The following is a 55,416-nucleotide window of genomic DNA, read 5'->3' as shown; positions in this document are numbered from 1 at the left end:
TCGACGGCCGTCGGCGAGGACCGCCAGCAGGAGACACACCACGAACACGCTCAGCACGGCGATCCACGGGCCGCGACCGATCTCGGTGGGCACGAGACCGAGCAGCGCCGGGAGCGAGACGCCGACGGCGACCGCGAGCATCACCAGGCCTGCCCACTCGTCCGACCCCATCCGCCGCATCCCTTCAGCGTACGGGCCCACCCGAGTCTGGCGCCCGTGCCAGAAGTCATGGGTCGAGGTGGTGACCACCGGCACCTGTGCACGAGCGACCGGCTGCCTAGCGTCGAGATATGGCTTCTCACGACCTGGCGATCGAGGCGATCGATCTACGAAAACGCTACGGCAGCACCGAGGCGGTGGCCGGGATCAGTCTGGGCGTCCACCCTGGCGAGGTGTTCGGCATCCTCGGGACCAACGGGGCCGGCAAGACCACCACGGTGGAGATGATCGCCGGGCTGCGTCGGCCCGATGCGGGTCAGGTCCGCGTGCTGGGACTGGACCCCGCTACCGACCGTGGGAAGGTCCGCCAGGTGCTGGGCGTCCAGCTGCAGTCGTCGGCACTGCACGGGTCTCTGACCGTCTCCGAGCTGGTCGACCTGTATGCGAGCCTGTACGCCCGCCCGGTGCCGACCGGCGAACTGATCGAGCAGGTCGGCCTGACCTCGCAGGTCACCACTCGGTTCGAGAAACTCTCCGGCGGGCAGCAGCAGCGGCTCTCGATCGCGCTCGCGCTGGTCGGGAGGCCACGAGTGGTCATCCTGGACGAGCTGACCACAGGGCTGGATCCCCGCGCCAGGCGTGAGATGTGGCGGACAATCGAGAACCTGCGGTCCAGCGGTGCGACGGTGCTGCTGGTCAGTCATGCCATGGAAGAGGTGGAGGCCCTCTGCGACCGGGTGGCCCTGTTCGTTGCTGGGCAGGTGGCAGCGCTCGACACGCCGAGCGGGCTGACCGATCGAGCGGGAGCCTCCTCTCTCGACGAGGCTTTCGTGGCCCTCACAGGGCAGGAACCGGAGGAGGTCCTATGACGACGGAGATCCAGGCTCAGCGTCCAGGTCTACGCGCCTGGCGCACGCTGGTGGTGTGTGAGGCCAAGATGGTCGCGCGCGATACTTCCGGCCTGATCGTGCCACTCGGACTGCCGCTGCTGATCCTGCTGATGAGCGCCTCGAGTGCCGCCTCGCAGGTGGTGCAGAACGGTCACACCGCGCTGGAGGTGTTCGTGCTGCCGCTGGCGTTGACGATCGTGATCGCGATGATCGCGATCGTGAACATGCCCAGCTTCCTCGCCTACTACCGGCGGACCGGCATCCTGCGGAGGTTGGCGGTCACCCCGGCGTCCCCAGCTCTGGTGCTGGTGGCGCAAACGGTGGTGAGCATCGTGCAGGCGCTCCTGGGCCTCACCCTGGCTGTCGCGGTGGCCGTGGTGGGCTTCGGAGCTGGACCACCCGAGGATCTCGGGGTCGCGGTCGGTGTGTTCGCCCTGGCGAGCCTGGCGATGTACGGGATCGGGATGATGGTGGCCGCACTCGCTCCGACGCCGAACTCGGCGGTGGCGATCGGGCTGGTGGCCTTCTTCGCTGTCGGTGCACTCGGCGGCTTGTTCGGCGGCATGGCGACGCTGCCCGACCCGTTGGCGTCGATCGGTACGACCCTGCCCTTCGGCGGGGCGGTCCAGGGACTCGGGGCGGCGTGGGTGGGCGCCTCCGTCGAGGCCTCGTCCCTGATCGGGATGACGGTGACCGCCGTCGTCGGGTTCGCAGTGGCGGCCGTCGTGTTCCGGTGGGAGTAGACGCAGTGACTGCCTGGGGATGGGTCGGCCCGAGCGCGGCTGTGCTGTTCATGATTGTCTTCACCGCCGACGGGTGGACCCGACCGGACTACCGCCCCCGCTACCACCCGGTGAGCGCGCTTTCCCTGGGGCGACGGGGCTGGATACAGAAGGCGAGCTTCATCGTCTGTGGCGCGGGAGTCGCCGTCGGGAGCCTCGCACTCCTCGGCGCGAACGTGCTGCTGACCGTGGCGATCGCAGTCTTCGGGCTCGCGCTGGTCGCCTCCGGTGTGTTCACGATGGATCCGATGCGTGGATATCCGGCAGGCACTCCTGCAGGAGATCCTTCGACGTTCTCGCGGCACCACCAACTGCACGATCATGCAGGAATGGTGGTTTTCGCCACGGTACCCATCGCAGCGGTGATCGCGGCCCTCACGCCGGAGCTGGGCGGGCCGCTCCGGCTGTACTCGGCAGGAACCGCCACGGCCGCCACGGCGGGGTTCCTCGTCTTCGGCCAGGCGTGGGAACGGGATTCGCCGCACGCCGGGCTGTGGCAGCGCCTGACCATCCTCCTCGGGTGGTCATGGGTGGCGGTGCTGCTGGCCGCAAGTTCCTGATCGCTGACGGCGGAAAATGCCGTGACCAGGAGACATGCCCCCTGCCAGGGTGGTCACCGTGCCCAGCCGGGTACGCCCACACCACCGCCGAAAGCAGGATCCACTCATGCACCCGATCGTCGTCTACGAGATACACCGCCTCGAGCACAGGCAGCGGCTCGCCGAACTCACCCACCGCAGGACCATCCTGCGGGAGCTGAGGATCCGGCAGATCATCGCGCAACTCACCCGAGGCGGTCGGTCCACCGGCCGCCTTTCTGCTGCCATGGACACCGTTGCTCCCAAGGGCACTGCTACTGATGGCAGCCCTGGCGCCACCCCGCAGAAGGAGAACGCCGACTACATCCGAGCCAGCTGACGCGGTCGCGCCAGTCGTTCGGTGGTGGCGGCTGGCGCTGACGCGCTGAAGAAGAGTCAGGGCCCCGCAGGATTCGTTCCTGCGGGGCCCTGGTGCGTTCGGTGCCCCTATCGGGTGGTGGCAAACCCGCCACCGGCGATGCGCACGCGACGTCCGGCACGAGCCTGCCCGCGCTGGGCCCCTCGCACGGTGAAGGTGCGGCCGCTGCCGTCGGCGAGCGCCTCGGTGAGCAGCGTGCGATCGGAGGCGTTGACGTACAGCGCTGCCTCCCCGGTCTCGGTGCGGTACACAGCACTGGCCACGACCGGCCGCATCAGCACCCCGTCCAGGCGCAGGTCGCCAGTGCTGGTGCACCGCACCCGCATCCGCCCAGCCGGTAGCGGACGCTCCAGCGGGAGCGGTCGGAGCGCGCCAGGCGCCTCAGTCAAGCCGGCGGCGCCGAGACCGCCGGCTGGTGTGGATCCGAGAACGGGACCGTCGACGATCTCCCACTGACCATGTCCAGCCTCCTCGGCACGCTGCCACACGATCGGGTGCAGTTCGGCATCGCCCGGGAGGTCGAGCTCGAACTCGACCCACTCCCCCGCCGGCACGCTCACGTACGCACCACCGGACAGGTTGCCCTCTCCGGTCCATGCACCGCTATCGGGGAGCTCCACCACGCACCCGGCGCTCAGCGTTGCCGCCTCGGCCTCCACCATGCTGACCCCATGGGTGGACTCGATGCCGGTCATGGACCGCGCGATGGCCGCCACCTCAGGACGCTCGTCCAGCAGCAGCATGGTGAGCAGGGCGTGAATGGTGGACTCAGCCCCGCTGTTGCGGTTGATCCGCCCGTCCGGTTCGATCCCGTCCACCGTCACACCCGTGGCCGGGTCGTACACCGGCTCACCGGCCGGGTTGGCACCGAAGAACCAGCCGGCCGCGAGCGCCGCCACCTCGGCGAGCCCGGGGCCTCCGGTTGCCTCCGAGACTGCAAGCGCAGCCGCCGCCCGGCCGTGCACGCCGTAGGCGATCTGCGCCTCAGCGGGAGTGGGCGCCCAGGCGTTCACCGGTCCCCCGGTGGCGAGCAGCAGTGGGGTGAAGGATCCGGCATCAGCGACTGCCACCTCCACCAGGTCCGGGCGGCCGAGCACGGCGCCGGCGCGGGCGAGCGCCTCAGGGGTGGCTGCTCCCCACCCGTGCCAGAACCCGAGCGAACCGGTCCATGGCAGTACGGCACCGAATGGCCACACGTCTGTGCCGGTGCCCATCCGGGCGATGCCCTCGGCGTAGGCGCGCAGCGCGTCGGCCACCACGGCGTCATCGGGGTCTGCTTCATTCGCGGCGGCGAGCCCAAGCACGGCCTCGGCGGTGGCGTCCGCTCCGCCGGCGATGAGCCAGTCGGGCAGTTCCACGCTGTCACTTCGCACCAGGTCGCCGACCCGGGCGAGCGACTCCTCGCCCAGTGCCGTCAGAGCCAGGTGCAGCCGATCGCGGAGGAATCCGGCGAACGCTACGAACTCCACTCCCGAGCCTGCAAACACGGCATAGCCCTCGCCGAACGCCCACACGGCACGGGCGAGCCAGTAGGACTCGGCCGAGTCTGACGGATCCGGGAGCTCTACCGGTTCGGCGCTCGGGTTCAGCGTGCCGTCGCTCTGCTGCCAGAGGACGACCCGACCGGCGTCGGGTCCGGAGTCGTTCTGCAGGTAGGCGAGGGTGCGCAGGGTCCCGACGGCGGCCTCCCGGCTGCGTGGATCACCGCTGGTCTGCCAGTCGCGCAGGAACACGACGGCGGCACGGGCGATGTCGTCGACGTTGTACGCACCTTGGGTCCAGTGCCCGGTGGCGGGGTCGAGGGAGCCGCCGCCGACGCGAGTGAACGTCTCGCCGTCGAAGTCTGCATAGGTCCACGGGGCGAGACCGAGGCTGCCCTGGTCGTAGGTACGGTGGTGCTCCAGCTCGGGCAAAGGCACCTCGTCAAGCAGGAATCGCAGGTGGTCCAGGTTCGTCAGGCGCGCGGTGCCGCCGGGGCTGCGAGCGCCAGGGGGCATCGCATGAGCTGGGGCAAGCCCCAGGGCAGCGGAGGAACCAGTGGCGAGGGCCGCCGTCGTACCGGCAGCCAGGCCGAGGAATGCTCGACGTGAGGCGCTCATCGTGACCCTCCGCCGTCAGGGATCGTGACTGTGGAACCCCAGCCCTGGGCGGGATCGTGCACGGCCACGGCGAGTGTGGTGTCGGACTGGCCGTAATAGGCGAACCACTTCCCGGCGAATCTCACCAGGCCCTCCACGAAGGTGACGTTGGAGACCAGGCCGTGGGTGTCCTCGAAGGTCTGCGGGCGCAGCCAGGGTTCCTGCAGCCGGGCGAGCACGCGGGTGGGGTTGTCCGGGTCGATGGCGATCTGCCCGCATCGGTAGTCCACGTCCACACGGCCGTCGGCGTGCACGGTGCGGGTGGCGCCGTTGGTGAGGAAGACGAGCAGCCCGTTGCTGGCGAGCACCGGGGAGGTGCCGATCTCCACGAGGTCGGCGTCGAAGGAACCGGGGGTGGGAGCGTACATCGGCTCGGTGTCGGGTGTGCCGGGCTTCCAGTGGATCAGGTCCTCGCTGGTGGCCCAGTAGATCGCACCTTCGCCGAAGTACATCCACCACTGGCCCTGCATCGGGAACGGCACGATCACGCCGGCCTTGGACCAGTTGAAGCCGCGCGGGTCCATGGTGGCGAAGGTGTCGAAGTCCTCGAAGAGGGGCCCGTGCTTGGTCCAGCTGCGCAGGTCGGTGGAGGTGGCCAGGCACAGCTGGGCGCTACGGCGGTCCCAGCCGGTGTAGGTGAGGTAGTAGGTGCCGTCGATCGCGACGATCCGCGGGTCCTCGCAGCCGTACCGTTCGTAGTCCTCGCTCGGGGAGAGGATCGGGGCGTCCTCGCGCTCGAAGTGGTAGCCGTCACGGCTCCTGGCCAGGCCGATGTGGGAGACGATGTCGTCGGCGTGCGCACGGTAGAGCAGCAGCACCTCGTCACCGTCCACGAGCGCGGCCGGGTTGTACAGGTTGGCCGACTCCCAGGAGTTCCCGCGGGGGCGCAGGATCGGGTTGTGCTCGTACGGGGTGAACGGGCCGAGCGGGAAGGTGGCGCCGGTGAAGATGCTGGGCACCGTGGACTCAGTGGTGGGCTCGGTGGAGGGGAGGGTAGACATGGATTCCTTTCAGCCTTTGACGGCAGCGCCGATGTCGGAGGCGGTGAAGTAGCGCTGGAACAGCAGGAAGAGGATCACCACGGGGAACGCGAGCGCGGTGGCGCCGGCGAGGATGGCCCCGTTCGGGTTGGCGGTGGACTGGGCGGCGTTGGAGATGTAGTTCGCCAGGGAGACGGCCAGGGGCTGCAGGGACGTGTCCTTGGTGATCAGGAACGGCCAGAGGAACTCGTTCCACGGGCCGATGAAGGTCACCAGCACCACCGTGACCAGCGCGGGCCGCACCATCGGGACGGCCACCGAGCGCAGGATGCGCAGCTCGGAGGCACCGTCGATGCGCGCGGCCTCGAACATCTCCTTGGGGAGAGCCTTGAAGAACTGGGTGAAGATGAACACGGCTGTGGTGTTGATGCCGAACGGCAGGATCATCCCGAGATAGGTGTCGCCGAGGCCGTAGCTGCGGGTGATCTGCACGTACAGCGGGATCATCAGCAGCTGGAAGGGCACCATCTGCACCAGCATCATCAACACCCAGGTGGCGCTCTTGCCGCGGAAGTCCAGCCGGGCCAGGGCGTACCCGGCGAGCAGCCCGAAGGTGACAGTGCCGAGCAACACCCCGGCGGTGAAGATGAGAGAGTTCGCCAGTGAGCCGAGCAGGTCGATCCGGGCGTTGATGGCCGTGAAGTTCCCGAACGTCCAACCGGAGATGGGGAACATCTCGTCCGGCGTGTTGGTCGGGTTCTCCTGGAAGGCGCCCACCACCATGAAGTAGAACGGGAACGCGAAGACGATGGCTGCGGCGGCGAGCAGGACGTAACGCCACCAGGTCGTGGTCCGGGTCATCTCACGTCTCCCTGGTGAGTCGGTTGGCTGTGAGCGAGAGCAGCCCGACGGCGATCACCAGCAGCATGCCGATGGCCGAGGCGGTGTCCGGGTTCTGCTGCTGGATCCCCTGCTGGTAGATGAGCAGCACGGGTGTGGTGCTTGCCCCGTCCGGGCCACCGCCGTTGGTGAGCAGGTACGGCTCGGTGAACAGGTTCGCGCCGGTGATGATGGCCAGGATCAGCACCAGCGTGGTGGCGCTGCGCACGCCGGGGATGGTCACGTGCCGGAAACGTTGCAGGGTGGTGGCGCCGTCCGTGGCGGCGGACTCGTGCAGCTCGGAGGGGATGTTCTGCAGGGCGGCGAGGTAGAGCAGGATGTAGAAGCCGAGCTGCTTCCAGGTGACGTAGAGGGCAATGCTCGGCATCGCCAGGGCGGAGTTCACCAGCCAGGACGGGTCCGGTGCGAGCGGACCCAGCACGCTGTTCACCAGCCCGCCGGAGGAGAACAGCAGCATCCACACGCCCACCAGGGAGACGCTCGCCGTCAGATAGGGCACGTAGAAGGCCACCCGGAACGCGGCCGCCCACCGGATCCCCGCGTTCAGGGCACTGGCCAGGACCAGGGCTCCGACCGCCGTCAGGGGCACGTTGATCACCAGGAACACGGCGGTGTTGCGGAAGGACTCCAGCACCTGGGGGTCGGTGAGCACGTCGGCGAAGTTGTCCAACCCCACGAAGGGGCGTTCCACCTCCACGCCGGGTGCGGTGAAGAAGTAGTCGTGGAAGGCGATGTAGCAGGCGAACCCGAGCGGGAAGGCGAAGATCACCGCCACGAACACCATGTACGGCAACGCGAACAGCGAGCCGATGGGGTTCCTGCCCAGCAGCCGGTTCCGGAGCGGGCCTCCCGCGCGCGGCCCCGGTGACGACGGAGTGCGCGCGGGAGGGGCGGCGATGTCGGTCATGTCAGCCCACGAGCCCGGTGATCTCTTCGGCCGAACCGGAGAGGAACTCCTCGGTGGAGGTGTTGCCGAAGATCACCGCTGAGGAGTAGGCCTCGCGGAACACCTGCCACGCCTCCACAGAGTTCGGGATGCTCGGCACATCGGCCACCCGCTCGGTCTGGCTGGCGAACGCGGCATACATCGGGTTGGCCTCGAAGTAGTCCGGGTAGGTGCCGGCCAGGTCGACGCGCATCGGCATCTGCCCGGTGGCTTCGAGGAGCTGCCCGTCGGCCTCGGCGCTGGTGGAGAACTTCAGGAACTCCCAGGCAGTGGCCTGGTTCTCACAGGCGGTGAACATGGAGATGTTCTTGGAGTCGGCGAAGGTGACGACCTCCTCGCTCCCACCCGAGGTCGGCACCGGCATGAACCCGACGTTCACGTCCTCGCCGTAGGAGGTGATCGCCCAGGGCCCGGCGAGCTGCATGGCGGTGTTGCCGGAGACCATGGCGTCGTCGGTGGCCGCCTCCTGCGGGGCGAGCTCCTCGGAGTAGATCGTGGACCAGAACTCGGCCACGGCGGCGCCGGCCTCGTTGTCGAAGGTGGCGGCGCCGTCCTCGACGAGCTGCGTGCCGCCGGTCTCGGCGAGGTAGAGCGGGTAGAAGTCGAACCAGGGCTGGTAGAACTCGTTCGTCGGGGACGGCCAGATGGCGGACTGCACGCCCGAGTCGACGAGCTGGCGGGCACCGTCGAGGAAGTCGGAGTAGGTGCTCATCCCCGGGTTCTCCGGGTCGAGGCCGGCCTGTTCGAAGAGGTCCTTGTTGTACATGACCATCACCGGGTTGGATTTCCACGGCAGCTGGTAGTACCCACCATCGTTCTGATAGGCGGCGGTGGAGTCGCCGCCACGTTCTTCGATGTAGGACGCGCCATCGTCGAAGGTGGTCAGGTCGACGAGACCGCCTTGCTGCACCCAGCCGGAGACGGCGGCGGTGGCGATGTTGTACACCAGGCATGGTGCCGTGCCGGCGGTGATCGCCGCGGTGATGGCTTCCTCGGAGGAGGAGCCGGCGGGGATCTCCTGGGCGGTGACCTGCTGGTCGGGGTTCTCGGCGTTCCAGGCTTCCACCACGCCTTCGCCCCAGGCGATCTCGGCCTCGTTGTTGGACAGCCAGATCTCGATCGGGCCGGTGCCGGCGGGCGCTGCGTTTCCGCCGTCGGCAGGGTCGCTACCTCCGGAACAGGCGGCAAGCATCAGGGTCGCGGCACCAACGAGTGCCGCAGTCTTCGTGAACTTCATCGTTCTTCTCCTTGGAGAGTGGGTTGGACCTGCGTGCTTGCACGCAGCTGGAGCCGGTTGCAGTCAAGTTGGATGGTGCGCGCGGGCTCACCGGCAATATCGGCGAGCAGTGCCTCGGCGCAGACGCGGCCACGTTCGATCGGGTCGGTGGCCACGGTGGTCAGAGCCGGCGACAGATGGGCGGAGAGATGGTCGTCGTCGAAGCCCGCGACGGCGAGGTCGCCCGGGACGGACAGGCCGATGCTGCGTGCGTACGACAAGCCCGCGATGGCCATGGTGTCGTTGGCGTAGAGGATGGCGGTGGGCGGGTCAGGCAGGGCGAGCAGCTCGGCGGTGCGGTCGCGACCGCTTGCGGCGCCGAAGTCGCCCTCGGCGAGAAGGTCCTCACTCCCGACGGCGGCCAGGTATGCCTGGGAGCGCACGTGGGAGTGGACGTAGTCCAACGGTCCCGCCACGTGGGCGATCCGCGTGTGACCCTCACCGCGCAGGTGGGCCACGATCTCGGCCATCGGCGTGGCGTCATCGGTGCGTACGCAGGTGAATGGGCTGGGGGCGTCGTAGGCGCCCAGCACAACGCCGTGCAAGCCCAACTGGTGCACGTACGGCACCCGCCAGTCGGCGCGGTGCAGGTCGAGCATGATCACGCCGTCGGCCCGACCACTGGCCATCGCCCGGTAGGCACGTTCTTCGGCGTCTCGGCTGCCGGCCACCTGGAGCACCAGGGCCACCTCGGCGGTGGCGAGCACTGACTCCACCCCGGCGATGAAGGCGGGAAAGAAGGTGTCCGAGGCGATGATCTCGGGGTCCCGTGCGAGAACGATGCCGATCGCGTTGGCACGCCGGGTGGCCAACGCGCGGGCACTGGCACTGGGCAACCATTGCAGTTCCTCGGCGGCGGCGAACACCCGTGCCTTGGTGGCCTCCGAGATCGGACGGCGGCCACTGAAGGCGTGCGAGACGGTCGCCTTGGTCACTCCTGCTTTGGCAGCCACGTCACCGATGGTCGGTTTCGCCGGGCTCGGCAGCTGCGGCATCTCGGGATCTCCTTCGTTGGACTGTTAGTGGTGACGTTAACCGGTTTGATTCTCGGAGGTCAACCGGTTTGATGCGTTTGATGACGAGTCCGATTTGGAGGCGTTCGCGACGGCCGTGACCCCCCTGTCGGCGGTGGTCGATACAGTGAGGCGCGTGAGTTCTCCGTCCAAGACCCCTGGCCGCGGCGATCCGATCGTCTGGATCGACTGCGAGATGACCGGCCTCGACCTCCACAACGACGCGCTGATCGAGATCGCCGTGCTCGTGACCGACTCCGAGCTGCACACCCTCGATCCCGGTCTGGACCTGGTCATCGCTCCCCCGCCGGGCGCCGTCGAGCAGATGAACGAGGTGGTGCGCACCATGCACACCACCTCCGGACTGCTCGATGAGCTGCCGAACGGGATTCCGCTGGCCGACGCGCAGTCGCAGACGCTCGAGTACATCAAGCAGTTCGTGCCAGAGGCGGGCAAGGCACCACTGGCGGGCAACTCGGTCGGCACCGACAAAGCCTTCCTGGAGCGCGACATGCCCGAGCTGACCGGGCATCTGCACTACCGGATCATCGACGTCTCCTCCATCAAGGAGTTGGCGCGGCGCTGGTACCCACGGGCGTACTTCAACTCCCCGAAGAAGGATGGTGGGCACCGCGCACTCGCCGACATCGCCGAGAGCATCGACGAGTTGCGCTACTACCGCGCGGTGTTGTTCCCGGACGATGCCAAGCAGCCGGACTCCAAATCAGCGCAGCGCACAGCCGCCCTGATCGCCTCCTCCCCCACGCTCCCTGCCAAGGCGGAACCGCCCGCCTGAGAACCAGCAGTCCCGCTCCCGGGTGTGCCCACAGACACATCGTGCGGCGTCCCGAGACACCCGGATCGTTCGCTACACTGGTGGATCGCAGCCGCTGTGTGCGGATGCACTTGGTGGCTATAGCTCAGTTGGTAGAGCACCGCGTTGTGGTCGCGGGGGTCGCGGGTTCAAGCCCCGTTAGCCACCCCAGACGAGCGAGGCCCGGACTCCTTTCCCTCACCGACCACGGTAGGGCGGAGCCCGGGCCTCGCTCATGTTGTGACAGCAAGATCAGCCCACGAATAGCCGGGCCACCCGACGCCACCGGCACCCGGGAACCACGGGGCGCGCCCTCTCGGAGCTCATCGAGGTACGGCAAGAAGGATGCGTGGGTGTCTGCCTGCGACGCTGAGCGGATACGTGGCGGTGAGCGCCCAGTCCCGGCGACGAGTCATGACGGGCTCCTGGGCTTCATCCAGCAGCACGACGAGCAGCCCGTCCGGCCGGATCACTCTGTGCCACTCGGTCAGGAACGTGGCGAGGTCGCCGGCCCGCTGACGGATGCCCCAGGGTGGGTTCGTGATGATTCGATCCACGCTGTGCGGTGGGACATCACATGCACTCGCTTCGCCGCGGTTCCATTCGATCGGTCGCCCACCGCTGTTGTGCCGGGCGATCGCAATCGCGCTGGGGGCGATGTCACGTCCGACGAACCCAGCCGCAGGTGCGTGCATATGAGCCTCGATCAGGATCGTTCCTGCACCACAACAGGGGTCGACCACTGTGTGGTGGCTGTCGATCCCAGCGAGACGAGCCATTGCCGCCGCAACCGGCGGGTGCAGACTCCCGGGAACCGTGCGTGCCCGCCACGGGCGCCGGTGGAGGGGCGCAGCGAAGAGGCGCGGACCGACGTACATCGTCGATCCGTCCAACGTGACGCGCCACTGCGCGGCATCGCGTGGCCGCACCCCGCCGTCGCGACGGGAGACATAGGTGCCGACCCCTTGCCGCGACAACGCGCGACCGACAGCGTCTTCGATGTCGAAGCGGGAGTATCTTCGTCGCCCGACGAACGATGCTGAGACAGCGAACGTTGGTGGGCCCACCCACGCACGACTGACCGGACCCAGACTGGCAGTGGTATTCCACAGGGGAACGCGCCCGGGACCCGGGTCGGGAACTTGGGCCGCGACGGCGAAGACGTCGTCGGCAAGCCGGGGCGGGCGGGTCAGGATCCATCCAGCAGCAGGCGACACAATGATCTGGCGCTTTGACACCTCCTCGACGAAGTGGCCGGCAGCGGTGACTTCAGTGGCCACGAGCTGTTCCAGGCCAGTCGTGGCGCGCACGACGACCTTCGAGTCAGGAGAAAAGTGGTAACGGTACGGCGCATCGGAAACGCGCGCAGAAGACATGACGAACTCTTCCGGTCAGCGGTCGGGAGCTGCCGGAGGACTGCTCCCGCATCGCTAGCCGCGGGCACGGAGCCGCTGAGAATGGCTAGCGGATAGCTAGCCGAGTCGGAAGAACGTGTAAGTCATACCCTCGATCGTACGTGGTAGGCCGCTCGGCCGACCACGCGCCAGGCGCCTGAGTTCGCTCGGCTGCCGCAGACTCCCGGTGGCAACGCGCGCGGGACTCGGCCGCTTCCCACTCCGAGCCCCGGACGTCGACGCGGAGTCACGCGGTCCCTTGACTCACGACGAGTGAGGAGCGTCGACCGCACCCCCATACACGCCGTAGCGCTCAGCAGGTTCGTTGATGCTGATAGTCCGCTACGAGGCGGTTGACCTCAGAAGCGGAGCGGAACTCTGATGAATCTTTGCCCCTCCGGACCACGGGCACCCGGGAGTCCCGACCGAGCCGCCGTCCGGTCTCTGCGCGAACCGGTCGACACCCCCGCTCCCACCGGTTTGACAGCGGGGCACAGTTGGCGAACGCGCTGCGCGGGGCCCACATGACGCGAGCACGCGCAGCGGGCCGCTCCGCCGGCGGCGGAGCAGAATTCGACAGTTCGTGACGGCGTACGCCAGGTGGCGGTGCTGCCCTCAGGATCGAGTGGGCGGTCGCTCGAGGTGCAGCGCGACGGCACCTGTGTCGTATCGACGACTGCGAGTCGTCATCCATGACCTCGACGGTCCTTCAGCAGGAAAGAGATGTCGGCCACGCCCGAGAACCTCCGGGAAGACGAGGAACCGGTACTCATCGACCAGATCGGCCCGGGCTAACTGATCCGCGATGTCCTGACTACCGATCAGCATGATCTCCCCCCTCGCAGCCAGTTCGCGCCGCAACGCCACGAAGGGCTCATCACCAAGATGATGGGAGTTGGCCCACGCGCTGACATCCGAGCGATGGGAGATCACCAACTTGGGGAGGGTGTTCATGGCCCCGACCAGGTGCTCATGCGCGGCGGCCGAGGTGGGCCAATAGGAGGCGAGAGAATCGAACGTCCGGCGACCCATGAGGAAGCCACCGAGACGCTCGTACTGTGCAGCGATGTCGACCTCGATCTCATGGCTGAAGTGTCGCTGCACCCAGTCCATCTCGTTGCCGGGCGGGCCCTCGAACCGCCCATCGAGGGAGAGGAACTCGTAGACGATGACACGCCCCGACCCCTCAGGTGAGTGGTCGGCCGACGTGCCGCCGCGGCTCACCGCCGTCGATACGTCGATTTCGGGTCCATTCATAGTGTTCCTTTCGTTGGAGGTTCAGGAAGGGTGAAGCACCGGGTGAACAGCTCTGCCGATCCGCGCGAACCCTCGATGCGAATCACATCGAAGGCCGTCCCAGCCGCCTCAAGACCCTGATAGACGTAGGACGCCATCGTGGGAGGGTCTGCATGAAGGCGTAGTCCCGACGCCCGGCCGGTGTGCGGAGCGTCGCGACCGATCGTGAGGACCCCGCTGCCGATGTGCACGCCGAAGCAGTCTTCGCCCATCACCAACTGCGCGTCGAGCTCGACACCGGCAGCAGCATGGGCATCGAAGGTGGTCTTCAGCGACAGGGCCAGCGATGAGGCACTGAGCGCCTGATGAGAGAGATCCACCGCGGTGCGCGACCCCCACCTCCCAAGCTCAATCAGCACAGGCTCCAGGGCGGCACCCCAGGGTGTCAGCTCATAGACGTTCGCTGGCGTCGGCGGAGCCAGCCGCCGCTTCACGACAACGCCCGCCTTGACGAGCTCCTTGAGTCGAGCACCCAAGATGTTGGTGCTGACGCCCGGCAGCGCCGTGTCGAGATCCGAGTATCGGCGAGGACCGAAGATGAGCTCACGTATCACCGGAATCGCCCATCGCTCCCCCACCACATCCAGGGCCCGCGTGATTCCGCAAGCGTCGAGATAACTACGCACACTTGTACTCTGCCAGTAGCCACTTGTTCTTTACAAGTGCCGCTGGTAGCGCGATGGTGCCGTTCGGTGCCGGCTCGCAGGGTGCAGCACGCATCAAATTCCTTGACAGGAATATTCTCCGAGCGGAATAGTTGCCTCCATGCCAACCCGAGACGCGTTCACGGTGCTGGCCGACCCGACCAGGCGCCAGATCCTGGACCTCCTGCGCGAGCGTGACCTGATGGTCTCGGAACTGGTCGACCTGCTCCGGACGGCACAGCCGAACGTCTCCAAGCACCTGAAGGTGCTGGGCGAGGCCCAGCTGGTGAATGCGCGCGTCGATGGACCACGCCGGCACTACACACTCACACCGGAACCGCTGCGTGAGCTCGACAAGTGGCTCGGGCCCTACCGGCGCGCCTGGGCCGACCGCCTCGACGCCCTCGAGGCACACCTGGACGAAATGACCGACGCCGAAGGAGAACACTGATGTCCGAGACACCCATGGGCACCGTCACCCGCGATGGTGCGGGAGTCGTGCTGCGCTACGAACGGGAACTGCGCCACCCCCCGGAGAAGGTCTGGCGAGCGATCACCGAGTCCGAGCACTTGCGACACTGGTTTCCCGCCGACATCATCGGCGAACGGATCCCGGGCTCAACCCTCACGATCGCGTTCTGGCCCGAATCGATCGAGCAGGCCGGGTCCGAGATCGAGGCCGCCGGGCTCGATCTGAATGATGCGAGCCTTCCCGGCGAGCTGCTGACCTGGGACCCACCTCGCACGTTCGAGTTCACCTGGGATAGTGAGCGGCTCCGGTTCGAGATCGAGGCGGTCGACGGCGGAACTCGCCTGACCGTGACAGTGCACGCCGACAAGCCCGCACCGCGAGGCTTCGCCAGCACCGCCACCGGATACCACCTGTGCGTCGATGCCCTCGTGGCACACCTCCACGACGAGCAGGTGGATCTCTTCAGCTCCGAGCGCACGGCGACGCTCGAGACAAGCTACGCAGCCGTGCTATGACCTGGTGCCCATCGCGACGGTGGCCTGAGTGTCGTTCGAACGCGCTCCGACGACATCCAGGCCGCCCTCGGCGCGGCATCACTGGAGCCGAGGATCCTCGGTGGGATCGGCGAACATCGGCGGGCACCCGTGCTCGGCGGCTTCCTGGCGCAGCTCGTAATGCCAGGGCTCATTGCCGTAGACCTGGCAGAGCCCGTACCGGACGCCATGTTGGGAGAGCCATGACATGGCGTCGACGGGCCCGATGTCGATCGCTTCACCCGACACGTGGGCCGAGGTCTCGGCCGTGGCGACCCAGCGAGCCGCCGCGGCCTCGGAGCCGTACTCGGTGACGGCGTCGTCCAGCAGCTGCTGCTGGAACCTCGCCGAGCGCCAGCCACTGGTGACCGAGAACTCGACGCCGTCGTCGGCGGCGACGGAGGCAGCACGGCGGACGGCGTCAAGAAGCTCCGGCTCAAGGTTCGCCACAGCGGGGGTGTCGTCATCGAAAACGGACACGGTGGCGCCGTCAGGAACGACGCCGTCGGCCTCGTCCGGGGCGCCGCGGTGCCCACCCTCGAGCACCTCCAGCGCTGCCGGCGCGGACGGGAGCAGCGCGCGGTAACCGACCAGGCCCGCCAGTACCGCGACGGCCACGCCGACGACGAGAAGGATCCGAGGGGTGCGAACGACTGATCTGTTGCGACTCATCACGCCAGTCAAGGTGGGGCCGTGTTGCGCCGGCGTATGCAGTTCTCGATACGCCGACGATAGGTCCCGGCTCGTAACATCACAGGATGCGCGTGCTGATCGTCGAGGACGAGCCGTACCTGGCCGAGTCCATCCGGACCGGCCTGCGGCTCGAGGCGATCGCCGCCGACATCGCCGGCCATGGGGACACCGCCTTGGAGCTGCTGGCGGTCAACGACTACGACGTGGCCGTGCTGGACCGGGACATCCCGGGACCCTCAGGTGATGACGTGGCCCGGCACATCGTCGACTCCGGCACCGGCACTCCGATCCTCATGCTCACCGCCGCCGACCGGCTCGACGACAAGGCGTCCGGGTTCGAGCTCGGCGCCGACGACTACCTCACCAAGCCGTTCGCGATGCGCGAGTTCGTGCTGCGCATCCGGGCGCTGCAGCGCCGCCGATCCCACCAGCGGCCCCCGGTCCTGGAGATCGCCGGTCTGCGGGTGGACCCGTTCCGGCGCGAGGTCTACCGGGAAGGGCGCCATGTGTCGCTCACCAGGAAACAGTTCGCAGTACTCGAGGTGCTCGCCGCCGCCGGCGGCGGGGTGATCAGTGCCGAACAACTGCTGGAGCGCGCCTGGGACGAGAACGCCGATCCGTTCACCAACGCCGTGCGGATCACGGTTTCCGCGTTGCGCAAGCGCCTCGGTGAGCCGTGGGTGATCGCTACCATCCCGGGGGTCGGCTACCGCATCGACACCGAAGCCATGGACTCTCGGCGGTGACGGTGTCGAGGCGACCGGGCGTGAGCGTACGGGTCAAGCTCACGCTGAGCTACGCCGGGCTGGTCATGATCGCAGGCACGCTGCTGCTCGCTGTCGTATGGGTGTTCCTGCTGCGCTACGTGCCCGACGGGCCGATCGACACTCGCGGACCCTTCGTCCCGAACCGCTCCGATCTCGAGCGAGCGTTTGCCCCACGGATCGCCCTGGCGTGGGTGCTGCTCCTGGTGTTCGGTCTCACCGGCGGCTGGCTCCTCGCCGGCCGGATGCTGGCACCGCTCGCGCGAATCACCAGTGCCACCCGTGCCGCCTCGACGGGCTCCCTCTCGCACCGGATCCGGATGGAGGGTCGCAACGACGAGTTCCGTGAGCTCGCCGACGCCTTCGACGTGATGCTGGAGCGGCTGGAGGCGCACGTCGCCGAGCAGCAGCGGTTCGCGGCGAACGCCTCCCATGAACTACGCACACCACTGGCCACGACGCAGTCGCTGCTCGAGGCCACCCGTGCAGACCCGAACCGTGACGTCGATCAGCTGATCGCACGCCTGCACGAGGTGAATGCACGAGCCATCACCCTCACCGAGTCCCTGCTCGTGCTCAGCCATGCTGGTCGCCGGACGTTCGCCCGCGAGCGCGTCGACCTCTCATTGCTGGCCGAAGAAGCCACCGAGACGCTCCTGCCTCTCGCCGAACGGCGGGGTATCGCTCTCGACGTCTCCGGTGAGGTGGCGCAGACCGTCGGCTCCCCCGCGCTTCTGCTGCAGCTGGTGACCAACCTGGTGCACAACGCGATCGTGCACAACGACGGTGCCGGCGGCTCGGTCTGGGTGAGCACCGCCGTCGACCGTGACACCGTGCTGCTCACGGTGGAGAACACCGGGGAACCGGTGCCACCGCAGGCGATCTCGACGCTGACCGAGCCGTTTCAGCGGGCGACCGAACGCCTGCACAACGATCAGCGCGGTGGGGTGGGCCTCGGGCTGGCGATCGTCGCCAGTATCTGCGAGGCACACGCCGGACGGCTCGCCATCTCGGCACGTGCACCCGGAGGGCTGCGTGTCACTGTCCGGCTGGCGTACGCGCCCGACGGCGGCACTGCTGGTGGGACTCCCTGAAGCCTCAGTCAATGGGGCGCAGGCCAGGGTGAGGTCCGCCGTCGCCCTCCCCCACGCCAACGAGACCATACTCGTACGCTGCGATCACCGCCTGCACCCGGTCGCGCACGCCGAGCTTGGCCAGGATCCGGCCGACGTGGGTCTTCACCGTCGTGGCCGAGAGGACAAGACGCGCGGCGATCTCCGCGTTGGAGAGCCCTTCCGCCACGCACCGCAGCACGTCGAGCTCTCGCGGGGTGAGGACATGCAGGCGAGGATCGAGCCCGTCTTCGCCGTGACCAGCACCGGTATCGGCGGGCAGGTGCGCGGCGAACAGGTCGAGCATGCGGCGCACCAGCCGCGGTGCGACGACGGAGCTGCCTGAGGCCACCGTGCGGATCGCCTCGACGAGTTCATCCGGGCGGGCGTTCTTCGCGAGGAATCCACTCGCTCCCGCACGCAATGCGGCGAACGCATACTCATCGACATCGAAGGTGGTCAGCACGAGCACCCGTGTGGACGGGTGCTCCGCAGCCAGCCGCTGCGTGGCTTCGATTCCGCCCATGCCGGGCATTCGGATGTCCATCAGCACGATGTCAGGCGAGAGCGCCGCCACCTGCTCGAGCGCGATCCTGCCATCCGACGCCTCGCCGATCACCTCGAGGTCGGGCTCGGTCTCGATGACGAGCCGAAATCCCATCCGCACCAGAGCCTGATCGTCTACCAGCAGCACTGTCGTCATCGGCGTTCTCCCTCGTGGCCACCGGTCGACGGCAAGACGACGGCCACACGCCATCCTCCGTCCGTCCGCGGGCCGATCTCAGCATGGCCGCCCAGGAGCGCGACCCGCTCGCGGATCCCGACGACACCCCGCCCGGTGCCGCCGGCGCCGGGCCGTGTGCCACCGGAATCGATGATCTCCACCTCGACGAACGTGCCGCTGCGCCGCAGCGTGACCTCCACGGACGAAGCGCCGGGAGCGTGCCGGAGCACGTTGGTCAGGCTCTCGGAGACGATGCGCACCACGGCCAGGCGCAGCGAGGTGTCCTGCGGGAGCTCTGTCTCCAGGCCAGAGGCCGTGACCGGAAGGCCGGCCACGCGGAACCTCTCGACGACGGTACGCAGGTCAGTCGCAGCAGTTTCAGCCAGGTCGGGGTGCCCATCGTCGTCGGCATCATCGGGATCGAATACCTCCAGCACGCGCTGCATGTCCGACAAGGCCGTCCGACCAGTACTGGAGAGCTCACGCAGGGCCTGACGTGAACTGTCCGGCGCGCGCTCAAGAGCCTTGTCAGCGCCGTCGGAAAGAGCAACCATCACCGAGACGCTGTGCGCGACGACATCGTGCATTTCGCGTGCGATGCGTGACCGCTCGGCAGCGCGGGCGAGCGCCGCACTCTTGTCGCGATCGCGGGCCATCGCCTCGTATCGCTCCATGAGTCCGAGAGCGTGCAACCGGCGGGCACGGACTCCCGACCCGGCTGCCACCCCCAGCAACAGGAGAGCGAGCAGGAGGAACACCGACGCCGAGCGACGCCCCGGCGAGAAGAGCGGCTCGGGGAGCTCGTGGACCGGGTCACCCGTCGGCGTCATGATCGGATCACTCCAGAGCAAGATCTCTGCCAGACCGATGTCCTGCCACCACCACATCGCGATCGAGACGGTGACGAACACGGCCGCACAACTGAGCCAGGTGGTCCGCGGAGGCCGGTCGGAGGCAACCGCATAGAGCGCACACGCGAGGCAGACTCCCACCACCCCCAGGACCCCCGCACTGGCGAGGGACGCCACGGCCAGGACGCACAGCGCCACTGTGACGGTCAGCGGCCGCGCTCGCCGGGCGAGCAGTAGCACCGCCCCTACCGCAGCCCCGACGAGCCAGGCGGTTGGGACCAACCACGACGCACGCGCGTCCTGCGGGTACAAGCCCAGGCCAGTCGCTCCCCGGACAGTCAGGGACGCGAACAGCACAGTCAGCAGCCCGAGAAGCAATACCGCCACCATCAGCGCCACGTCGGCGATCCGGGGATGGGCGGCGACGAGGCGCCCCAGCGGCCCCCGCCGCTGGACCTGCATCTGCGTCAGTGGCGCGGCCGAGTCCGCACCCTGAAGCCGCAGGGATCCGGTGGTGCGCCGAGTCGTCACGACCTCACTCTCCCATCCATCGCCCCGCCGGGGCCCAGGAGCGGCACACCTGTGCAGACAGGTCCCGCTGCGCACGCTTCACGTGAGGTCATGGCGGCGTAACCGGTATCCCCCGGCCAGGAGCAACGCGAGCACCCAGCCACCGAGAACGGCCGTGCCACCCCAGGCTCCGAGCTGGGGCCCCAGGCTCGTCGCATCCAGCACAGCGAGCCCGGCGTCGTCGATGAGTAGACGGGCGCCGGATCCCGGCAGGAGGGCACGCACCGTGTCGGCGATCTTCCCGGGGTTCACTGCCAGCAGGTGGTCGATCACGATCACCATCAACACCCCGGCAACGAGGGCCGCACTGGGGCGACGCAGCAACGCCCCGATGCCGAGCCCGACCAGCGCGATACCCACCAGGTACACGGCGAATCCAGCCAGGATCCGGGCTGTCTCACTGTCGGTGATGGTGACGATGAGCCCGTGGTCGGAACGCGCACCGATCGTCACCAGGTACGAGGCGAGGAGCGCAACGGCCGCCGTCCCGAACGCGGCAACGATCGTGACGACTACCTGCGCCACGAGCACCGGCAGGCGCCGGGGAACAGCGGTGAACGTGGCTCTGAAGGTACCGGCACCGTACTCGCCCGTTCCCACCTGAACACCCAGGACCAGGGCGCCGAGCTGGGCAAGGAGGTAGCCGGAGACGATCAGCGACGCCCCGGACTGGTCGTCGCCGGGGCGGACGAACAGACCCAGTGCGTAGGCGAGCGAGGCCGCCGCGAGGATCGTTCCCACTGCGGTCCACAGCGTCGAACGCAGACTGAGCAGCTTGGTCCACTCCGCGGCGAGAACGCGGGTGAACGTGACGCCGGGCCGCGCGGGTGCTGTGGTCGGGGACGGCGACCCGGGGCGCGTGGATTCCAGCCGGTGCTGAGGAGTACTGGTCGCGCGATTCATCGAGCTCCTCAGGTCGCGTCGCGGGTGCGCAGGCGCACGGCGGCCCCTGCGAGCGGGAGAAGGATCCAGGCACCGAGAACACCTGCCCCGCCCCACCGGCCGAGGTCAGGGGCGCCCTCGACGCCACTGCCTTCCGGAACGGTCAGCAGCGAACCGGCCCCACTCGGCGAGAAGGTGACGGCGGTGTTGACCACGGCCTGTGCCGGCGGGGAACTCCCGGGCTGGCTCGGGGCCATCGGGTCGGTCGCCATATCGGCCGCGAGCATGAGCACGATGGGGAGCACAAGGGTCAGCGTCACCGTAGTGACGACGGCACGGACCGGGCGTCGCAGCAGCGCACCGATGGCCATACCGAACAGCGCCATACCCATGGGATAGATGACCATTCCGGCGAGGATCTGCATCGTCTGCTCCCCCGTCAGGTCCACGGTGATTCCTCGGGAGCCGGCCGCCGGCAGAATTCCGAGGACCGCTGCGCCCACGGCCACCAGCGAGGTCACGAGTGCGAATGCGGCAGTGACCACCACCTGAGCGGCGAGCACGGGCAGACGCCGTGGCACTGCCGTGAAGGTGCTCTGATAGGTCCCGGTGCTGAACTCTCCCGTTCCCACGAGCACGCCGAGCACGAGAAGTCCGATCGGCGTCAGGACGAGTGCCGAGGTGAGTGAGCCGAGCGGGTCGAATCCCGGGTCACCTGAGGAAGCGTTCGCCGACAGGTAGGTGAGAGCCCCGGACACGGCGACGGTGACGGCTGCGAGCAGGTACGAGGACCGCAGACTGGTGATCTTGGTCCACTCCGCGGCGATCACGCGCCCGAAGGTCGCGCCTCGGCCGGACACAGCGGGCGGGCGGGCCGACGTGGCGGTGGGAGAAGATGCGGACGCGCTCATCGGGTCACTCCCGTGATGGGGACGACAGAACCCGTGGCGCTCCGGCCCCGGTACTGCACCGCATCTGAGGTCAGCTTCAGGTAAGCATCCTCGAGCGATCCACCTTCGGCCGTGAGCTCGGGGACCGAGGCGTCAGCGAGCAGACGCCCCTTTCCGATGATCACCACTCGGTCCGCGCACAGGGCCAGCTCGTGCATCAGGTGCGAGGAGAGGAGAACGGTCCGGCCCTGCGCCGCAAGGTCACGGACGAGTCCGCGCACCCACAGGACGCCGTCGGGGTCGAGACCGTTGACCGGTTCATCGAGGATCAGCGTGTGCGGGTCGCCGAGGAGGGCACCGGCAATCCCCAGGCGCTGCCCCATCCCGAGCGAGAAGGTCCCCGCTCGGCGGCCTGCGACCGACTCCAGCCCGGTCATCTCGATCACCTCATCCACCCGCGAACGCGAGATGCCATGGGTGCGCGCCTGCGCCAGCAGGTGGCGGAAGGCCGTCCGCCCGGGGTGCACCGAGCGGGCGTCGAGCATGACGCCGACCGCCTGCAGCGGCGCCACGAGATCCGCGTACCGCTGACCGTCGATCGTGGCCCTGCCCGATGTCGGGCGTTCGAGCCCCACGATGATCCGCATCGTCGTCGACTTGCCGGCGCCATTCGGACCGAGGAAGCCCGTCACCGTGCCCGACTGCGCCGTGAAGGTCAACCCGTCCACGGCCCTGGTGGGCCCGTAGCACTTCGTCAGCGCCTCCACCTCGATCATGAGTTCTCCTGTCGTCGATGGGCGAGAGCCTCATGGCTCCTCCGTCAACGACGCTACGGAGCCGCGCCGATATCACTCGACCTTCCAGCGACCGATATCGGCGTCGCGACGGGGTCGTCCTCCAGGAGGACCCCGTGCGCCCGCGGCGGGATCTGGAATGCTGCTGGAATCGCGACCGCCTCGGCGGAGTTCAGCAGCCGGTGAACAGTTCGTCCGAGGACCACCCTGCGTTGGCCCACTCCTCTGCGTCAGCGGGCTCGAAGCCCGGATACAGCCCAACGAGCTCATCGAGCAGCCAACTCGCGAACTCGGCGGCACCCTGCGGGCACGTGTGGATCCCATCACTGCTCCGGTAGACCTGCCCGTCGTGTTCGCGCGAGTACTCCTCGCCCCAGACCTCGGAGGCATCGAGGAACTCGGTGCCGTCGTCCTGTGCCGCCACCTCGGCAGCGACCTCGGAGGTGGCGGCCAGCTCATCCAGGTGGTCGGCGTAGAACTCGTCGGGCTCGATGGGGGGCATGGACACGAGCAGCAGGTCCGCATCGGAATCGGCGGCTACGCTCGCGAGCCGCACGTACGCCTCGCGCTGCTCCTCCCGCGTGCCCCAGTCGTAGCTGGTGATCTGGTAGACGACGACGCCACCCTCCGCCTCTGCGAGACGCTCCGGCAGCTCCTCCCACTGGGCCTCCGCGTTAGGCCCCACCACGTTGCCGCCCCCGGCGGAGGTCTCGTCAACGAAGTACGCCCCGCTGGACGCCACCGCCTGGGACAGCGGCAGAGCTTGACCTGCCGCCACCGAGTCTCCGAGGAGGAGCAGTGGTGAGACGCCGGCGTCAGCCGCCGCCTCCGACTCGGTCCAGCCGGTCTCGTCGCCGGTGTCTTCGCCGGGCCCGCCACCACAGGACGCCAGCATGAATACTGCGAGGAGTGCGGTGGTCGTCGCTGTAGTCCTGGTGTGCTTGATCATCATGTGGTCGACTCTGCACGCCGGATTTCGCCGCCCCGGCACGTCGGTGTCACAATCCTGTCGCAAAGAACGGTCCTCCCCGGCTCCGGCCTCCGGCGCGGCGGGTTCGTTCCTAGACTGGCTGGCGTGACCTCAGTTCTCCTCATCGAAGACGACCCCCTGGTCCGACGCAGCCTGGAACTGGCCCTGGGAAGGTACGGCTACACCATGATCACGGCTGCCACCGGTGAGAACGGGTTGTCGAGATTCACCGAGGAGGCGCCCGACATCGTGGTCCTCGACCTGATGCTCCCGGGGATCGACGGATTCGAGGTGTGCCGTCGGCTCCGTCTGGACTCGCAGGCACCGATCATCATGCTCACCGCACGCACGGACGACCTCGATGTCGTCGGCGGATTAGAGGCAGGGGCCGATGACTATGTCGTGAAGCCGGTCCAGCCGGCGGTGCTCGACGCCCGTATCCGGGCGGTGTTGCGCCGGGCGGTCAGCGATCTCGACGGCGTCCGCTCCCACGGCTCCCTGCGTATCGACACCGAGTCGCTCACGGTGACCCTGGGTGGCGCTCCGGTTCCGATGACGCCGACGGAACTGCGCCTCCTGCTGACGCTGTCTCGCTCCCCCGGCCGTGTCTTCAGCCGGCAACAGCTGCTGGAGGAGGTCTGGGGGCACGGATACCTCGGGGACTCGCGGCTGGTGGACAACGGGATCATGCGGCTGCGGGCGAAGATCGAGGACGACCCCGCCCACCCCGAGTACGTCCAGACCGTGCGCGGATTCGGATACCGATTCGGCCCGGTGTGAGTGTGGCACCGCGTCAGGAGCGACGGCGGAGGCTCCGCCCGGGCAGGCCGCAGGGGCTGGGCAGACTGCGTGGGCTGCGTGGGCTACGCGGGAGATTCGTCCTCGTGTTCGTCCTGATCGCAGTCCTCGGAGCGAGCGCGGCCGCGTGGGCGGGCGCACAGTACGCCTCTCGGGCGCTCACCGACTCCAGCCAGCAACAGCATGCCGACGCCCTTGTCGCGCAGGTGACCGCCGCCGCACCCACAGTCGAGTACCCGCCGAGCCGGGATGCACTCGACCAGCTCCGCGCCGCGGTCGGGCCGCATGCCCTCGCGGTCTACCAGGACGCGCAGTCGGCCTCTGGCATCTTCATCGCCCAAGACGGGCTCATCACCAGTGACTTGCGCGACGCCGTCGCCAACGCCACGGCGCCAGGGGGCACCTTCACACAACGCGTCATGGTGGAAGACACTCCCTGGGTGGTCATCGGAGCCCCGGTGATGCTCACCGCACCAGATGGCACCCGCAGTCCCTCCGGGGTCGAGGTCTACCGAGCACAGGACCTCTCCCCCGTCGACGCTGACATCGACGCTCTCACGCGCGCCGCCATCGGCACCTCCGCGCTCGTGCTGCCGGTCGCCGTGCTGCTGGCGTTGCTCGCCTCCCGCACTGTGCTCGCGCCGGTACGGCGACTGCGCACCACGGCCCGGCGGCTGGCCGACGGCGACCTCAACGCCCGGACGCATCCGCGCGGTGTCGACGAGCTGGCGCAGCTCACCAGCACGGTGAACGAGATGGCCGAGTCGCTCCAGCAGTCGATGGTCTCGATGGCCCGGATCCAGGACGACGCTCGGCGCTTCGCTGCCGATGTCTCCCATGAGCTGCGCACGCCACTGTCGACACTCACCGCGGCCGTGGAAGTGCTCGACGACGCTTTCCAGCACAGGTCCGCCCCCCACCCCGGCACGGACGCGAGCACGAGCACGGACACGGACGCCGCACAGGAGTCGGCCCGGATGGCACTGGTCGAGACCCGGCGGCTGGTGCGCCTGGTGGAGGACATCATGGAGATCGCGCGATTCGATGCCGGCACGGCCGCGATGCGGCTGGAGCCCACCGATCTTCTCGCCCTCGCCCGCGACTGCGTCCGTAGCCGCGGCTGGACGCAGGACGTCACCCTCACCTCTCCCGAGGGCGCCGACCTGGTCGTGCAGGCGGACCGGCGGCGCCTCGACGTCGTCCTGGCCAACCTGGTCGGAAACGCCCGCCGGCACGGCGCACCACCGGTACGGATCGCGTTCTCCGCCGCACCGGACGCCGTCGAGGTGACCGTAGCCGACTCCGGCCCCGGCATCGGTGAGGATGTGCTGCCGCGGATCTTCACGCGCTTCTACAAGGCCGATGCCGCCCGTACGCGCAGCCACGGGAGCGGACTCGGGCTCGCCATCGCCTGGGAGAACACGGCACTCCACGGCGGGAGTCTCACCGCAGCGAACACCCCCGACGGCGGAGCCCAGTTCACGATGTGGCTGCCCCGGGCGGGCAGCACGCCGGAAGGTGAGGAACGATGACCAGATGGCTGCGCCACGTGGCGCTCCTGGTAGCCCTAGCCGGAGTCGGCAGCTGCGCGGTGCAACCCTCCCCGGTGGAGCAGGGCCCGCAGGCACCCACCGGTCTGGCGCCCGGTGTGACTCTGTATTTCCTCGACGACGGCGATCTGGTGCCCCAGGAACGTCAGACCCGGCGTCTGGGGTCCATGCAGGAGGCTGTCTCCTTGTTGCTGACCGGTCCAGGCGGGTCCGGTCTGGCGACCGGGATCGCGGAGGTGGCGGTGCACACCACCCATGTGACCGTCGGAGAGGACGTCATCGATGTGCGTCTGCCGCTGCCGACCGGCGATGTCACCTCCGACGGCGTGGACCAGATCGTCTGCACGGTGCTGGCAACGCACGTTCAGGCGGGGGGCTCACCGGAGATGCAGGTGCGTCTGACCTTCACCGACGTCCCTGCCACGAACTCAAACCCGCTGACAGAACCGCGCACCTGCCCGCTCCTGTAGCCGGGCCGGTCCTCACAGGTTGCCGATGTCGATCTGGGGCCCCGCCGGCTCCGGCAGGAGCGACCACAATCCCAGCAGCGCAAGGCTGACGAGGACGAAGAGCAGGGCACCGGCGCGGCCTCGCGTCCAGCCCGCCCGGAACCGCAGCGGGTTCTCCACCAGGTGCGTCGATGCCGCGGCCAGCGCCACCGACAGGCCGAGTACCACCACGGTGTGAAGCGTTCCGTCGATGCTCGCACGCTCCGGCGGGAGCAGCACGATTACCGGCCAGTGCCAGAGGTAGAGGCTGTAGGAGATCTGCCCGAGCCAGCGCAGCGGCGGTGCCTCCAGCACTGTGCCGAGCGGACGAGGCGTTCTCCCGGTCCGGGCATGGGCGGCCGCGCACATGCCGATGAGCGCGGCGGCTGCCAGGGCGTGCAGGAACAGCCCACCGGTGAACAGCGTGGTCGAGCTCGTCCCGTCGACGAGGAACCACGGAGTCAGCAGTGCCGCTACCAGCACGGTGAGCACTGCCCCTGCCGCACGGCCCAGCACGCTGAGGAGCGCCGCGAAGCAGCGCTGGAGCGGTGCGGTCGCTGCCGCCGCACCGAGCAGCAACGAGAACGCCCGTGTGTCGGTGCCCGTGTACACACGGGTGGAGTCGGCAGGGTCGTAGAGCAGCACCATCAGGGCGAGGGACGCCGCCGCCAGCACGCCGCACACGCTCAGGACCGCCCACTGCATCGTCCCCTCGGACCGGCGCCGCACGAGCGTCAGCGCCACGATCAGCAGGATCGGCCACACGAGGTAGAACTGCTCCTCGACGGCGACGCTCCACAGGTGAGAGAAGACGCGCGCCTGGCCGAACGCCTCCCAGTAGCCGGCGTCCTGGGCAAGAAGGTGCCAGTTCGCCAGATTCACCTGCACCCAGAAGCCATCGGCGAGCGTGGTCCGTACGAGATCGGTCTCGATCGCAGCTCCCGCGCGTTCCAGTCCCCACACGGTGAGCGTGACGGCGCCCAGCATCGCGGCGAGCGCCGGAAAGAGCCGCCGGAGCCGGCGCGCCCAGAAGCCGGTCAACGAGATGCTCCCGCCACGCATCTCGCGCAGCAGCAGGGAGGTGATGAGGAAGCCGGAGAGGACGAAGAACAGGTCGACCCCCAGGAAGCCTCCCCTGAGATGACCGGTGTGGAAGAGCAGCACCCCGGCAACGGCGATGCCGCGCAGCCCATCGAGCGAGACGATGTGCCCAGTCCGTGGCGGCCTGGACGGTGGCACGACGGACAGGGTAGAGCGCCGGGTTGCTGGACTGGTCGGCTGGGACATACCGGCGACCCTCCCGACTCTGCGTCGGCTCCCGGTCGCCGAAAGGTCGCACGCAGGTCACAGAGGGACGTTGCGACACAGCTGCGACATCGCGGCCACGCGGTTGCACCACCGGATCGGCACCGTCGAGGCATGACCACGACACAGATCTCCAGTTCCTCCCCCCACACACCTCAGGACCGGCGCCGGCCGCATGGTCGCCTGATAGCCGCGGTGACCACAGTGCTGGTGCTGACCTGTGCCACGGTGGCCGCCGCCGTCGGGCCCGAAGCCGTGCGGGCGCTCCGTGACATGGTGACCGGCACTCTCTCTTCCGGGTCCGAGCCGCACCCGATGGGCGCCACCGATCAACAGGCGAGCGATGGTGGCGGGACGGACGAGGTGATCCACCAGGTCAACACCGACGACCGCGTGATCTTCGTGACCATCGACGACGGCCACTACCCCAGCCCGCGGGCACTGGACCTGGTCAGAGAGCACCAGATGCCGGTCTCGCTCTTCCTGAACGCCGAACCGGTGCGCCTGCACGCCTCGTACTTCGAGGAGTACGTGACCCTCGGGAACCGCGTGCACTCGCACACCATGAATCACCCGGACCTGAGGCAACTCACGCCGACCGGTCAGGAGGAGGAGATCTGCGGGATGGTGGAGATGCTTCAGGAAAACTTCGACCCCAGTGCGATCGGCTCCCTCCTACGTGCCCCCTACGGTGCCTCGGATGAGGGCACCACCGAAGCCGCGGCCGCATGCGGCACCACCGCCGTCGTGCACTGGAGCGGTACGGCCGAGGACGGGCACGTCTCGCTCGCGCACGGCGACGAGCTGCTGCCGGGCGACATCATCCTCACCCATTTCACCGACGATCTACCGGCGAACCTCGAGCAGATCCAGCGGATGGCCGACGAGGCCGGCTTCACGATCGCCCGGTTGGAGGACTATCTGTGAGGCTCCTGGAAGTCGGAGAGGGCAGCGGCGCGGAACTCGGAGTGTGTCGGCCGGGCCACCTTGCTCCTCACGCTGCACCAACCCCTGGGCTGAGAACATACCGCGACCGACGATCAGGAACGGCCCGACGCGAGGGCCGGTGGGCCGCACCCGTAGGTCGCCAACCATGGGAATCCGACCTAGCGGTTCTGAGCCTTGACCTCTCGCTTCCGTCTGCCTCCCAGAAGTAGGACCAGGAGTGGGACGACCACAGCGTATGCGAGCCCCGTCAGCAGCAGGGCCGCTCGTTCATCAAGGGAGCCCAAGAGCATGGCACTACCGAAGGCGAGAGCCGAGCCCAGTCGCGCGATGATTGACCACCATGCGTAGAGGCGACCGAGTCGATCGTCCGGCACGAGCGCCGCGACCCTGGCATCCGCGACCACGTCCTCCGGGCCGAAGGCCAGGCCCCACAAGAACCACGCCACTGCAAGCAGCTCCCACGAAGGCGCCGCCACGCTCAGCACCACGAGCAGCCCATAGACGCCATTGGCGATGCTCAACATGACGCGCAAACTGACGCGCTCCCAGGTAGTGATGCCGGCCAGCCACAGCCCGCACAACGCACCAGCACTGTAGGCCGCGATCGCATACCCGTACGAACCCGACGGGGCCCGTTCCAGATGATCCAAGTACGGGACCGCGACCACTGTCGACAAACCAACAAGAAATGAGGCCACAAGGGTCGAGAAGAACGCAAGCTTCAAGTCCCTGGGTGCTCGACGAAGCACTCCCCAGTCCATCCGCCGAACCAAGCTATCGGCAGTCTGTCGTTCCCGATGAACCTGGTGGCGAACGTCCCCGACGAGGATAAGCCAAGCGAGGACAAACATGACAATATTCACCCCGAGGGCAAAATTCATTCCGCCGATACCCACGAATAGGCCACCCAGGGCGGGCCCTACGAGGCTGGACAGCGTCTTTCCTGTCTTGCGGGCCGCTGCCAAGGACTGTAGATCGTGCCTGTAGACGGCGCGCAGACTCGCCTCAGCGGAAGGGTTGTCGAACGCGCCGCTCGCACCAAGCAGAACGCCTACCAGCGCAAATACGGTGACCTCATCAGAAGGAACCAACATTAACGACACGACCAGCACGGCGCGCACCCCATAGGTCACCAGAAGGGTGCGTCTGCGCTCCCATCGATCCGCCACGGCACCACCAGCCACCGCCACCGCCGATGCCAGTAGCAGCCGCCCCAGAAATGTCCCCGCGAGGGCGATCAGATCGTTGCTCACCGCATACACAGCGAGCGGAACCACGATAAACGTAATTCCGTCTGCGAGCTCGGAGCAGAGAAAAGCGCCGAGCAATCTCCGGCTTCTGACGTCACGGAAGGGCTCAACTAGACGTGCACCACGGCTGCGCCCTGAATCACTCACCAACTGACCTTACGACGCCATACTTCCTTGGGCAAGGAGAATAGTTCCCCGCAGAGTCGCCGTCACACTCCACCCCAGAGAGGGATATCCGCATACGGATAACACGCATTTGCCACCCCTCGTTGATTCGGATCTTCAGCCGAGCATGGCTGAGGTCACTTGTCAACGACGTGACTCGAACCCGTAGGCTCGCGCAATCCGACCTCTCGGGTCAACGCACCCGTTCTCCGCCCGTCGCTCCGGCGGCCGACAGCGTTCGTCGACGACCTACTCGCTCTCCTGACAGCTAGTGAGCACACTGCCGCCGAGGTGCGCGAACGCTACTTCCGGTTCATCGTCGAGTCCACTCTCGTCGGCCTCGAGCGCATCGCACGACGTCATGACGGCGGCCCTCACCCCTGAGCTGAGCGCACCGACGTCGCGGGCCGAGCCGTGCGAGAGACCAGGATGAGAATGCCGCCGCACAGCATCACCACCAGCCAGCCGGCGAGCGTGCCGGTGGCAAGATCTTCCGGTGCGGACTGGGCGACCAGGCTGCCGCCGAGCGCGACACCGAGTGCAGTCCCGAGCTGCCTCGCCGTCGACGCCGTCCCCCCGGCCACACCGGCCCGGTCCGGCGGCAGTCCGCTGACCGCGGTATTCGTGATCGGGGCGTTCGCCAGCCCGACACCCACCCCCAGCAGCACATAGCCGACCACCAGCAGCGGGACGTTCAATCCCGGGCCCCAGACCGACAGCGCGATCAGCAGGCACACCCCGGCCGCCACTACCGCGACGCCCGCACCGAGGAGCGGCAGGCGCGGCCCGACGCGGGCGACGAGGCTGCCCGAGATCGGCGCGAAGACGGTGGCGGCCACTGCCATCGGGAGCGTCAGCGCCCCGGCAGCCAGAGCCGATCGGCCGGAGCCCTCCTGCAAGAGAACAGTGGTCACGAGCAGTGTCAGGCTGAACGCCACGAAGATCGCCACTGCACCGAGCACGGCACCGGTGAAGCTCGCCACCCGGAACAGGCTGGGCGCGATCAACGGCTCTCGGCTGCGGGACTCCACCAGGACGAACACGATCGCGACGACCAGCACCAGCACGTAGGCGACGATCACCACGGGCGAGAGCCACCCCAGGCGCGGCCCTTCGATGAGTAGTGCGACGAGCCCTCCCAAAAGGAGCACCAGGAGGAGCTGGCCCGGGATGTCGAGGCGCCGCACCCGCAACCCGCGCGACTCCGGCACCACGGCCGCGACCAGGAGCAGTGCCACGCCCACCACGGGCAGGTTGATCCAGAACACCGCCCGCCAGTCGAATGCCGCGATCAGCGCCCCACCGGTCACCGGACCTGCCGCCATACTCAGACCGAACACCGCACCCCAGACGCCGATCGCCCGGGCACGTTCGGCCGGATCGCGCATGACGTTGACCACGATCGCCAGAGCTACCGGCGACAGCATCGAGGCACCGGCACCCTGTGCGAGGCGGGCGACGATCAGGAAGCCGAGTGAGGGTGCCACCGCGCACGCCAGGGACGCGAGCCCGAAGACCACCAGGCCGGTACGGAACACCCGCCGCCTACCGAACCGGTCCGCCAGCGCACCGGCCGTGATGAGCAGGCTCGCGAAGACAACGGTGTAGGCGTCGATCACCCATGCCATCCGCCCTGGATCCGCGCTGACACCGGCGGCGATCTGTGGCAGCCCGATCGTGACGATCGTCGTGTCAAGCCCGACGAGGAAGAGCGCCAGGGCGCAGACCACCATCACTGTCCATCGTTGCCGCGCGTTCAGCTCGGATGCTTGGTCAACCATGGTCTCGCTCATCCGGATCTCCGCTCTCATGACATGCCACATGCTGTGCCGCCAGTCATCCTGCGGGCAGAACTGGTCGCATGCGGCGGAAGTTTGCAGAATCTGCAAAGATCTCCCCGTGGATGCAGACGTCGCTCAGATCCTCAGCGGTATCGGGCCCCGACTCCGTGAGATTCGCCGGTCACGTGGACTTTCGCTCGAGAACGTCGCCGAGCAGACCAGCACGTCGGTGAGCACACTCTCGCGGCTGGAGACGGGACATCGCCAGCCCACGTTGGAGCTGTTGATCCCCCTGGCTCGCATCTATCGAGTGGCGCTGGACCGGATCGTCGACGCTCCCGGCACCGGTGACCCGCGCGTCCATCTGGAGCCCCGTCGTCAGACCCGTGGCGGAGTGATCGTGCCGCTGACCCGCTACCCCGGCCGGGTCCAGGTGTTCAAGCACGTGCTAGGCCCACGCAAGCCCCAGCTGACTTCCCACGAGGGCCACGCCTGGCTCTACGTTCTCGCGGGCACCCTGAGGCTGGTGCTGGGCGACGACGAGCACGAGCTCACACCGGGCGAGACAGCCGAGTTCGACGCCGCCGTGCCGCACTGGTTCGGCCCGGCCGGGGACACCGCGGTCGAGATCCTGCACATGTTCGGGCCACATGGCGATCGGGCCGTGGCTCGGGTCACGAATTGAGTGCGGCAGTGGGTGGTGTACGTGCAGCGCGGACGGCGGGGTAGAGACCGGCGATCGCTCCGATGAGGAGGGTCGCGCCGACCGCGACGGCGATGGCGGCCGGTGGCAGGGCGAAGGGCCAGCTGTTGATGAGGCCCATCACGCCTGTGGCGGCTGCCCCCAGGAGGCTGCCGAAGATGCCACCGAGCGCGGACAGCAGGAGCGCTTCGGCGAGGAACTGGACGAGGATGTGGTGGCGGGTCGCGCCCAGGGCGCGCCTCAACCCGATCTCACGGCGTCGCTCCAGCACCGAGATGATCATGGTGTTCGCCACCCCGATCCCCCCGACGAGCAGCGCGATCGACCCCAGGCCCAGGAGAAGGCCCGTGTAGGCGTCGTTCGCAGCGCTCTGCGCAGCGAGCGCGTCCGAGGGGCGTGAGACGTCGACCTCGTCCGGTGCCTGCGGGGAGATCGTAGGTGCGAGGAGGGAACGGACGGCTTCAACTGCGTCATCGGCGGAACGTTCATAGATCGTGGTGGGTGAGCCGTCGTAGCCAAACAATTCGTCGGCCACACCAGCACCGACCAGGGCAGCAGTGTCGAGTTCGGGAGTCAGTGCCGAAGGTTCCAGGATGCCGATCACGGTGAAGTACTGCCCGCCGAGCCACACCTGTGTGCCGGGAGTGACCACACCGAGGCGCGCAGCGGCGGTGTCGCCGAGGACGACAGTGGGCAGGCCGGCGGTCGCATCGTTCAACCAGGTCCCCGAGCGAACCTCGGTGGAGGTGACGTTCAGCAGGTCGTGGTCGGCGACCATGGTGGTGATCCCACCAGTGGCCGCCGCGTCCGACAGCGGGCTGCGGTACACGCTCTCCGGCAGTATCGCCGTGCTGCTGGCGGACTCGACCCCCTCGATCAGGGTGACCTTCCCGAGAGCGTCTGGGGGCAGGCTCGTCTGCTCGCCCGTGAAGCTGGTACCAGCGGTCGCGGTGAGAAGGTTCGTACCGAGCTGAGACAGTTGCTCGTTGAGGCGGGCCTGGCTCGATGACGAGGTCCCGACGACGGCGATCATCGCTGCGATGCCTATCGCGATCCCGAGGGCGGACAGGACCGCCCGCGTGGGCCGGGTGCGGAGCCCGGTGGTACCCAGGCGAAGAACGTCGCGCAGGAGTAGCCGCGAGCGTTGCGGCGGACCGCTCGTCGTGGGTGTCGGGCTCGTGGGTGTCGTGAGGGCGTTCATGCGGGGGTCTCCTGGGCGGAGTCGGCGACGATACGCCCGTCCTTGATGGCGATACGACGGGGAAGCCGGGCTGCAAGCTCGCGGTCATGGGTGATGACCACCACGGTGGTGCCCTGGGCGTTCAACTCGTGCAGCAGTTCGACGATCAAAGATCCGGCCGTGCTGTCGAGGTTTCCGGTGGGTTCGTCGGCCAGGAGCAACGGCGGGTTACCTACGACAGCGCGAGCGATCGCGACCCGCTGGCGCTCGCCTCCGGAGAGCTGATGCGGAACGTGGTGCAGGCGGTGGCTCAGCCCCACCCGCTCGAGTGCGATCTCGGCCTGGCGGCGACGTTCGCCGATCGGTGCTCCGGTGTAGAGCAACCCATCGGCGACGTTGTAGAGGGAGGTGACGCCCTCGGCGAGGTGGAACTGCTGGAAGACGAAGCCGATCCGGTGGGCCCGCAGCGCCGACAACGCACGGTCGTCGAGGTCTTCGACATTCAGACCGTCGATATGGGCGCTGCCGGCGGTCGGCCGATCCAAGGTTCCGATGAGGTTGAGCAGGGTGGACTTGCCCGACCCACTCGGCCCGACGATGGCGACGAACTCCCCCCGGTGAATCTGCAAGGAGACTCCCGCGCAGGCCAGGACCGGGGGGTCGCCATACGCGCGCTGGACGTTGTCGAGTGTGATGACGGTGCTCATCGTTGCGGGACCACCACTTCTGTTCCCTCGGTGATGCCGTCGCCGGTGACCTCCACGCGGCCACCGGCGAACAGGCCGGTCTCGACCGGCACCTGACGGGTTGAACCGTCGGCGCCGACCACTTCGACTCCGAACTGATCGGGACTGATCGCCAGGAGCGCGCTGACCGGGACCGAGAGGACGTCTTCACGGGATTCGCTCGGGATCTCGACCGTCACCGAGGCCTCTTGGAACGCCGCCGCGGCGTCCGGGTCTTCGAGGGCGACCACCACCGGAATCACCGTCGTGGCCTGACCGGCCGCGTCTTCGGTCTCGGTCGGCGTCCCGACCGAGACGATCGTCCCGGACGTCTGCTCACCCCCTGGCAGACGTACGACGACGGCCGTGTCCAGGACGGCGAGCTGCTGGTCGGACAGGCTCAGGTCCACCTCGACGATCTGGGTGGTGCCGGAGAGCTGGAACAGTTCAGTCCCCGCAGCGACCTGATCGCCGACAGTGGCGGCGACTGTGCCGATGCGCACATCCCCGTCAGCGAAGACGATGGAACCGAACGGCAGTTCCCCGGTGCGTTCGAGCCCGAGGGATTCCTGCCAGTCCATGATCGCCTCGGTGGTCGCCCACCGGAACTGCTCGTCGGGCTCGTCGGTGAAGAAGCCGAGGTCGCTCAGTGCCTGCTCCAGCTGGTGCACGTCCGTGCCGTCTTCCATCCCGCTGGCGAACCCGCGCCACGCGGGTGTCTCGCCGTGCAGCAGGAATGCCGGTACATCGTCGATCGAGTACAAGGGCTCGCCGGCAGCGACGGTGGACCCCGGGGTGGGCAGCCCGGTCACTGTTCCCGCTTCCCTCGCCTGGACCGTGCGCAAGCCGTCGTATCGCAAGGTTCCGGTCGTGTTGGTGCTCTCTTCCAGATCACCGCCCGCGACGTGCTCGGTCGCGAACTGCTGCTGCGGGGTCTCCTGGCCGGAATCGGCGAACGCGCCGGTGGAGACTACCCAGGCCGCCGCCCCAGCCGCTCCGAGAAGCACGATCCCGGTGACGACGCCGACAACCCGGCGTCGCGAACGCTTCCGCGGTGGACGGGCATCGGCGGAATCGGATGATATGGGTACGGCCCCGGGTCCGTCCCTGTGCTCGAGCGTGGTCATGGCATCTCTCCCACGGCCGCTTCCGCGTCTGCCGCGCACTCGTCGAGCAGTGCCTGTCCGGCGTCCATCGGGATCGTGAGCGTCTCCTCAGGTCCCGGGTCCGGGACATCGAGGCCGTTGTCACGCAGGCACTCGGCCATCGCGAGGTCGAACTCACGTTGCCCGTGCGCCGGTCGAGCGCCCCCTTGGCCCCCGGGTGGCGTGCCGAGCTCGTCCGTGCAGATCTCGGCGGCCTCCATGAACCCATCTCCGGCACCGCCCTCGAGCTGTACGCCGTCTTCCCCCGGGTCCGGCACATCGATTCCCTGTTCGCGCATGCACTCGGCGAACGCGAGGCCATACTCCTCCGCGCTGGAGTACTCCGGCTGGTCGGAACTCTCCGCTGACGGCTGGTCGGAATTCTCCACTGTCGTGTCCGAATCATCGTTGCTGCATCCGGCCAGGCTTACGCCCGCCAGGAGCAGCGCGATCACCGTGGTGGCACGGGTGACGGTTCGGCGTGATTGACGCATCTGCACTCCTTGAGATCGTGGCCGCGGTCTCTCCGACGGCGTGCAATCAGTCGATCAGGAGTGGTGTTCTCAGAACGTTCAGGGTTTCCTTTATGTCCTCGCAACGCCTGCTGTGGTTCGCTGTCGTAGGCAGACGACACGTCAGGAGAGGTATGTGATGCGGGTCTTGATCGCGGAGGACGACCCCTACCTCGCCGACGCCATCCGCACCGGCTTGCGTCGGGAGACGATCGCCGCGGACGTCGTCCATGACGGCATACGAGCGTTGGATGCTGTCATTGACGAGAACTACGACATCGTGGTCCTCGATCGCGACCTGCCCGGTGTGCACGGCGACGAGGTCTGCTCTCGCCTTGCCCGCGAGCATCCCGAGGTCCGCGTGCTCATGCTCACCGCCGCCGGCACCCTGGACGACCGGGTGACCGGGTTCGAGCTCGGTGCCGATGACTACCTGCCCAAGCCGTTCGAGTTCCCCGAACTCGTCGTGCGTCTACGCGCGCTGGAACGCCGTAACCAACCGGCCAGTCCGCCGGTCCTCGACGCACACGGCGTCCGGCTGGATCCGTTCCGCCGCGAGGTCTACCGCAGTGGGCGCCTCATCCGCCTGAGCCCGAAGGAGTTCGCCGTCCTGCACACCCTCATGAAGGCCGACGGCGGAGCCCTCGGGGCGCAGAGCCTGCTCGAGCAGGCCTGGGACGCCAATGCGGATCCATTCAGCAATACGGTCCGCGTCACCGTCTCCAATCTTCGCAAACGCCTCGGCCGGCCCTGGGTCATCGAGACTGTGCCGGGGGCCGGCTACCGGTTCGGCCCCGCCGCATGACCGCGCAGGAACCGCGTTCCGCCTCGCGCAGGCGCAGACTGACGATCCGCGCGCGCCTGTGCGCGAGTTATGCCGGCCTCGTCTCCGTGTGCGGCATCGTGTTCATCGCACTGCTCTATCTCTATATGCGGTACGTACCGAGCTACGACCTGCAGGTACGCCAGGCGCCCGAACTCGATCCGAGCGCGTCCCCCGACGCCGCCTCCGGCCCCACCGAGCCCACCGGATTCGGGACGGCCCAGCCCCTGGAGATCAGGAGCGCCGACGACTTCCTCGAGAACCTCCTGATCGCCTCGGCGATCGCGCTCGGCATCCTCATCGTCCTGGGGGCCGTGCTCGGGTGGGTGATGGCCGGTCGCATCATCGAGCCGATCGCCGCGATCAACACCGCCGCCAACCGCGCTGCCAACGGCGATCTCGACCACCGTATCCACATGGATGGCCCCCGGGACGAGATCCGCGACCTGTCCGAGACCTTCGATCGCATGCTCGCCTCGCTCGAGCACTCATTCCAGGCACAACGACGGTTCGCCGCCAACGCCTCCCACGAGCTGCGCAGCCCGCTGACCACCGTCAAGACCATGATCGACGTCACCCTCGCAGACCCGGACGCTGAGGCCTGCGAGCTCCGTGCGCTGGCCGAACGCATCCGCGACGTCAACCAGTCCCACATCGACACCGTCGAGGCCCTTCTCAACCTCGCCAGCGCAAGCAACGCCCTCCTTGCCCCCGAACCGGTTGACCTCACCCCACTCATCGACGAGGTCATGACAGAACTCGCCGACGAGATCGAGGCCAAGGACCTCACCGTCACGGTCGAGACTGCCGGCGCGAGGACCCTCGGGAACGCGATCCTGCTGCGCCAGGCCATCTCCAACCTGCTGCGCAATGCCGCCCGGCACAACCACGCCGGCGGGACGATCGCGATCGCCACCTCGACCGGCGCCGACCGGACACGCCTCACGATCACCAACACCGGCGCCGTCGTCGACGGCGACACGCTCGATCAGCTCACCGAACCGTTCGCCCGCGGCAACGGCCGCACCGTCACGCGCGGCACCGGCCACGGGCTCGGCCTCGCTATCGTCGCCGCCATCGCCCACGCGCACGAAGGGACGCTGACGCTCGAAGCAAACCCAGGAGGAGGCCTCATCGCACGGCTCGATCTCCCGAGATAACAGGCAGGTCACTGCGCCACGAGGAAGTCCCGGTAGCTGTCAAGCGTCTCGGCGGAGAACAAGGCGCGCGGCCACATGATCGCCGTCACGAAAGCCAGACCGGGCGAGTCGTCCATGGGACGTCTCACCATGGAATGTGCCGCATCGACGTACTCCATGGTCAGCGCCTCCTCGAGCAGTCGCCGATACGTCGTGGCCGTCTCATCGATATCGACGTGACGGTCATGCTCGGCGAGCATGAGCAGAACCGGGATGTCCCTCGCGGCCATGGCAGCAAGACCTGCCTCGGCGTCGGAGGTGTAATTGAGCAGCGCGAACTGCCAACGATCGGCACTCATCGGGTGCGACTCCAGGGTCAGGTCGAGGTAGGTCGCGTAGTCAACTCCGCTACGCAAGAGCTCTCGCACACGATCGCTGACACGGATCGCCTGAGCCCGCTCGCTCGTGCCAGCACCGTCGTGGTCGAGTTCGGCCAGGAGATGGAACCTCCCTTGCCGGAGCCAGTTGATCGCTGGACTCACTGCGACGACCGCATCGATGTCAGTCCGTGCGGCCACGACCTCCGGCAGCACCCAACCGGCCTGACTGGCACCCCACAGCACGATCGTCCCGGTCGGTGCGATCTCGTTCGCCAGCGCCCAGTCGATCACGGCAGAGGCTTCATCGGCTCGATCAGCCATGCTCTGATGTAGCCAGTTCCCAGTCGAGCCACCGACGCCCGGCTTGCTCCAGGACAGGGTGGCGAAGCCAGCATCGGCTGCAGCCTCGAACCAGGGGTTGTACCCACCGTCATGCGTGCTGTCCACGGCACCGTCCCCGTGGATCACGACGACGATTCCGCGGGCCGGAACACGCTCCGGCGTCGTCAGTATGGCGTCCAGGGAAACGTCCGGCAGGTCGATCGTGAGTCGACGTTCTTCATATCGATAATCGTGACCAACCAGAGCGGTGACCAACAGCGCGCACAGCGTGAGGGTCAGCACAACAGCCGTCCGTATCACCATCCGGCGAGCGACTCTCGTTCTGTTCACGTTCGTACGCTACATGATATGAATGATCCGTGGTGATTGTGTGGTCGAACGAGGATTCTCCGAAGCCGAGCGTGACGTTGTCGGGGCGCTCTACTGGGAGGCCTTCGGACCGAAGCTCAGGATCGCCTTCTCCAGCGAGCACGTTGGTGCAGGTGAGGTGACCTCCGCACTGCAGTCGGAGCGAGTCCTCGTGGCCAGATCCGAGCACTCTGTTCTCGGCATGTGCGGCTTCTACGACAGTGCAGCGGGGGCCGTCGATCTGACCTGGAGTGTCCTGCGCCGGCGCCTCGGTGTTCTCGGTGCATCATGGGCCCTGCTCGCACTCGCCCCGCTATCGAGATCACCCTCGCCGGGCACCCTGGTGCTCGACGGGATCTGTGTCGCAGCCACCTCTCGAGGTCGCGGAGTCGGCACGGCCCTGTTGGCCGCTGCAGAGGATCACGCTCGCTCGTCGGGCGCGACGCGGGTGCAACTCTCGGTCATCAGCACCAATCCACGCGCTCGGTCGCTCTACCTGCGACGCGGCTACCAGGTGGTCGGCGAAGACACGCTCGGCCCGTTGCGCCACCTCTACGGCTTCGCGTCATACGCCACCATGCACAAGGAGGTGAGGGCATGAGATCTACCGAACCCGCCATCTCGCCCCGCACGGTCCTCGAGGCACACCTGCCCGCTACGGGCACCGCCGACATGGAACCGATCTACGCGGCAGCACATGCAGTCGGAATCAACGACCACACTCTCCGACTCGCCGTACGACGGATGGTTGCCCAGGGCGACCTTCGACAACATGGCAGAGGACGCGCGGCACAGATAGCACCCACTGCGAGTGGACGTGCCCGTCTCGAGCGGGACCGCGTAGCATTCCGGCTTGCCGTCGCACAGGACCACGGGTACGCCTCGTGGGATGGGAAGTGGCGTCTCACCGCCGTCAGCGCTGCGGAGAGCAACCGCGCGCAACGAGATACTGCACGACGAGCGCTGATTCGAGCGGGCGCCGCAGCACTGTCAACGTCGCTCTACGTGAGCCCCCACTCCCTGGACGGCGTACTCGCGATCTCCACCGACGTCAGCCTGGTTCGAGCAACCGCAACCGATCTGGAGGTCGCGGGCTGCTCGACGCCGGCCGAACTGGCAGAACGCCTGTGGCCAGCAGGACCTATCGAGACTGGTTACCGGGGTGTTGAAGCGACGCTGGAGGAGCTCTCCAGTTCACCGCCGACGAGCTCGACGTCCCTCGTGGCAGCTCAGCTACACCTGGCTGAAGCCATGGAACGAGCGCTACGTCACGATCCGCTTGTCCCTCCAGAACTCCGATCTCCCGAGTGGGAACCGGCGCGTGTGCGCCGACGCTGGTACGCCGTCTGGGCCGAACTCGCCCACTCCCTGGGCGAGGACCGGCTCTACCCAGGCTGGCTCACCCGAGACTGAGACCTGCCGGGACTGGCGGCGTACCCGGTCACGGCGGTGTCGAGCTCGCCGCCAACCCTCGCTCAGCTGCTGCGGCACGCACGGCGTCGATCACGAGCTCCAGGGAGCGCCGGGTGGGAGTAGTGGCCCGGTGGGCGAGTGAGACGGTGCGCAGGACCGGCTCGGTCAACGCAATGATGTCCACGCCGTCAGGAACGACGTCGAGTACGAGGTCCGAGACCAAGGTGACACCCAGACCACCTGCCACCATCGCCAGCGCGGTGGACTGCTCTTCGACCTCGTGTGCGATCCGGGGTTCAAATCCGTTGCGGCGGCAGGCGATCCGCACGGCCCGGCCGAAGTGGGAACGGGGCCCGGCGAGCACCCACGAGGTCTCTGCGAGCGCAGCCAGGGAAATGCTGGTCTCGAGAATTGACCCGGCGGGCACGGCAGCGTGCAGCCGCTCCACCGCGATCACCTCCCGGGCAAGCGCCGGATCCCACGGCATGGCGTAGTCGGAGTAGTCGATGACGAATGAGAAGTCGAGCGAGCCGTCCAGCACGGCTCCGGCGGTGTCCTCGGGAGCCAGTTCCGTGGTACGCACCTCGATACCGGGGTGTTCCTCGGCGAGCCGGGCCAACGCCGTCGGGAGCAAGCCCGAGGCGACCGATGCCCACACCCCTCCTTCGAGCCGCGAGACCACACCGCCCTGAGCGTGTTCGAGCGCCATCTCGGCACGCTCGACCGAATCGAGGATGTCCTCAGCGTGCTCGGTGAGCAACACCCCCAGCTCGGTGAGGCGGATCCGGCGTCCCATCCGCTCGAACAGGGTGGCACCCACCTCGCGCTCCAGCTGAGCGAGCTGCTGAGACACCGCCGACGGGCTGTAGTGCAGGCTTGCTGCCGCACCGGTCACAGTTCCGCGGCGATGGAGCTCGCGCAGCATCCGCAGGCGGCGTAGAGACAGCTCCATATCGGCCAGAGTACGCGCCAGAAGTCAAATCTGAAGCAGAACTGAACGATTCCGTGCATGAACCGTTGCTAGACGTACGGCCGTGCCACCCGCACGCTGGAAGCACCAGGTGAGGGACGCCGTCAGGGCTCTCCTCAGGGACCGAGAAGACGACCAGCAGGAGGTGATCGTGATGACGACTCTCGACACACGGTGGCAGAATCCATCCGCCGACGACGGCCGCGCCGGCCAGTCGCTGACAGGCGTCGAGAACCGAACCGAGCCGTACCGGCGGATCCACTGGACCGACCCGGTCACCGGCGCTCACGGTTACCTCGTCATCCAGACCCTCGTCTCCGGCCTGGCCACCGGCGGTACCCGGATGCGCCCGGGATGCACGCTCTCCGAGGTGGAGGACCTGGCCCGCGGCATGGCCGCCAAGACCGCCGTCTTCGGGCTCCCGGTCGGTGGCGCCAAGGGCGGGATCGACTTCGACCCGCAGGATCCGCGCGCCACCGGTGTGCTGGAGCGCTTCTTCGCTGATATGAAGCCGTGGCTGGACGCCCACTGGGTGACCGCTGAGGACCTCGGCGTGACCCAGCAACGCATCGATGACGCGTTCGCCGCCGTCGGACTCGGCCAGTCGTTCCACGCGGCGATCCAGCGCTCGAGCAACCCGGCGGACACTCTCAATCGGGTGCGCGCCGGGCTGGAGATCATGACCGACGACGGGTGCGTCCTCGGTGACGTGATCGGAGGCTACGGCGTGGCGCAGGCCTGCCTCGGCGTCTTCGAGACGCGTGCATGGATGCAACCCGAGGTCGCGATCCAGGGTGTCGGGACGATGGGCGGAGCTGCTGCGTTCTACCTGCACGAGGCCGGCGTGCACGTGGTGGCGATGGCTGATGCGCTCGGCACGCTGTACGACCCGAACGGGCTCGACGTGCCCGCGCTGCTCGACCTGCGCGACGACTACGGGACCATTGACCGCAGCCGGGTGCCGCGCACCGTCACCCAGTTGCCCCGCGAGGCAGTCCTGGCGGTGGAGGCCGACATCCTCGTTCCTGCTGCCATCTCCTACGCGATCACACCCGCGAACGTCGACGACGTCGCCGCGTCGGTCATCGTCGAGGCCGCGAACACCGGCGTCACCCGGGAGGCGGAGGCCATGCTCGCCCGGCGGGACGTGATGGTGGTCCCGGACATCGTCGCCAACACCGGCGCCGCGGCATGGGCCTGGTGGCTGCTGTTCGGGTGGGTGGGCGCCGACCCGGCCGAGTCCTTCGACCGGCTGCACACCGAGATGCGCACCAAGGTCGCGCGGCTGCTGGAGGAGTCGATGCGTACGGGAGTCTCTCCGCGGGAGACCGCGTGGAGCATCGCTGCGGCCAACCGGGCGGCGATGGACAACATGCCGGACGCCGTCATTCCCTGACCTGAGCACTCCTGACCTGAGGATGCCTGACCTGGCACCCTCACCTGGCGCGATCCGGCCCGGCTACCTCACGGTGGCCGGGCCGATCCCCGTCGGCGGATGCCTCATGTGATGTCGTCTGGGCCGGCAGTCCGTGCCCGGACAGCAAAGCTCTGACCCCGCGAGCGAACTCCCCCGCGGGATCCCAGGGAAGGTCAGCCATCCGAGCGGTCAACGGGGCCGTCGACAGGTCGATATCGAACGGCTCGGGTTCCTGGTCGCGTTCACGATCGCCGATCTCCAGGAACAGGTAACCGTGCAGGAACACGGTGAGGGCGTAGATCAGGCTCCGGGCTCCCGCGAGGTCCAGTCCGCCGTCCCGGCACGTCTGTAGCAGCGCTTCGTTGAGCGCCACGGACGCGGGCCCTCGCACCGGGGTCGTGGCCAGGATGCGTAGCACCCCAGGATGGGCGAGCAGCGTGTGGCGCGCCTGCATCGCAAACGCGAGCAGCCGATCGGCAGGGGGACCTGCGCCTGCGGCGAGCGATTCCAGATCGATCCTGGCGAGACCACGGTCGGCGAGCCGCTGATGCAGCTCGGCCTTGGAGGAAACGTAGGTATAGAGGGCATTCGGGGCCACGTCCAGGAATGCGGCGACCGCCCGGATGCTCACACGATCTGGCACTCCGGTGGCCAGCAGCGCCTCGCCCGCATCCAGCACACGCTCGAGGTCGAGGTCACCGCGAGGGCCTCGGTTGCGGCGGTGTGGCATCGAAGAAGTATAGTCGTCCACATGGAGTCTGTACGGAGTACAAATAGCGACCTGATCCCTCTTCCTTGGCACCGTGCGGGGCCTCTGCCCAGCGAGGCGGTCCGCACGTTCGTCGGGTTCGTGATCGTCCTACTGCTCCTGACCGCAGCAGCGATGGCCCCGATCTGGTTCGGTGGCACCAGCACCGATCTGCTCGGCCCGCTCACACCCGTCCTGCAGTGGCTCCCGCTGGTGGTGATGCTCGGGGTGCACCTGATCACCCGGCGTGGCAGGTCGTTCCTGCGTCAGTCCGCCATCACACCGTTGCGACCGTTTGCCCCGATCGGGCGGGCCGGCCTGCTGGTGATCGTGGTGCTGGTGCTGGTGCCGGCGATCACCATCGCCGTCTCGGTCGGCGTCGGAGCGGAGGAACTCACGATTGCCGACGGCGCAGCCTCAACCGCCGCTCTGATCCTCCCGCTCGTCGTGGTCACCACGGTCATGACCATCGGCGAGGAGGTGGCCTGGCGCGGCTACCTCACCACGCTTCTGGCACCGTGGGGATTCTGGCGAGCGAGCACGGCGATCGCGGTGGTGTGGTCGCTGTGGCACCTCCCGCTGACCGCGACCTATCTCGTGGACGGCACCATCCCGGGCCGTGAAGTGCTGGCCACGACCGTGAACCTCTTCCTCGCCGCGTTCGTCCTCAGTGCGGTGCGGTATCTGTCGCACTCGGTGTGGCCGGCCGTGCTCGGGCATGCGCTCCTGAACACGGTGCTGGTGTACGCCTACGCGAACCTCATCATCCCCACCGCCGAACTCGACGACGGCGCGTACTGGTTGCACCACGCCGTCAGCTGGGTCGTATGGGCCGCCGCTATCACCGTGACCGTCGCGCTGGTGCGGCGGACTCGCCGAGGCACCGACTCGACCGACGAGGCCGGTGCTGACAACGAGACTGGCGCCTGAAACGCCGGCGAGTGTGCGGTTCAGGCGAGGTCGATATTGTTCGAGTCCGGACCCATCCGGATCTCCGCGGCGAGCGAGTCGGCGAAGCGGGCCATCGCGTCGCGACCCAGGGAGCAGTGCAGGGCGGGATCGATGAGTTCGAGCTCCATCACCACCGGGGTGCGTCCGGAAGGAATGAGGTCCACGCGGGCGTAGGGCAGCGGCCGGCTGGAGATGCTCCGGCCAGGGATCCGGGCACGGGCGAAGGCGAGCGCCCGCTGCGCCGCCTCGATCTCCGCGTGGGTGGCCTTGTAGGCCTCCATCTCCTCCACCTGGAAGGCATTCGGGTCGTCGATGCCGGTCAGCATGGCGTCTTTGCGCATCGCGTGCGAAAAGGTTCCGTGGAAGAACACCAGCGCAATCTCACCGTGTGAGTCCACCTCCGGCATGTACCGCTGCACCATCACGCTGTGGCCCGCCTCGATCATGTTCTTCGCATGCTCGATGGCGTACCGGCGGGAGTTCGCATCGGTGGCGGTGTAGCGCCCCGCCCCTTCCGATCCTGCTGCCACGGCGGGCTTGATCACGAAGTCCTCGCGTGCCGGGAACCGGTTGTGCAGGCCGCGCTTGTCATAGCCTGCCTCCGGCTCCAGCCAGGTGGTCTGGACGACGGGCAGCCCGTGGTCCTCCAGCGCCTGCAGGTAGTGCTTGTCGATGTTCCAGCGCACCACGTTCGGCGGGTTCACCAGGCGCGGCACGGAACCGGCCCACGAGAGGAACTTCTTGCGCTGGGAGGTGTAGTCCCACACCGAACGCAGCACCACGAGGTCGTAGACGGACCAGTCCACCTCGGGGTCATCCCACACGAGGACATCGGCAGATACCTCACGTGCGGCGAGTGCCTCGATCAACGGGGCATCCTCAGGATGCAGATCGGGCAGTGCGGAACAGGTCACGAGGGCGAGCCGTGCACCGGCGTCGGGTGAGGTGGTCACGATGAAACCGTACTAAACCTCGACCGGACGCCGGTGCCACTCTCCTGAGGAGCGCGGGTTCTCAGCGGCCGCCCTCGAGCTTGCGGTGCCGCTGGTTGACCCCGGGACCGCCGTAGGGGTAGTCCTCCGTCTCTGGCGCACTGGCCTCAGTGAGGCGAGCGAGGTCCTCGTCGGTCAGGTGCAGCTGCACGGCACCGAGGTTGTCGCGGAGCTGGTCGAGAGACCGCGCTCCGAGAATCACCGACGTGACGCCGGGCTGGGCGCTGAGCCATGCGAGCGCCACCTGCGACCGGCTCGATCCGTGAGCCGTGGCAATGTCCGTGACTGCGTCAAGAATCCGCCAGGTGCGCTCACTGTCGTTGCGCTTGCGCCACGCCTCCATCCCCCGCTCCGGGTTTTCACCGAGACGGGTCGCACCGGTCGGGGGGACGTCACGCTGGTACTTCCCACTGAGCCAGCCGCCACCCAGCGGAGACCAGGGCAGCAGGCCGATCCCGGCGTCGAGCGAGGCGGGTACGATCTCGTGCTCGATGCCGCGCACGAGCAGGCTGTACTGCGGCTGCAGAGTCGCCGGGAGGGCCCAGCCGTGCCGCTCAGCGAGGTGCACGGCCTTGGTGATTTGCCAACCGGTGAAGTTCGAGAACCCGTAGTAGCCGATCTTGCCGGCGGAGACGGCGTCGTCGAGGAATCGCAACGTCTCCTCCAGCGGCGTCAGGGCATCCCATGCGTGCAGCTGATACAGGTCGATATGGTCCACACCCAGGCGACGCAGCGAATCGTCCAGCGCAGTGCGCAGGTGACGGCGCGAGGTACCCAGGTCGTTCGGACCGGCCCCCATGGGGAACCTGCCCTTGGTGGCGATCACCACCTGCTGCGCTTGTGTGGGGTGGGCCGCGAGCCACCGTCCGATGATCTCTTCGCTGACGCCCTGACTGTAGACGTCGGCGGTGTCGAGGAAGTTGCCCCCGGCCTCGAGGTAGGCATCGATGAGGGCGTGCGAGGTCTCCTCGTCGGCCTCTTTGCCGAAGGTCATCGTCCCCAGCGCTTGTTCGAAGACGACGGCTCCGCTGCGGCCGAGGTTTCGGTAGGGAGAGGTGCCGGTGGCTGTCATGTGGAGGATCTCCTCGGGGGGCTCGGCGGTGAGGGCGCACTCGATCGGCGACGTCCCGGCGACCCGAAAGCACCGACCGGCACCCGCCGGCGCCGATCCTCACGATAGGACCGCAGGCGGTGACAGGTCCACCAGCACCTGCTCACGCTCAGATGGTTGACAAGGTTCGACTGCCCGGTCCCCCTCGGCCGTGATGGGATCATGATCACGACAACGTCGGTCCCGTGCCAGGCGAGCAGGCCCGCCAGAGCGGCACAGGTCGAGTCCCCGAAGGGGTGGTGTGCGCGTGCCAGGACAGAACTCCGAGGAGTACCTGCCGAGAGAGAAGCGCCGGGCGGTGCTGATCGTCAATCCCTTGAAGGTCGACGTGGCACGGTTGCGGTCGGCGGTCGCCGACGAGGAGCAGGCGGGCCGCTGGTGCCCCTCGGTGTGGCTCGAGACATCCGCCGACGATCCCGGACGTGACGTCGCGCGCGCCGCGCTGGAGCACGCCCCGACGGTCGTGATCGTGGTCGGCGGCGACGGTACCGTCCGCGCCGTCACCGAGGTCTTGCACTCGAGCGGAACACCCGTCGCAGTCGTCCCCACCGGAACAGGAAACCTCTTGGCCCGCAACCTCAGCCTGATGGGCAGCATCGAGGCGTCCGTGCACGCGGCGTTCACCGGCTCGGCACACGCGATCGATGTCGGCGTCGCCCGGCTCACGCACCCGGACGGCCGGGTGGGCACACACATGTTCCTCGTGATGACCGGCGTGGGCCTCGACGCGCGGATGGCGAACGACACCAACAGCAACCTGAAGAAGCGGATCGGCTGGCTCGCCTACACCGAGCCGATCAGCCGGTCGGTGCTCGGCAACGAACAGTTCGAGATGCGCTACCGGGTGGGCGACGCCGCAGAGCGCACAGTTCTTGCACACACCGTGATCGTCGGCAACTGCGGCACGCTCCCGGCCGGCATCCTCCTGCTGCCGGACGCCGAACCCGACGACGGGTTGCTCGACGTCATCCTGCTACGACCCAAAGGGTTCTGGCAGTGGCTCCGCGTGGCAGCCCGGCTCGGGATCGGCGGGATGCTCCACCACACGGAGGGCGGACGCGTCGTCCTGCGCGCGGCACCCGACCTGCGCGCCATGCAGTATGTGCGCGATCGCACGTTCACGGCCCGGTTCGACGAAGCGCAGCACATCCAGCTCGACGGAGACAGCTTCGGTCTGGTCTCTGCCGTGAGCATTTCGCTCCTGCCGGGCGCCCTCCTCGTCCAGCGCCCCTAGCGACGGATCGCGAGGCCGGGCCGACTGGGACTGACCACATGCACTGACGGCCTCGTGGGAACGGCGACGGCCCGCCAGCGTGGTGCTGACGGGCCGTCTGGGGTACACCCCCCGGGACTCGAACCCGGAACCCAGTGATTAAGAGTCACTTGCTCTGCCAATTGAGCTAGAGGTGCGAGCGCGACAGCAATACTAGCAGCGCTCGCACCGCCGATGCGAACCAAGAACACCGGCAGTGACGCACGCCACGTAGGGTGGAGCCGCACCCTAACCACGGAGGTCATCCATGCCGCGACTCGAGCCGGGCCAGGCCGCGCCCGACTTCACCTTGCCCACTGCCGACGGCGGTTCGTTCTCTCTCGCCGAGGCGCGCGATTCCGCCGAAAACGGCGTGATCGTGTACTTCTACCCCGCCGCCAGCACCCCGGGCTGCACCACGCAGGCGTGCGACTTCCGCGACTCGCTCGCATCGTTGACCGCGGCCGGCTATTCCGTCGTGGGCGTCTCACCGGACCCGGTCGATAAACTCAAGAAGTTCACCGATGACGAGTCCTTGACCTTCCCGTTGGTCAGTGACGTCGAGCACACCGCACTCGAGCCCTACGGGGCGTGGGGCGAGAAGAAGAACTACGGGCGGACCTATGTCGGCGCGATCCGTTCGACCGTCGTCGTCGGCAAAGACGGAACTGTCACGGAGGCTCAGTACAACGTGCGCGCCAAGGGGCACGTCGCCAAGCTTCGTCGCGATCTCGGAATCGACTGACCGGTCCCCGCCGACCGAGGCGGCAGGACCGGTCCCGTCAGGGCGGGTCCTGCAGGAACACCTCGCCGATCACGTCCAGCATCCGCGCCTGCGCGAGCCGGGCGCTCTCCGGGTCTGCCTGGATGAGCGCCCGGATCAGGGCATTGACCATGATCGTCTGACTCAGACGCGTGGTCCGGGTGATCTCGTCGCGGAACGAGGAAGAGCCCAGCCCCGAGACGAAACTTACCGTGGCGATCTCCGTCAACGGTGAGCCCGTGAACGCGGTGAACGCGATCAGCCCGGCCCCGGCATCTCTGGCAGCCCGCGCCGCCTGAACCGTGGGCCGAGTGCTCCCGGTCCCGCTGACCACGATGCACAGGTCCTGGGGGCCGAGAAGCCGGGCCCGCACTCCCTGTGCGACATGATCCATCGGCGCATCGGCACTGCGGCCGATCGCGTTGAGGCGCATCGCGGCTTCCATCGCCACCGGAGCAGACAGCCCGTTCCCGATCACGAGCACCGATTGAGCAGCCAGCAGCAGCTCCACACCTCGATGAACATCGTCACCATCGAGCAGCAGCGCGAGGTCGTCGGCTGCCCGGGCCACGTCCCGCACCACTGCCCGCACCACGCCGGCAGCGTCCTTGGGTTCTGTCTCGTCGACGGCGCGGGCGCTCAGGCCCACGTCCCGGGCCAGCAGGACCCGGAGCTGCGGGTACCCGGAGAATCCCAGGTGCTGCGCTGTCCGCACCACTGTCGCACGTGAGGTGTCCGCGGCATCTGCCACCTCCTGTGCGGAGGCTTCGATCGTCCACTCGGGGCGATCGATGAACACCTGGGCCACCCGCTGCTCGCTCGGGTGCAGGCCCGCGACGCCAGCACGGATCAGCGCCGGGACACTCCCCGGCTCTGGGTTACCGTTCATCACACCGCGACCCGCTCACGCACCTGCTTCGCCGCCGCCGGTGCGCCCGGTCCGGCGATGATGCGCTGCCGGACCTTCGCTGAGATCTGGTCCACAATCACGGTGACCACGATGATCACGACGAGCGTGAGGCCAATTCGGCCCCACTCCCGGGCGTTGAAGAGCTGGTCGAGGATCGAGCCGATGCCCCCGGCACCGACGATGCCGAGGATCGCCCCGGCGCGGATGTTGATCTCGAACCGGTAGAGCCAGAAGGCGACGATCTCGGGCAGCACCTGCGGCACGACTGCCCAGCGCAGCTGCTGCAGCTTCGACGCACCGGCCGCATCGAGCGCCTCCAGCGGCCCGCGGTCGATGCCCTCGATCGCCTCGCTGGAGAGCTTGCCGAGGGTGCCCACCGATCCCACCCCGAGCGCCATCGCGCCGGCGAGCGGCCCCAGGCCGAAGATCGGGATCATGAAGACCAGTGCCAGCACGATCTCCGGGACTGCGCGGATGATGTTGAGCACCTGCCGCGTCACGATGACCACCACGCGTGGTGCCGTGTTGCTCGCTGCGAGGAAAGAGACCGGGAAGGAGAGCACGGCGCCGATGAGCGTGCCGATCCAGGCCATCTGCAACGACTCGATCATGAGAGCCAGGCTCTTGGTCCAGTACTCGCTCCACGGCATCGTGAACGGGTTCTCGATCACTCCCTGACCCATGAGGGCGATGTACCGGGGCGCCTCGGTGAAGATATTCGCAAACCGGGACCAGTCGGCATTCACCTGCCAGATCGCGAACAGCACGATCAGGGCGCTGACCAGCAGCCAGACGGTGCTGCGCACCTTCGACGGCGGGCGTGGACGGGTGGTGGACTCCTGGGTAGGCGGGTGAGTCTTGCGTGCGCTCATGTCAGCCTCCGTCGCACGGCCCGGGAAGCTTGATCAAGGATGAACACCACGACGACGAGCGCGTAGACGACCGCCGCCAGGTCCTCGTGCTGGAGCCGGGAGACCAGAATGTTGATCACCGTACCGATACCGCCCGCACCGATCATGCCAAGCACGGCCGAGGCGCGGATGTTGATCTCAAAGACGTAGAAGCAGTACGAGAGGTAGTTCGGAGCCACCTGCGGGAGCACCGCGTACCGTCCACGCTGGAACCGGCTTCCACCGGCGGCCTCGACAGCCTCAATCGGCCCACGCTCCACCGCGTCAATGCTCTCGGACGTCAACTTGGCGACGATGCCGATATTGAACATGGTCAGCGCGAGTACACCCGAAAGTTGGGGATTCACCACGAACGCCACGAACAACAGACCCCAGGCCAGGTCCGGCAGCGAGCGGAGCACCGAGAGTACGAACTTGGTGATCCGGTACACCGGCGTGTTGGGTGCTGAGACCTTGGAGGCGAGCATCGCGCAGACCAGCGCGATCAGACAGCCCACCAGCGTGGCGATGATCGCGATGTAGAGGGTCTCCAGAAACCCTTCGCGAACTGCCGGCCGGGTCAGGATGGCCCAGTTGGGGTCGAAGTACCGGGCGACGATCTCCCGGCCGCGGTTGACGTCCTCCCACAGGGGCCGGAGTGTGAACTCGATCCCGATGGCAGCGTAGACACTGATCGCTGCGAAGACGAGCAGCCCGACGACCGTGCCGATCGACGGCGGCGGTTTGACCGGCCGGTCGGCGGGTGGCTGATCCGTCGGTGCCCGGTCGGTAGTGGCTGGCGTACTCATGCCACCGGACCCGCCTTTTTCTCCACCACATCTTCAGCGGTCAGGGAGCGTCCGTAGATGGACTCGAAGACGGCATCGTCGGCTTCGGCGCCAGTGCCGTCAAAGACCACCTTCCCGGCGCGCATGCCGATGATGCGGTCACCGTAACGTCGGGCCAGGTCCAGGAAGTGCAGATTCACTACGGTGGTGATACCGAGTTCGCGGTTGATGCGTTGCAGGTCCCGCATCACCGCATCTGCCGTCGGCGGATCCAGAGAGGCGACGGGTTCATCGGCGAGCATGATCCTCGGCTGCTGGGCGAGCCCACGGGCGATCGCGACCCGCTGCTGCTGACCGCCGGAGAGCTGAGAGGCGCGTACGTAGGCCTTCTCTAGGATGCCTACACGCTCCAGTGCGTCGAAGGCGACCTCCTTGTCTGCGCCCGAGAACCAGCCGAACATCGATCGCAGGAAACCCGCCGAGTGCAGCCGACCGGTCAGCACGTTGTTCATCACCGTCGTCCGATTCACCAGGTTGAACGACTGGAAGATCATCCCGACCTGGGAGCGCAGCCGACGCAACTGTCTCCGGTTGGCGGCCGCCACGGGCGCACCGTCCACCAACAGCTCACCGCCGGTGGCCGGCACGATGCCGTTGATGGTGCGCACCAGCGTGGACTTCCCGGCACCGGAGAGTCCGACCACCACGACGAACTGACCGTCCGGGATGGTGAGGTCGACGCCGTCGAGAGCCTTCGTGCCGTTCGGGTACGTGACGGACACGTCGCGGAACTCAATCATCTGATTCCTTCTCACGCGTGGGCGCGGGCGGGGTGCATGCACCCCGCCCGCGCCGAGAGCTAGCTGGCGGTCACAGGCCGGCGAAGTTCGCCTCGACCTGCCGGGCGGCGTCCAGAGCCTCCAGGTCGGCCTCCACGAGCCCCTCGATCGAGTACACCTCGTCGAAGGCGGTGGCCCCCTCCTCGGTCTCGATCACGGCGACCATCGCGTCGGCGATGCGCTGCTGCAGGTCCTCGGACAGGTCACCGGCGACGGCGACGCCGTCGTTCGGGATCTCGTCGGAGTAGGCGAAGACCGTCACCTCTTCACCGATCTGCGGGTTCTCCTCCACCACGTTGTCGCGGGCGTCGTCGAAGCTGACGCCCACTGCGTAGTCACCGCTGGCCACGTTGATGATCGAGTTCGGGTGACCGCCCGCAAACAGCGTGTTGAGCGCCAGCGGGTCCAGGCCTGCGACCCGCTCGAGCTGGGTCGCCGGGTAGTAGTAGCCGGATGCGGAGGACTCGTCGACCATCGAGATCTGCGTGTCCTGCTCGATGAGGGCCAGGGCATCCTCGCCGGCCGGGCCGGTCTCCGCCTCATCGGTGCCGTTGCAGAAGGTGTAGATCGCACCGTCCTCCTGCTCGACCTCCACCACCTCGTCCAGGCAGTAGGTGTCCGGGTCGTTGGTGAACCACTGGGTGTGATAGGTCGACGTGCCGTAGCGCACCGACTGCAGGACGATCTGGGCACCGGCCTGGTCGGCAGCCTGCACCAGAGCGATCGGTCCGAACATGCCGATATGGGCCTGACCGGTCTGCATCGCGGTCACCAGGCCGGCGTAGCTGTCGGTCACTGTGGTCGTCACGGGGATGCCGAGCTCGGCCTCGATCAGGGCGCCGAGCTGATCGGCGTCCTCCACCAGCGCATCCATGTCCTGGGACGGCACCAAGCCGAGCACGAGCTCCTCGGGGTCGGCCATGTCCTCGCCGGTCTCGTCACCGGCATCCTCGCCGCCGGTCTCCTCGGCGGTCGTCTCGTCATCGGCCGGTTCCTCGCTCGCACATGCCGTCAGAGCAAGCGCAGCCGCGGCGCCGATCGCCGCGAATCGCATCGCACGCTTCATCTTTCACCCTCGTAAGGTCAGGGTGCCGATCGGCACCATCGGTTGCCCCCGCAACGTCATTACGTCAGCCGCGGGCGCGGTGAACACGAGTTGCACGCTACTGAGGCAAAGGCGAACGCGCTAGGGATACAGGGTTGCAGTCCGGTAAACACTCACGGAACGATCGAGACTTTTCCGGCGCGGCGGCACCGGGGCGCACTGTTCAGGACGCCACGTCGTCAGCCCCGAGGTGCTCGCGAGCCCACGACGCGATCGCCGGCGCCAGTTCCTCGAATGTGGGCGCTGCAGCGGTACACGGCCCGTCTCCCCGCCCGAACCTGTCGATGAAGAATCCTGCCGAACCACGTCGCACGGCCGGCTCCACATCGTTGATCCACACATCGCCCACGCTCGCGAGCCGGCCCGGGCCGGCGAGCCCGGCAGCGAGTTCCTCAAGGATCCCGGGCATGGCCGCCGGCTTGCCGGCATCCGGCCACAGCCGGTCGATCAATGACCCGAGTCCCTGCCGTTCGATCCAGCTCTGCGCACCCACCGCTGGCGCGTTCGTGACCAGCACCACCTGCACCCCGTGGTGACGTACCTGGGTGAGGAGCTCCGCCACGCCGTCGGGCGGGTTGGTCTCACCTTCACCGTCATCGAGCCGGCGGCGGGAGGCGAGGTAGCCCTCGCCGAGCACCGAGGTCGGGACGCCGGCCGCGGTGGCCAGCGTCGCGACGGCGTGATAACCGTCGGGGGCATCGGGGACGTCGCGCACCCGGGCGAAGAACTCCCGGGTCTGGTCCACGAGGCCACGGGCCGCGTTGTGCCGGCGCTGGATCTCCTCGGCGTAGAAGAGCACCGGATCGTCACCGATGCACAGGGTCCCGTCGAAGTCGAGCACGAGGACGGCGGAGGGTCGGGATGCGAGCGTCACGGCACCCAGGCTAAAGGGTCGTCCGGGCGCGTCCGCACCGTGGGGTGCGCGACGGCACCCGGCCACGGTCTACGCTAGGGGCACGCGCGCGAGTGGCGTAACTGGCAGCCGCGCAGGATTTAGGTTCCTGTGCCTTCGGGCGTGCGGGTTCGAGTCCCGCCTCGCGCACTGTGACGAAGGAACCCTGCCCGAGCGGGACGAGGAGGAGCGAAGCGACGGCCCCTCGCGCACTGTGACGGACGAACCGATTGCTGTGGAAACCGACCGACCGGGTTCTGGTGCGTGAGATCCTGACACCAGCACAGTTCATCGAGAGTTCATCGACGGGGTACGGCACGTAATGAGCGAGACTGCGATCGAGACCGGCGACGGCTGGTTCGAGCCCGACGAGCTGGCGGCAGTTCGCCGCCGGTTACCCATTCTGTACGTCGACGTGGTCCCCGTGCGGGTCGACCCGGATGGTGTGATCCAGCAGATCGGGTTGCTCCTTCGTACCCCGCGCGACGGTGGCATCTCCCGCGCCCTCGTCTCCGGCCGGGTGATGCACCACGAGTTGATCCGCGACGCACTTGCCCGTCACCTCGACAAGGACCTCGGCCCGATGGCACTCCCCCGGCTACCGGTGACGCTTACGCCGTTCACCGTGGCCGAGTATTTTCCCACCCCGGGAATCACCGCGTACCACGATCCACGCCAGCACGCCGTCGCGCTGGCCTACATCGTCCCTGTGGACGGCGACTGCAGCCCCCAGCAGGATGCCCTCGACATCGGCTGGTTCACGCCTGAGGAGGCGGTCTCCCCGATGGTGCAAGCAGACATGGTGGACGGGCACGGGGCCCTGGTGCGCACCGCACTCGCGACCGTTGGGCGGCTGGTCTGAGCGAGTGCCCCCGCCCGACGGCGCCAGCTCCCTCCCGACCGAGCGGTCACCGCTGGTGGGCCATCGCCAGTGACGTGCTGGCCGTGCTGGTGTTCGTGATTGCTGGGCGCGGCACCCACCACGACGCCGGGGTCCTGCTGGGAACGCTCGGAACAGCTTGGCCGTTCTTGGTCGCTCTCGCCGCGGGCTGGCTGGTGTCCCGGGCATGGCGCCACCCGTACCAGGTGTGGCCGACGGGCGCGTTGATCTGGCTCATCACAGCGGCCGGTGGACTCGCGCTGCGCGGACTCACCGGAGGCGGCCTCTCCGGCGCCTTCCCCCTGGTGGCTCTCCTGACCCTCGGGGCCCTGCTGCTCGGGTGGCGGGCCGCCGTCGTGCTCTGGCGCCAGGTGCGCAGCCGCACGAGGGTGGCTTGAGTGCCGATTCTCGCGTGGTGGATTCATACGGTCGTTGCGACAAGTGGTGATCGTGGGAGGTCGTGATGGCT

The 55,416-nt window shown here is 67.9% G+C and carries 58 protein-coding genes, 3 tRNA genes and 1 pseudogene (1 of these 62 only partly in view); 26 read left to right on the top strand and 36 right to left on the bottom strand.

Annotated elements, in window-relative coordinates:
• A protein-coding gene (locus FV560_RS14090; RefSeq protein WP_235020136.1) for a sensor histidine kinase crosses the window boundary here: on the bottom strand, nt 1–249 show its beginning. The gene continues 918 nt to the left of window position 1, outside the view; the window shows 249 of its 1,167 coding nt (coding positions 1–249); it begins with the start codon at nt 247–249; its stop codon lies off the left edge, out of view.
• A gap of 41 nt (nt 250–290) precedes the next feature.
• On the opposite strand from FV560_RS14090, the gene FV560_RS14085 reads away from it, so the two are divergent.
• The 4 genes from FV560_RS14085 to FV560_RS14070 all read left to right on the top strand — a co-directional run bounded on the left by FV560_RS14085 (nt 291) and on the right by FV560_RS14070 (nt 2,749).
• Nucleotides 291–1,028, top strand: coding sequence for an ABC transporter ATP-binding protein (locus FV560_RS14085; RefSeq protein ID WP_159622186.1), 738 nt, complete (start codon nt 291–293; stop codon nt 1,026–1,028).
• A complete protein-coding gene (locus tag FV560_RS14080; RefSeq protein ID WP_159622185.1) occupies nt 1,025–1,792 on the top strand; it encodes an ABC transporter permease in 768 nt (255 codons plus the stop codon). Before FV560_RS14085 ends, FV560_RS14080 begins: the two co-directional genes overlap by 4 nt.
• A gap of 5 nt (nt 1,793–1,797) precedes the next feature.
• Entirely contained in the window at nt 1,798–2,391 is a 594-nt protein-coding gene (locus FV560_RS14075) for a DUF998 domain-containing protein (RefSeq protein ID WP_200837700.1), read from the top strand.
• 106 nt (nt 2,392–2,497) lie between these two features.
• The gene (locus FV560_RS14070) at nt 2,498–2,749 is read left to right on the top strand and encodes a hypothetical protein (RefSeq protein WP_159622184.1); all 252 of its coding nucleotides are present in this window, start codon (nt 2,498–2,500) and stop codon (nt 2,747–2,749) included.
• Between the two features lie 107 nt (nt 2,750–2,856).
• Here FV560_RS14070 and FV560_RS14065 read toward each other — a convergent pair whose 3' ends face one another.
• The 6 genes from FV560_RS14065 to FV560_RS14040 are packed head-to-tail and all read right to left on the bottom strand — an operon-like array spanning nt 2,857 to nt 10,023.
• Nucleotides 2,857–4,887: a hypothetical protein gene (locus FV560_RS14065; RefSeq protein WP_159622183.1), complete on the bottom strand. Its 2,031-nt coding sequence runs from the start codon at nt 4,885–4,887 to the stop codon at nt 2,857–2,859.
• Nucleotides 4,884–5,927, bottom strand: coding sequence for a glycoside hydrolase family 130 protein (locus tag FV560_RS14060; protein WP_235020135.1), 1,044 nt, complete (start codon nt 5,925–5,927; stop codon nt 4,884–4,886). Before FV560_RS14060 ends, FV560_RS14065 begins: the two co-directional genes overlap by 4 nt.
• Before the next feature lie 9 nt (nt 5,928–5,936).
• Entirely contained in the window at nt 5,937–6,767 is an 831-nt protein-coding gene (locus tag FV560_RS14055; RefSeq protein ID WP_159622182.1) for a carbohydrate ABC transporter permease, read from the bottom strand.
• A 1-nt stretch (nt 6,768) separates the two neighbouring features.
• Nucleotides 6,769–7,713: a carbohydrate ABC transporter permease gene (locus tag FV560_RS14050; RefSeq protein ID WP_159622181.1), complete on the bottom strand. Its 945-nt coding sequence runs from the start codon at nt 7,711–7,713 to the stop codon at nt 6,769–6,771.
• Between the two features lies 1 nt (nt 7,714).
• Nucleotides 7,715–8,989 (bottom strand): extracellular solute-binding protein, encoded by a 1,275-nt coding sequence (locus FV560_RS14045; RefSeq protein WP_159622180.1) that lies wholly within the window; start codon nt 8,987–8,989, stop codon nt 7,715–7,717.
• Nucleotides 8,986–10,023: a LacI family DNA-binding transcriptional regulator gene (locus FV560_RS14040; protein ID WP_159622179.1), complete on the bottom strand. Its 1,038-nt coding sequence runs from the start codon at nt 10,021–10,023 to the stop codon at nt 8,986–8,988. The genes FV560_RS14045 and FV560_RS14040 overlap by 4 nt, the downstream gene beginning before the upstream one ends.
• 154 nt (nt 10,024–10,177) lie before the next feature.
• On the opposite strand from FV560_RS14040, the gene orn reads away from it, so the two are divergent.
• Nucleotides 10,178–10,837, top strand: a complete 660-nt coding sequence (gene orn / locus FV560_RS14035; protein WP_275401908.1) for an oligoribonuclease — start codon at nt 10,178–10,180, stop codon at nt 10,835–10,837.
• A gap of 113 nt (nt 10,838–10,950) precedes the next feature.
• Nucleotides 10,951–11,026: transfer RNA gene (locus FV560_RS14030), tRNA-His, on the top strand.
• A 152-nt stretch (nt 11,027–11,178) separates the two neighbouring features.
• Here the strand turns inward: FV560_RS14030 and FV560_RS14025 are convergent.
• From FV560_RS14025 to FV560_RS14015, 3 genes are all read right to left on the bottom strand, one after another.
• Nucleotides 11,179–12,231: a methyltransferase domain-containing protein gene (locus tag FV560_RS14025; RefSeq protein WP_159622178.1), complete on the bottom strand. Its 1,053-nt coding sequence runs from the start codon at nt 12,229–12,231 to the stop codon at nt 11,179–11,181.
• Nucleotides 12,232–12,864: 633 nt separating this feature from the next.
• Nucleotides 12,865–13,506, bottom strand: coding sequence for a dihydrofolate reductase family protein (locus FV560_RS14020; RefSeq protein ID WP_159622177.1), 642 nt, complete (start codon nt 13,504–13,506; stop codon nt 12,865–12,867).
• Nucleotides 13,503–14,171, bottom strand: a complete 669-nt coding sequence (locus FV560_RS14015; RefSeq protein ID WP_159622176.1) for a winged helix-turn-helix transcriptional regulator — start codon at nt 14,169–14,171, stop codon at nt 13,503–13,505. The genes FV560_RS14020 and FV560_RS14015 overlap by 4 nt, the downstream gene beginning before the upstream one ends.
• A gap of 139 nt (nt 14,172–14,310) precedes the next feature.
• On the opposite strand from FV560_RS14015, the gene FV560_RS14010 reads away from it, so the two are divergent.
• Nucleotides 14,311–14,640: an ArsR/SmtB family transcription factor gene (locus tag FV560_RS14010; protein WP_159622175.1), complete on the top strand. Its 330-nt coding sequence runs from the start codon at nt 14,311–14,313 to the stop codon at nt 14,638–14,640.
• Nucleotides 14,640–15,176 (top strand): SRPBCC domain-containing protein, encoded by a 537-nt coding sequence (locus FV560_RS14005; protein ID WP_159622174.1) that lies wholly within the window; start codon nt 14,640–14,642, stop codon nt 15,174–15,176. Before FV560_RS14010 ends, FV560_RS14005 begins: the two co-directional genes overlap by 1 nt.
• Before the next feature lie 78 nt (nt 15,177–15,254).
• Here the strand turns inward: FV560_RS14005 and FV560_RS14000 are convergent, their stop codons facing one another.
• The gene (locus FV560_RS14000) at nt 15,255–15,866 is read right to left on the bottom strand and encodes a M15 family metallopeptidase (RefSeq protein WP_159622173.1); all 612 of its coding nucleotides are present in this window, start codon (nt 15,864–15,866) and stop codon (nt 15,255–15,257) included.
• An 86-nt stretch (nt 15,867–15,952) separates the two neighbouring features.
• On the opposite strand from FV560_RS14000, the gene FV560_RS13995 reads away from it, so the two are divergent.
• Together FV560_RS13995 and FV560_RS13990 are read left to right on the top strand one after the other, a co-directional pair.
• Nucleotides 15,953–16,633: a response regulator transcription factor gene (locus tag FV560_RS13995; RefSeq protein WP_159622172.1), complete on the top strand. Its 681-nt coding sequence runs from the start codon at nt 15,953–15,955 to the stop codon at nt 16,631–16,633.
• Between the two features lie 20 nt (nt 16,634–16,653).
• A complete protein-coding gene (locus FV560_RS13990) occupies nt 16,654–17,745 on the top strand; it encodes a sensor histidine kinase (protein WP_275401907.1) in 1,092 nt (363 codons plus the stop codon).
• A gap of 4 nt (nt 17,746–17,749) precedes the next feature.
• Here FV560_RS13990 and FV560_RS13985 read toward each other — a convergent pair whose 3' ends face one another.
• The 6 genes and pseudogenes from FV560_RS13985 to FV560_RS13960 all read right to left on the bottom strand — a co-directional run bounded on the left by FV560_RS13985 (nt 17,750) and on the right by FV560_RS13960 (nt 23,426).
• Nucleotides 17,750–18,466 (bottom strand): response regulator, encoded by a 717-nt coding sequence (locus FV560_RS13985; protein WP_159622171.1) that lies wholly within the window; start codon nt 18,464–18,466, stop codon nt 17,750–17,752.
• Entirely contained in the window at nt 18,463–19,869 is a 1,407-nt protein-coding gene (locus tag FV560_RS13980; protein ID WP_235020134.1) for a sensor histidine kinase, read from the bottom strand. Before FV560_RS13980 ends, FV560_RS13985 begins: the two co-directional genes overlap by 4 nt.
• A 78-nt stretch (nt 19,870–19,947) precedes the next feature.
• Nucleotides 19,948–20,811, bottom strand: coding sequence for an ABC-2 transporter permease (locus tag FV560_RS13975; protein ID WP_159622170.1), 864 nt, complete (start codon nt 20,809–20,811; stop codon nt 19,948–19,950).
• A gap of 8 nt (nt 20,812–20,819) precedes the next feature.
• Nucleotides 20,820–21,701 (bottom strand): ABC-2 transporter permease, encoded by an 882-nt coding sequence (locus FV560_RS13970; RefSeq protein ID WP_159622169.1) that lies wholly within the window; start codon nt 21,699–21,701, stop codon nt 20,820–20,822.
• Nucleotides 21,701–22,456 (bottom strand): annotated as a pseudogene (locus tag FV560_RS13965) (ABC transporter ATP-binding protein); the annotation flags it as partial. The gene FV560_RS13970 and the pseudogene FV560_RS13965, both read right to left, overlap by 1 nt.
• A gap of 190 nt (nt 22,457–22,646) precedes the next feature.
• Nucleotides 22,647–23,426 (bottom strand): SGNH/GDSL hydrolase family protein, encoded by a 780-nt coding sequence (locus FV560_RS13960; RefSeq protein ID WP_200837698.1) that lies wholly within the window; start codon nt 23,424–23,426, stop codon nt 22,647–22,649.
• A 123-nt stretch (nt 23,427–23,549) separates the two neighbouring features.
• Between FV560_RS13960 and FV560_RS13955 the strand changes: the two genes are divergently transcribed.
• The 3 genes from FV560_RS13955 to FV560_RS13945 all read left to right on the top strand — a co-directional run bounded on the left by FV560_RS13955 (nt 23,550) and on the right by FV560_RS13945 (nt 26,262).
• On the top strand, nt 23,550–24,224 hold the full coding sequence (locus FV560_RS13955; protein ID WP_159622167.1) for a response regulator transcription factor: 675 nt from the start codon (nt 23,550–23,552) through the stop codon (nt 24,222–24,224).
• A gap of 104 nt (nt 24,225–24,328) precedes the next feature.
• On the top strand, nt 24,329–25,774 hold the full coding sequence (locus FV560_RS13950; RefSeq protein ID WP_235020133.1) for a sensor histidine kinase: 1,446 nt from the start codon (nt 24,329–24,331) through the stop codon (nt 25,772–25,774).
• Nucleotides 25,771–26,262, top strand: coding sequence for a hypothetical protein (locus tag FV560_RS13945; protein ID WP_159622166.1), 492 nt, complete (start codon nt 25,771–25,773; stop codon nt 26,260–26,262). The genes FV560_RS13950 and FV560_RS13945 overlap by 4 nt, the downstream gene beginning before the upstream one ends.
• 12 nt (nt 26,263–26,274) lie before the next feature.
• On the opposite strand, the gene FV560_RS13940 is transcribed toward FV560_RS13945, so the two are convergent.
• A complete protein-coding gene (locus FV560_RS13940) occupies nt 26,275–27,519 on the bottom strand; it encodes an acyltransferase family protein (RefSeq protein WP_200837696.1) in 1,245 nt (414 codons plus the stop codon).
• A 180-nt stretch (nt 27,520–27,699) separates the two neighbouring features.
• Between FV560_RS13940 and FV560_RS13935 the strand changes: the two genes are divergently transcribed.
• On the top strand, nt 27,700–28,512 hold the full coding sequence (locus FV560_RS13935) for a polysaccharide deacetylase family protein (protein ID WP_235020132.1): 813 nt from the start codon (nt 27,700–27,702) through the stop codon (nt 28,510–28,512).
• Between the two features lie 179 nt (nt 28,513–28,691).
• Here the strand turns inward: FV560_RS13935 and FV560_RS13930 are convergent, their stop codons facing one another.
• A complete protein-coding gene (locus FV560_RS13930) occupies nt 28,692–29,930 on the bottom strand; it encodes an MFS transporter (protein ID WP_275401906.1) in 1,239 nt (412 codons plus the stop codon).
• A 392-nt stretch (nt 29,931–30,322) separates the two neighbouring features.
• Nucleotides 30,323–31,741: an MFS transporter gene (locus FV560_RS13925; RefSeq protein ID WP_200837694.1), complete on the bottom strand. Its 1,419-nt coding sequence runs from the start codon at nt 31,739–31,741 to the stop codon at nt 30,323–30,325.
• A 106-nt stretch (nt 31,742–31,847) separates the two neighbouring features.
• Between FV560_RS13925 and FV560_RS13920 the strand changes: the two genes are divergently transcribed.
• Entirely contained in the window at nt 31,848–32,414 is a 567-nt protein-coding gene (locus FV560_RS13920) for a helix-turn-helix domain-containing protein (protein WP_159622162.1), read from the top strand.
• Here the strand turns inward: FV560_RS13920 and FV560_RS13915 are convergent.
• Genes FV560_RS13915 through FV560_RS13900 form a run of 4 tightly spaced genes read right to left on the bottom strand, consistent with a single transcriptional unit; the run spans nt 32,404 to nt 35,976 of the window.
• A complete protein-coding gene (locus FV560_RS13915) occupies nt 32,404–33,633 on the bottom strand; it encodes an ABC transporter permease (RefSeq protein WP_159622161.1) in 1,230 nt (409 codons plus the stop codon). The genes FV560_RS13920 and FV560_RS13915 overlap by 11 nt on opposite strands.
• On the bottom strand, nt 33,630–34,319 hold the full coding sequence (locus tag FV560_RS13910) for an ABC transporter ATP-binding protein (protein ID WP_159622160.1): 690 nt from the start codon (nt 34,317–34,319) through the stop codon (nt 33,630–33,632). Before FV560_RS13910 ends, FV560_RS13915 begins: the two co-directional genes overlap by 4 nt.
• Complete coding sequence (locus FV560_RS13905) at nt 34,316–35,464, bottom strand: efflux RND transporter periplasmic adaptor subunit (RefSeq protein WP_159622159.1); 1,149 nt, start codon at nt 35,462–35,464, stop codon at nt 34,316–34,318. The genes FV560_RS13910 and FV560_RS13905 overlap by 4 nt, the downstream gene beginning before the upstream one ends.
• Nucleotides 35,461–35,976 (bottom strand): hypothetical protein, encoded by a 516-nt coding sequence (locus FV560_RS13900; RefSeq protein WP_159622158.1) that lies wholly within the window; start codon nt 35,974–35,976, stop codon nt 35,461–35,463. Before FV560_RS13900 ends, FV560_RS13905 begins: the two co-directional genes overlap by 4 nt.
• Before the next feature lie 157 nt (nt 35,977–36,133).
• Here FV560_RS13900 and FV560_RS13895 point away from each other — a divergent pair, with 157 nt between their 5' ends.
• Together FV560_RS13895 and FV560_RS13890 are read left to right on the top strand one after the other, a co-directional pair.
• Entirely contained in the window at nt 36,134–36,799 is a 666-nt protein-coding gene (locus FV560_RS13895; RefSeq protein ID WP_159622157.1) for a response regulator transcription factor, read from the top strand.
• Nucleotides 36,796–37,977 (top strand): sensor histidine kinase, encoded by a 1,182-nt coding sequence (locus FV560_RS13890; RefSeq protein WP_159622156.1) that lies wholly within the window; start codon nt 36,796–36,798, stop codon nt 37,975–37,977. The genes FV560_RS13895 and FV560_RS13890 overlap by 4 nt, the downstream gene beginning before the upstream one ends.
• Nucleotides 37,978–37,985: 8 nt before the next feature.
• Here the strand turns inward: FV560_RS13890 and FV560_RS13885 are convergent, their stop codons facing one another.
• Nucleotides 37,986–39,008, bottom strand: a complete 1,023-nt coding sequence (locus FV560_RS13885) for an alpha/beta hydrolase family protein (protein ID WP_235020131.1) — start codon at nt 39,006–39,008, stop codon at nt 37,986–37,988.
• 40 nt (nt 39,009–39,048) lie between these two features.
• On the opposite strand from FV560_RS13885, the gene FV560_RS13880 reads away from it, so the two are divergent.
• On the top strand, nt 39,049–39,627 hold the full coding sequence (locus FV560_RS13880; protein ID WP_200837692.1) for a GNAT family N-acetyltransferase: 579 nt from the start codon (nt 39,049–39,051) through the stop codon (nt 39,625–39,627).
• On the top strand, nt 39,624–40,439 hold the full coding sequence (locus FV560_RS13875; protein ID WP_159622154.1) for a PaaX family transcriptional regulator: 816 nt from the start codon (nt 39,624–39,626) through the stop codon (nt 40,437–40,439). The genes FV560_RS13880 and FV560_RS13875 overlap by 4 nt, the downstream gene beginning before the upstream one ends.
• A gap of 28 nt (nt 40,440–40,467) precedes the next feature.
• On the opposite strand, the gene FV560_RS13870 is transcribed toward FV560_RS13875, so the two are convergent.
• On the bottom strand, nt 40,468–41,391 hold the full coding sequence (locus FV560_RS13870; RefSeq protein WP_159622153.1) for a LysR family transcriptional regulator: 924 nt from the start codon (nt 41,389–41,391) through the stop codon (nt 40,468–40,470).
• A gap of 172 nt (nt 41,392–41,563) precedes the next feature.
• On the opposite strand from FV560_RS13870, the gene FV560_RS13865 reads away from it, so the two are divergent.
• Nucleotides 41,564–42,805 carry a Glu/Leu/Phe/Val dehydrogenase dimerization domain-containing protein gene (locus FV560_RS13865; RefSeq protein ID WP_159622152.1) on the top strand — a complete coding sequence of 414 codons (1,242 nt, stop codon included), beginning with the start codon at nt 41,564–41,566 and terminating at the stop codon, nt 42,803–42,805.
• Between the two features lie 40 nt (nt 42,806–42,845).
• Here the strand turns inward: FV560_RS13865 and FV560_RS13860 are convergent, their stop codons facing one another.
• Nucleotides 42,846–43,556, bottom strand: a complete 711-nt coding sequence (locus FV560_RS13860) for a TetR/AcrR family transcriptional regulator (protein WP_159622151.1) — start codon at nt 43,554–43,556, stop codon at nt 42,846–42,848.
• A gap of 21 nt (nt 43,557–43,577) precedes the next feature.
• On the opposite strand from FV560_RS13860, the gene FV560_RS13855 reads away from it, so the two are divergent.
• Nucleotides 43,578–44,504, top strand: a complete 927-nt coding sequence (locus tag FV560_RS13855) for a CPBP family intramembrane glutamic endopeptidase (protein ID WP_159622150.1) — start codon at nt 43,578–43,580, stop codon at nt 44,502–44,504.
• A gap of 20 nt (nt 44,505–44,524) precedes the next feature.
• On the opposite strand, the gene FV560_RS13850 is transcribed toward FV560_RS13855, so the two are convergent.
• Nucleotides 44,525–45,478, bottom strand: a complete 954-nt coding sequence (locus tag FV560_RS13850) for an ATP-grasp domain-containing protein (RefSeq protein WP_159622149.1) — start codon at nt 45,476–45,478, stop codon at nt 44,525–44,527.
• Between the two features lie 61 nt (nt 45,479–45,539).
• Nucleotides 45,540–46,589 carry an aldo/keto reductase gene (locus FV560_RS13845; protein ID WP_159622148.1) on the bottom strand — a complete coding sequence of 350 codons (1,050 nt, stop codon included), beginning with the start codon at nt 46,587–46,589 and terminating at the stop codon, nt 45,540–45,542.
• 286 nt (nt 46,590–46,875) lie between these two features.
• Here FV560_RS13845 and FV560_RS13840 point away from each other — a divergent pair, with 286 nt between their 5' ends.
• Nucleotides 46,876–47,862 (top strand): diacylglycerol/lipid kinase family protein, encoded by a 987-nt coding sequence (locus tag FV560_RS13840; protein WP_159622147.1) that lies wholly within the window; start codon nt 46,876–46,878, stop codon nt 47,860–47,862.
• Between the two features lie 103 nt (nt 47,863–47,965).
• Here the strand turns inward: FV560_RS13840 and FV560_RS13835 are convergent.
• Nucleotides 47,966–48,038: transfer RNA gene (locus FV560_RS13835), tRNA-Lys, on the bottom strand.
• A 110-nt stretch (nt 48,039–48,148) separates the two neighbouring features.
• Between FV560_RS13835 and FV560_RS13830 the strand changes: the two genes are divergently transcribed.
• Entirely contained in the window at nt 48,149–48,625 is a 477-nt protein-coding gene (locus tag FV560_RS13830) for a peroxiredoxin (protein WP_159622146.1), read from the top strand.
• A 37-nt stretch (nt 48,626–48,662) separates the two neighbouring features.
• On the opposite strand, the gene FV560_RS13825 is transcribed toward FV560_RS13830, so the two are convergent.
• The 6 genes from FV560_RS13825 to FV560_RS13800 all read right to left on the bottom strand — a co-directional run bounded on the left by FV560_RS13825 (nt 48,663) and on the right by FV560_RS13800 (nt 54,049).
• Nucleotides 48,663–49,532, bottom strand: a complete 870-nt coding sequence (locus FV560_RS13825; protein WP_159622145.1) for a MurR/RpiR family transcriptional regulator — start codon at nt 49,530–49,532, stop codon at nt 48,663–48,665.
• Complete coding sequence (gene phnE, locus FV560_RS13820) at nt 49,532–50,425, bottom strand: phosphonate ABC transporter, permease protein PhnE (RefSeq protein WP_159622144.1); 894 nt, start codon at nt 50,423–50,425, stop codon at nt 49,532–49,534. Before phnE (FV560_RS13820) ends, FV560_RS13825 begins: the two co-directional genes overlap by 1 nt.
• Nucleotides 50,422–51,252, bottom strand: coding sequence for a phosphonate ABC transporter, permease protein PhnE (gene phnE, locus FV560_RS13815; RefSeq protein ID WP_159622143.1), 831 nt, complete (start codon nt 51,250–51,252; stop codon nt 50,422–50,424). The genes phnE (FV560_RS13820) and phnE (FV560_RS13815) overlap by 4 nt, the downstream gene beginning before the upstream one ends.
• Nucleotides 51,249–52,031, bottom strand: a complete 783-nt coding sequence (gene phnC, locus FV560_RS13810) for a phosphonate ABC transporter ATP-binding protein (protein WP_159622142.1) — start codon at nt 52,029–52,031, stop codon at nt 51,249–51,251. Before phnC ends, phnE (FV560_RS13815) begins: the two co-directional genes overlap by 4 nt.
• Nucleotides 52,032–52,101: 70 nt before the next feature.
• Nucleotides 52,102–53,136 (bottom strand): phosphate/phosphite/phosphonate ABC transporter substrate-binding protein, encoded by a 1,035-nt coding sequence (gene phnD / locus FV560_RS13805; protein WP_159622141.1) that lies wholly within the window; start codon nt 53,134–53,136, stop codon nt 52,102–52,104.
• Between the two features lie 202 nt (nt 53,137–53,338).
• Entirely contained in the window at nt 53,339–54,049 is a 711-nt protein-coding gene (locus tag FV560_RS13800) for an HAD family hydrolase (protein WP_159622140.1), read from the bottom strand.
• An 86-nt stretch (nt 54,050–54,135) separates the two neighbouring features.
• Here FV560_RS13800 and FV560_RS13795 point away from each other — a divergent pair.
• The 3 genes from FV560_RS13795 (at nt 54,136) to FV560_RS13785 (ending at nt 55,345) form a co-directional block, all read left to right on the top strand.
• Nucleotides 54,136–54,217: transfer RNA gene (locus FV560_RS13795), tRNA-Leu, on the top strand.
• 172 nt (nt 54,218–54,389) lie between these two features.
• Nucleotides 54,390–54,929: a DUF4916 domain-containing protein gene (locus tag FV560_RS13790; RefSeq protein ID WP_159622139.1), complete on the top strand. Its 540-nt coding sequence runs from the start codon at nt 54,390–54,392 to the stop codon at nt 54,927–54,929.
• Nucleotides 54,930–55,012: 83 nt separating this feature from the next.
• Nucleotides 55,013–55,345 carry a DUF3054 domain-containing protein gene (locus FV560_RS13785; RefSeq protein ID WP_235020130.1) on the top strand — a complete coding sequence of 111 codons (333 nt, stop codon included), beginning with the start codon at nt 55,013–55,015 and terminating at the stop codon, nt 55,343–55,345.
• Nucleotides 55,346–55,416 lie beyond the last annotated feature (71 nt).

This window comes from Ruania rhizosphaerae (genome assembly GCF_009805705.1).
Classification (GTDB): domain Bacteria; phylum Actinomycetota; class Actinomycetes; order Actinomycetales; family Beutenbergiaceae; genus Ruania; species Ruania rhizosphaerae.
Note: the sequence above shows the minus strand (reverse complement) of the source record. Positions and strands in the feature narration are given on the sequence as shown.

Bases quoted from the DNA above. Each gene is read 5' to 3' on its own strand.
- FV560_RS14085 (WP_159622186.1), top strand. From the start codon at position 291: ATGGCTTCTCACGACCTGGCGATCGAGGCGATCGATCTACGAAAACGC.
- FV560_RS14080 (WP_159622185.1), top strand. From the start codon at position 1,025: ATGACGACGGAGATCCAGGCTCAGCGTCCAGGTCTACGCGCCTGGCGC.
- FV560_RS14070 (WP_159622184.1), top strand. From the start codon at position 2,498: ATGCACCCGATCGTCGTCTACGAGATACACCGCCTCGAGCACAGGCAG.
- FV560_RS14065 (WP_159622183.1), bottom strand. From the start codon at position 4,887: ATGAGCGCCTCACGTCGAGCATTCCTCGGCCTGGCTGCCGGTACGACG.
- FV560_RS14060 (WP_235020135.1), bottom strand. From the start codon at position 5,927: ATGTCTACCCTCCCCTCCACCGAGCCCACCACTGAGTCCACGGTGCCC.
- FV560_RS14055 (WP_159622182.1), bottom strand. From the start codon at position 6,767: ATGACCCGGACCACGACCTGGTGGCGTTACGTCCTGCTCGCCGCCGCA.
- FV560_RS14050 (WP_159622181.1), bottom strand. From the start codon at position 7,713: ATGACCGACATCGCCGCCCCTCCCGCGCGCACTCCGTCGTCACCGGGG.
- FV560_RS14045 (WP_159622180.1), bottom strand. From the start codon at position 8,989: ATGAAGTTCACGAAGACTGCGGCACTCGTTGGTGCCGCGACCCTGATG.
- FV560_RS14040 (WP_159622179.1), bottom strand. From the start codon at position 10,023: ATGCCGCAGCTGCCGAGCCCGGCGAAACCGACCATCGGTGACGTGGCT.
- FV560_RS14025 (WP_159622178.1), bottom strand. From the start codon at position 12,231: ATGTCTTCTGCGCGCGTTTCCGATGCGCCGTACCGTTACCACTTTTCT.
- FV560_RS14020 (WP_159622177.1), bottom strand. From the start codon at position 13,506: ATGAATGGACCCGAAATCGACGTATCGACGGCGGTGAGCCGCGGCGGC.
- FV560_RS14010 (WP_159622175.1), top strand. From the start codon at position 14,311: ATGCCAACCCGAGACGCGTTCACGGTGCTGGCCGACCCGACCAGGCGC.
- FV560_RS14005 (WP_159622174.1), top strand. From the start codon at position 14,640: ATGTCCGAGACACCCATGGGCACCGTCACCCGCGATGGTGCGGGAGTC.
- FV560_RS14000 (WP_159622173.1), bottom strand. From the start codon at position 15,866: ATGAGTCGCAACAGATCAGTCGTTCGCACCCCTCGGATCCTTCTCGTC.
- FV560_RS13995 (WP_159622172.1), top strand. From the start codon at position 15,953: ATGCGCGTGCTGATCGTCGAGGACGAGCCGTACCTGGCCGAGTCCATC.
- FV560_RS13985 (WP_159622171.1), bottom strand. From the start codon at position 18,466: ATGACGACAGTGCTGCTGGTAGACGATCAGGCTCTGGTGCGGATGGGA.
- FV560_RS13975 (WP_159622170.1), bottom strand. From the start codon at position 20,811: ATGAATCGCGCGACCAGTACTCCTCAGCACCGGCTGGAATCCACGCGC.
- FV560_RS13970 (WP_159622169.1), bottom strand. From the start codon at position 21,701: ATGAGCGCGTCCGCATCTTCTCCCACCGCCACGTCGGCCCGCCCGCCC.
- FV560_RS13960 (WP_200837698.1), bottom strand. From the start codon at position 23,426: ATGATGATCAAGCACACCAGGACTACAGCGACGACCACCGCACTCCTC.
- FV560_RS13945 (WP_159622166.1), top strand. From the start codon at position 25,771: ATGACCAGATGGCTGCGCCACGTGGCGCTCCTGGTAGCCCTAGCCGGA.
- FV560_RS13935 (WP_235020132.1), top strand. From the start codon at position 27,700: ATGACCACGACACAGATCTCCAGTTCCTCCCCCCACACACCTCAGGAC.
- FV560_RS13925 (WP_200837694.1), bottom strand. From the start codon at position 31,741: ATGAGCGAGACCATGGTTGACCAAGCATCCGAGCTGAACGCGCGGCAA.
- FV560_RS13915 (WP_159622161.1), bottom strand. From the start codon at position 33,633: ATGAACGCCCTCACGACACCCACGAGCCCGACACCCACGACGAGCGGT.
- FV560_RS13910 (WP_159622160.1), bottom strand. From the start codon at position 34,319: ATGAGCACCGTCATCACACTCGACAACGTCCAGCGCGCGTATGGCGAC.
- FV560_RS13905 (WP_159622159.1), bottom strand. From the start codon at position 35,464: ATGACCACGCTCGAGCACAGGGACGGACCCGGGGCCGTACCCATATCA.
- FV560_RS13900 (WP_159622158.1), bottom strand. From the start codon at position 35,976: ATGCGTCAATCACGCCGAACCGTCACCCGTGCCACCACGGTGATCGCG.
- FV560_RS13895 (WP_159622157.1), top strand. From the start codon at position 36,134: ATGCGGGTCTTGATCGCGGAGGACGACCCCTACCTCGCCGACGCCATC.
- FV560_RS13890 (WP_159622156.1), top strand. From the start codon at position 36,796: ATGACCGCGCAGGAACCGCGTTCCGCCTCGCGCAGGCGCAGACTGACG.
- FV560_RS13875 (WP_159622154.1), top strand. From the start codon at position 39,624: ATGAGATCTACCGAACCCGCCATCTCGCCCCGCACGGTCCTCGAGGCA.
- FV560_RS13870 (WP_159622153.1), bottom strand. From the start codon at position 41,391: ATGGAGCTGTCTCTACGCCGCCTGCGGATGCTGCGCGAGCTCCATCGC.
- FV560_RS13865 (WP_159622152.1), top strand. From the start codon at position 41,564: ATGACGACTCTCGACACACGGTGGCAGAATCCATCCGCCGACGACGGC.
- FV560_RS13860 (WP_159622151.1), bottom strand. From the start codon at position 43,556: ATGCCACACCGCCGCAACCGAGGCCCTCGCGGTGACCTCGACCTCGAG.
- FV560_RS13855 (WP_159622150.1), top strand. From the start codon at position 43,578: ATGGAGTCTGTACGGAGTACAAATAGCGACCTGATCCCTCTTCCTTGG.
- FV560_RS13845 (WP_159622148.1), bottom strand. From the start codon at position 46,589: ATGACAGCCACCGGCACCTCTCCCTACCGAAACCTCGGCCGCAGCGGA.
- FV560_RS13830 (WP_159622146.1), top strand. From the start codon at position 48,149: ATGCCGCGACTCGAGCCGGGCCAGGCCGCGCCCGACTTCACCTTGCCC.
- FV560_RS13825 (WP_159622145.1), bottom strand. From the start codon at position 49,532: ATGAACGGTAACCCAGAGCCGGGGAGTGTCCCGGCGCTGATCCGTGCT.
- phnE (WP_159622144.1), bottom strand. From the start codon at position 50,425: ATGAGCGCACGCAAGACTCACCCGCCTACCCAGGAGTCCACCACCCGT.
- phnE (WP_159622143.1), bottom strand. From the start codon at position 51,252: ATGAGTACGCCAGCCACTACCGACCGGGCACCGACGGATCAGCCACCC.
- phnC (WP_159622142.1), bottom strand. From the start codon at position 52,031: ATGATTGAGTTCCGCGACGTGTCCGTCACGTACCCGAACGGCACGAAG.
- phnD (WP_159622141.1), bottom strand. From the start codon at position 53,136: ATGAAGCGTGCGATGCGATTCGCGGCGATCGGCGCCGCGGCTGCGCTT.
- FV560_RS13790 (WP_159622139.1), top strand. From the start codon at position 54,390: ATGAGCGAGACTGCGATCGAGACCGGCGACGGCTGGTTCGAGCCCGAC.